The sequence below is a fragment of the Mesorhizobium sp. M1E.F.Ca.ET.045.02.1.1 genome (assembly GCF_003952485.1).
Taxonomy (GTDB): domain Bacteria; phylum Pseudomonadota; class Alphaproteobacteria; order Rhizobiales; family Rhizobiaceae; genus Mesorhizobium.
This window is the reverse complement of the sequence record NZ_CP034447.1, coordinates 5796218-5853888: the sequence shown is the minus strand read 5'-3', so window position 1 is coordinate 5853888 and position 57671 is coordinate 5796218. Positions and strand designations below refer to the sequence as shown.

Sequence of the window (57671 nt, the reverse complement as noted above, 5' to 3'; positions counted from 1 at the left end):
CTTCGTGACGGCCGAGCATCATTACCTGCCGCCCGACAATTTCCAGGAAAGCCCGGCGCCGGTGGTGGCGCCGCGCACTTCGCCGACCAATATCGGCGTCTACCTGCTCTCGGTGGTGTCGGCGCGCGATTTCGGCTGGATCAGCCTTGCCGACGCCATCACCCGCATCGACGCCACGATGACCACCATCGAGAACATGCCGCGCGACCGCGGGCATCTCTACAACTGGTACGACACGACGACGCTGAAGCCGCTCTATCCGCTCTATATCTCGGCGGTGGACAGCGGCAATCTCGCCGGCCATCTGGTCGCGGTGGCCGCGACCTGCGCCGAATGGGCCGAGGCGCCTTCGGTCCACCTGCAGGGCGATTTCGAGGGTATCCTCGACACCGTCACCATCCTCGACGAGAGCCTTGAGGACTTGCCCGACGACCGCCGGCAGTTGCGGCCGCTGCGCCAGCGTCTCGCCGACCGGCTCGACGGCATGCGCCGCGCGGTGATGACCATCAAGGCGCAGCCCGAGATGGCCTCGATCCGCACCATCAACCTCGCGGTGCTGGCCGGCGAGATCCGCAAGCTCGCCACGGCGATCCACACCGAGGCGGCATCACCGAAGAGCGATGTCATCGCCGACTGGGCGGCCAGGCTGGAGGCGACCTGCGAGGCGCATGTGCACGATTCGCACAATGACGAAAGTGCGGTCTCGGCGCTCCGCACCAAGCTGCTGGCGCTGCGCGGACGCTGCCGCCGCTACGCCTTCGAGATGGATTTCTCCTTCCTGATGCGGCAGGAGCGCAAGCTTCTGTCGATCGGCTACCGTGTCGAGGAGCACCAGCTCGACGAGAGCTGCTACGACCTGCTCGCTTCCGAGGCGCGACTGACCAGCCTGTTCGCCATCGCCAAGGGCGACCTGCCGACGGAGCACTGGTTCAGGCTCGGCCGCCCGATCGTCGAGATCGGCTTCAAGGGCTCGCTGATGTCCTGGTCGGGCTCGATGTTCGAGTATCTGATGCCGCCGCTGGTGATGAAGGAGCCGCAGGGCTCGATCCTCAACCAGACCAGCAAGCTCATCATCAAGCGCCAGATCCAGTATGCGCGTTCCAAGAACGTGCCCTGGGGCATCTCGGAAGCGGCCTACAACGCCCGCGACCGCGAGCTCACCTACCAGTACACCAATTTCGGCGTGCCCGGCCTCGGCCTGAAGCGTGGCCTCGGCCAGAACACCGTGATCGCGCCTTACGCCACGATCCTGGCGGCGCAGTTCAATCCGCGCGAGGCCGTGCAGAACCTGATGCGGCTGCGCTCGATCGGCGCGCTCGGCCGCCACGGCTATTATGATGCGGTCGATTTCACGCCGCAACGCGTGCCGGAAGGCAGCGACCACGCTGTCGTCCAGAACTACATGGCCCACCATTCCGGCATGTCGATCGCCGCCGTGGCGGATGCCATCTTCGAGGGCCGGTTGCGCGAACGTTTCCACAGCGACCCGGTGATCGAGTCGGCCGAACTGCTGCTGCAGGAGAAGGCGCCGCGCGACATTCCGACCGCCACAGTCCGCACCGAGGCCGACGAGCGCGCCAAGGACGAGACCGAGACCGAGAGCCCCGACAGCCGCATCATCCTCGATCCGATCAAGGCGCTGCGCGCGACCAATGTCATGTCCAACGGCCGCTACTCGGTCATGGTCACCGCAACCGGCTCCGGCTACAGCCGCTTCGGCGAGCTTGCCGTCACCCGCTGGCAGCCGGACCCGAGCGAGGACCGTCTCGGCTCCTACATCTTCCTGCGCGATACCGCGAACGGCGATTGGTGGTCGGCGACAGCCGAACCAAAGCGCGCGGAGGGTGAACGCGTGCAGACGCTGTTTGCCGACGACAAGGCGAGCTTCACCAAGTCGGTCGGCTCGCTGCGTTCGGAAGTCGAATGCATCGTGATTTCGGAAGGCAATGGCGAAGGCCGCCGCATCACGCTCTACAATGACGGCGCCACCGACCGGCACATCGAGGTAACCTCCTTCGCCGAGCTGGTGCTGGGCAACGAAGCCTCTGACAACGCCCATCCGGCGTTTTCGAAGATGTTCGTCGAGACCGAGATTGCGCAGAACAACGGCGCGATCTTCGCCACCAGGCGCAAGCGCGAGAAGAACGAGCCCGACATCACGATGGTGCATTTCGTCACCGATCCGGCGGGTCCCTCGCGCGACGCGGAGGCGGAAACCGACCGCCGTGCCTTCATTGGCCGGGGTCGTACCATCGCCGATGCCGCCGCTTTCGATCCGGGCGCCAGGCTTGGCGGCCACCAGGGCTTCACGCTCGACCCGGTGGCGGCGCTCCGCCGCCAGGTGCGCGTGCCGGCCAACAAGAAGATCTCGCTGACCTTCTGGACCGTTGTCGGCGCCAACCGCGGCGAGCTCAACGAGGCGATCGGTCGCCTCGACCATCAGGAAAGCTTCGCCCGCCAGGCGATGCTCGCCTGGACGCGCAGCCAGGTGCAGACACGCCATCTCGGCCTCAGCCTGACCGACGCCGCGAATGTGCAGAAGCTGGCGCGTTACCTGATCTATCCGGACCCGTTCCTGCGTCTGCCCGCGGAATCGATCGCCTCGGGCCTCGGTCGTCAGTCGAGCCTCTGGCCGACCAGCATCTCCGGCGATTTCCCGATCTTCCTCGTGCGCATCGGCGACGTCGCCGATCTTGAGATCGTCGCCCAGGCGCTGCGCTTCCAGGAATATATGCGCGCCCGCGGCATGATGATCGACTTCATCGTCGTCAACGAGCAGGCATCCTCCTATGTGCAGGACCTGCAGCGCGCGGTGGAAACGCTGTGCGAGAACAGCCGCCTGCGCGGGCGCGAGCTTGGGCCCCGCCAGCACATCTTCGCCGTGCGCCGCGACCTGATGGACGAGCCGACCTACAAGACCCTGCTGTCGGTCGCGCGCGTGGCGCTCCATACCCGCAACGGCACCATCTTCGACCAGCTCGAACGGGCCGAGACGGCCGCATTGCAAGCCCGCGACGCCTTGCAACAGGCCGAGGGCGGGACGCCGCGCGAGCCGACCCTTCCGCCCTTGCCGGTGCCGGCAAGCCGCGGAGCCGATATCGCCGCCGACGGCGGCGGCCTCGGCCTCTGGAACGGCTTTGGCGGCTTCGACGGTGATGGCCGTCACTATGTGACGCGGCTGACCGGGCGGCGCACGACGCCGCAGCCCTGGATCAACGTCATCTCCAACGCTTCCTTCGGCTTCCATGTTTCGGCCGAAGGCGCCGGCTTCACCTGGAGCCGCAACAGCCGCGACTACCAGCTGACGCCGTGGTCGAACGACCCGGTGTCGAACCGGCCGAGCGAGGGCTTCTACATCTACGACCAATTGACCGGCAAGGCGTTCTCGCCCATGGCCGCGGTGGTGCGCGACCCCTCGATGACCTACGAGACCTGGCACGGCCAGGGGTTCTCGACCTTCCGCTCGAAGCGAGGACCGCTGTCGATGGACCTGACGCAGGTGGTCGACCCGGTGGATCCGGTGAAGATCACCCGGCTGCGCATCCAGAATGCCGGCCAGGCGCCGGCAAGGCTGCGCGTCTATGCCTATGCCGAATGGGTGCTCGGCGGCCACCGCTCGCGCACGGCAGCGACCATCGTGCCGACGCGGGATCCGGCGACCGGCGCGCTTCTGGCGCAGAACCCCTATGGGCTCGACTTCGGCGAGCGGGTGGCTTTCCTCGCCGCCACGGCCCCGGTGCATTCGGTAACCGCCGATCGCAGCGAGTTCATCGGCAGGCATGGCACCACGGAATATCCGCAGGCCGTGCTTGGCGGACTTGCCCTGTCCGGCCGCGTCGAGGCGGGCGACGATCCGTGCGCGGTGATCGCCAGCGACATCGACATTCCGGCCGGCGGCGACGTGACGCTGTTCTGGCTCCTCGGCGACGCGGGCACGGCCGCCGGGGCGAGCGCTTTGGTGCAGACCCATCGCGGCAAGGATTTCGACCAGCGGCTGGCCGACAACGAGCGCGTCTGGCGCGGCTTCCTCGACACCATCCAGGTCGATACGCCGGACAAGGCGTTGAACGCCATGGTCAACCACTGGCTGCCTTACCAGAGCCTGGCCTGCCGCATCCGCGCGCGGTCGGCTTTCTACCAGGCGAGCGGCGCCTTCGGCTTCCGCGATCAGCTGCAGGACACGCTGGCTTTGCTGGCGCACGATCCGAGCCTGGCGCGCGACCAGATCCTCAATGCCGCGCGCCGGCAGTTCCCCGAGGGCGACGTCCAGCACTGGTGGCTGCCGCGCACCGATGCCGGCGTGCGCACCATGATCTCGGACGACGTGGTGTGGCTGGCGCACGCGACGGCCCGCTATATCGAGGTCACCGGCGATGCCGCGATCCTCAAGGAGCACATCCCCTTCATCGACGGGCAGGAGATCGGCGAGGGCGAGCACGATGCTTTCTTCACGCCCGAGATCACCAAGACCACCGCCCCGCTGTACGACCACTGCGCAAGGGCGCTCGACCTCGCCATCAAGCGCAGCAGCCCGGCCGGCCTGCCGCTGATCCTCGGCGGCGACTGGAACGACGGCATGAATCGCGTCGGCGAGGGCGGCAAGGGCGAGAGCGTGTGGCTGGGCTGGTTCCTTCTGAAGACGCTGGGCGACTTCGCCCCCGTCGCCAAGGGACAAGGCGATGCCAAGCGGGCGCAGGCCTGGACCAGGCATGCCGACGCGCTTAAGCGGGCGCTGGAGAGCACGGCCTGGGATGGCCAGTGGTACCGGCGCGGCAGCTTCGACGATGGCACGCCGCTCGGCTCTCACAACTCGGACGAGTGCAGGATCGACTCCATCGCTCAGTCCTGGAGCGTGCTTTCGGGCGAGGGCGACCCGGCGCGGTCGACGACGGCCATGGAACAGGCGACGAAGATGCTGGTCGACGACGAGCTCAAGATCGTCAAGCTGTTCACGCCGCCTTTCTCGAACAGCGACAAGGACCCCGGCTACATCAAGAGCTACCCGCCGGGCGTGCGCGAGAATGGCGGCCAGTACACCCATGCCGCCACCTGGTTCGTCATCGCGCTCGCCGAAATGGGCCGCGTTGACGAAGCCTATCGCTGCTTCTCGATGCTGAACCCGGTCAACCATGCCTCGGACGAGGCGGCTGCCGAGCACTACCGCGTCGAGCCCTACGTGGTGGCGGCCGACATCTACGCCGGCGAAGGAAAGGGAGGCCGCGGCGGCTGGACCTGGTATACGGGCTCAGCCGGCTGGCTTTACCGGGCGGCTGTCGAGGGAATCCTGGGCATCGAGCGGCGCGGCAAGCAGATCACGTTTAGGCCGAAGCTGCCCAGCCACTGGGACGGCTACGCCGCCACGCTCAGGATGTTCGACGGCGAGATCAAGGTCCGCGTTATCCGCGACAAAAAGACCAAGTCGATCTCGCTCGAAGTCAATGGTTCGAAGACAAAATCGGGGTCTTTCGAACCGAAGGCTGGCGACAAAACCGAGGTCGTGGTCAAGATACCCGCGTAAAATCAAAGGCTTGGCTTATAAGCCGCGCGTCCCCTCGGACGCGCGGCCAAGCTCGGCGTTTTACTTGGCGATAATCCCGGCCAGCGTCCCCAAGCTCCTTTAGATCCGGCTAAGCAAGCGCCTTGTGATTAAAAATGTGGCAGCAAGCGGTAAGTGCCATTATTTTGCCGCAAGGGTGACATTTCACCTTTTATCTCAAACTGTTAGGTGATCACGTCAGATTTCGCACCGTCGTCATCTTTTGTTCGCTAAATGGGAACGGAAGCGATAGACGGGCATTGTTTTGCGACGCGTTAACCGGTACGTGTCAAAAAATGGTGCAGTGCACAAATCCGGAATTGAGCACGGCTAGAGAGTTTGGCGGAGTAGCTGAAGTGACACTTCTGCAGATTTACTTGAGAGCGCTGGGTTATCTGGCAGCCGACAAGAAGCGTGTCGCGCTGATCTGCGGCGCCAACATTGCGCTCGCAGCGATCGCGATCCTCGAGCCGATCCTGTTGGGTCGGGTGATTGGTGCCATTTCCGAAAAGAGCGCGGTGTTTTCGACACTCGCCGTCTGGGCCGCTCTTGGTGCCTTCAACGTCGTCGCTTTCGTGCTGGTGGCGCGCGGCGCCGATCGCTTCGCGCATGCCCGCCGTTCCGAAGTGCTGTGCCAGTCCTTCGAGCGCGTGATCACCATGCCGCTCGCCTGGCATCACCAGCGCGGTACGTCCAATTCGCTGCATACGCTGCTGCGCGCTGTCGAGACCCTGTTCAGCCTGTGGCTCGAATTCATGCGCGTGCATCTGTCGACGGCCATCGCGCTGGTGCTGCTTGTGCCGACCGCGCTCGCCATGGACATCCGCATGTCCATTGTGCTGCTTGGCCTCGGCGTGCTTTACGTTGGCATCGGCCGTATCGTCATGCGCCGTACCAAGTCAGGGCAGACCGCCGTCGAACGCCACTACCACACCGTCTTTGCCCATGTGTCCGACAGCGTCAGCAATGTCGCCGTGCTGCAGAGCTACAACCGCATCGGCCATGAGACCGCGACGTTGAAGCGTTACGTCAAGGACCTGCTCGACGCGCAGAACCCCGTGCTCGACTGGTGGGCGATCGCCAATGCGCTGAACCGCCTGTCGTCGACCATCTCGATGATGATCGTGCTCTCGATCGGCGCCTATCTTGTCACCCGTGGCGAGCTCCGCGTCGGCGATGTCGTCGCCTTCACCGGCTTTGCCGGAATGCTGATCGCCCGTCTCGACCAGATGTCGGCCTTCACCACTCAGATTTCCGAGGCGCGCGCCAAGCTCGAGGATTTCTACCGCCTCGAGGACTCGTCCGCCGAAACCGTCGAGCCCGATGGGCTGCGCGAGCTGACCAACGTCACCGGCCATGTGCGCTTCGAGGATGTCAGCTTCGAGTTCGCCAATTCCGGCCACGGCATCGAGGACGTGTCGTTCGAGGTGCCGGCCGGCAAGACGGTCGCCATCGTCGGCCCGACCGGCGCCGGCAAGACGACGCTCATCAACCTTCTGCAGCGCGTCTTCACGCCATCCAGCGGCCGCATCCTGATCGACGGCATCGACACCCGCACGGTGACCCGCAAGTCGCTGCGCCACTCGATCGCCACCGTGTTCCAGGACGCCGGCCTGCTCAATCGCTCGATCGAGGACAACATCCGCGTCGGCCGCGCCGATGCGAGCAATGACGAGATCCACGCCGCCGCCAATGCCGCCGCCGCGCAGGACTTCATCCTGTCGAAGAGCTGCGGTTACGACACCGTCGTCGGCGAGCGCGGCGGCCAGCTCTCTGGCGGCGAGCGCCAGCGCATCGCCATTGCCCGCGCCGTCCTGAAGGATGCGCCGATCCTGGTGCTCGACGAGGCGACCAGCGCGCTCGACGTCGAGACCGAGGACCGCGTCAAGGAAGCGATCGACGAGCTGCGCCGCGATCGCACCACCTTCATCATTGCCCACCGCCTCACCACCGTCCGCGACGCCGACTTGGTCGTCTTCATGGACAAGGGCAAGGTGGTCGAATATGGCGGCTTCACCGAGCTGTCGCTGCGCAACGGCCGCTTCGCAGCCCTGCTGCGCGCCGGCGGCCTGCTCAACGACGAGGAGGTCCGCCGCCTCAGCCGTCCGGTCAACGAAGCGGCGTAAGCTCAAGGCGATCCCTTCTCCCCTTGTGGGAGAAGGTGTCGCGGGAACGCCAACGCCTCACTCCGCTGGAACACCCCTCATCCGTCTCGGCGCTGCGCGCCGATCCACCTTCTCCCACAAGGGGAGAAGGGAAGGCTGCGACAACCGTCCAATTGCCCCGGACGCATCGCCGGTCTATTTAGGTCGGCATGAGCGACACCACTTCACGCCTCGCCGGGCGGGCCGATCTCGCCAACCCGACGCGCTTCGTCGGGCTGGCCGGCAAGGTCATTCCTTGGCTGGCGGCGGCCGCTGCCATCCTGCTCAGTGTCGGCCTTTATATGAGTTTCACCGCGCCGGAGGATTTCCAGCAAGGCATCACGGTGCGCATCATGTATATCCACGTGCCATTCGCCTGGATCGCCATGATGTGTTACTCGATCATGGCAATCTCGGCACTCGGCACGCTGGTCTGGCGCCATCCGCTGGCCGATGTGGCGCTGAAATCGGCGGCACCCATCGGCGCCGTCTTCACCGCGCTGGCGCTGATCACCGGCTCCATCTGGGGCAAGCCGATGTGGGGCACCTGGTGGGTTTGGGACGCGCGGCTGACCTCGGTCTTCGTGCTCTTCCTGATGTATCTCGGCATCATCGCGCTGACGCGCGCGCTGGATGACGCCGGCCGTGCCGCGTGGGCCGCCGCGATCATCACGCTGGTCGGCTTCATCAACATCCCGATCATCAAATTCTCGGTCGACTGGTGGAACACGCTGCACCAGCCGGCGTCCGTGTTTCGGCTCGGCGGGCCGACCATCGACCCCTCGATGCTGTGGCCGCTCGCCGTCATGGCGCTCGGCTTCACCGTGCTGTTCTTCGCGCTGCACCTGATGGCGATGCGGACGGAAATCTTCCGCAGAAGAGTGATTGCCATGCGCAGGGTTGCGGCCAGGCATGCCGAGAAGGCTCCCCCTTCTCCCCTTGTGGGGTGAGAAGCGGTCCGCGTAGCGGACGAAAAGCCAATTGCTTGGCTTTTCGAGCTTCGAACGCCCTGAGCCAGCGAAGGGCCGGGTGATGGCCGCGAAGCGGCCGGATGAGCATCTGTGTTTGTTGTCAAGGAGCGATTGGGCTCCAGGTTCGGTCTTGTGTGATGAGCGCATTGGCCATGACGACGAGCTTTCGCATAACGGCGACGAGAACGATCTTTGCGGGCTTGCCTGCGTTGCGCAGCCGGGAGGCGAACACGGCAAGATCGTTGTTGTAACGACTTGCTGACAGAGCAGCCATGTAGAGGGCGTTTCTGACGCCCTTGCGTCCGCCTTTGATTGCGCGGCGTCCCACGTGCGGGCCGCTATCGTGGGCGACTGGAGCGAGCCCCGTCAGCATGGCCGCCTGCTTGGCGTTGAGCGTACCCATCTCGAGGAGGCCGGCAAGGAGGGTGGCGGCGGTGGCCGGCCCGATGCCCGGGACCGACATCAAGATGGTATAGCGTCGGGCAAGTACGGGATCAGCCGAGATCAAGCGTCCAATCTCGGCTTCGAGACGTACGATATGGCTCTGAAGCGCTTTGAGCCTGCGGTTGAGTTCAGCGCGCAGGAAGGGGCTTTTGAACGTCGCCAAGCGGTTGATGAGCGCGGTACGCTCGGCGCTGGCGGCACTGCGTGCGCCAACCATCTCCTGCAGTAACTCTATCGCAAGTGAAGCAGGCGCCGTTTCCGACGGATCGAGTGCAACTCCCATCAAGGCCAGCAGCCGGGCGTCGATCTTGTCGGTCTTGGCAAGCTGGCCGCAGGCTTCTGCGAACAGCCGAGCTCGCAGCGGGTTAACGACGGCCACGTGCAATCCGGCCTCGTGCAGCGAGCGCTGCGCCGCACGATGATATTTGGACGTCGCCTCCATGATCACGCGCCTCACCGCAAGACTTTGGAGCTGGCGCTTCAGCCGCCGCAGGCCACAACCATCATTGGTCACGCGAAAACCCTGACCGACCGGATGGACGTACACATCCAGCCACTCTTTACACACGTCGATGCCGGCATAGACTGCCAGCATCGCATTCGGTTCGGACAATACCTTGCCTTGCATGCGGGACTTGCTCCCCATCATCTGTTCAGGACCCGTGCGAGAACGAATGGACCTTGCTCAACCGCGGTTCACGCCAAGGGGTGTACGGTCCCATCCGTCCACTCCCCGGCGGACGGCCATCTGTCGGGGAGTGCAGCTATCTTGCACAAATAGCCGCTGTCCCAACATGCAAGGGGTGTTCCAGAGAACGCCAGCCTCTCACTCCGTCCAACACCCCTCATCCGTCTCGGCGCTGCGCGCCGATCCACCTTCTCCCACAAGGGGAGAAGGAGAGGCGTTCCTCACCCCATCCGTCCACGCGCAGCCACCGGCAGCGTTTCCAGCACCTTGTCGCCGTCGATCAGGTGCACCTTGTCGAACAAATTCGTCACCACGCAGCAATGGTCGGGAACCACCCGCACGCGCTCGCCGATGCGAAGGCTTGCGCCGTCGGCAAGCGTGACGTTGCCATGCTCTTCGCTCAAGCCCGTGACGAGGGCGCCGGGCACGCCGAGCAGTTCGCCGAAATCGGGCAGCCCGAGCGTATCGGAGGAAAGCGCCTTGCTGCCGCTATCAAGGATGGCGCGCGTTGGCGTCGGGTGGCTGACCACCGTGGCGAGCACCGTCAGCGCGCAATCGTCGAGGGTGCCGACGCCTTTGGCGACCTGGTAGCGGTCGAGATAGATGTAGGTGCCGGGCCGGTACTCGGTGACGACGCTGTCCTCGCCTGAGCGCCACATGTCCGGCGTGCCGCCGCTGGAGATGCGCTGGCATTCCAGTCCTGTCGCGGCAAGCGTCTCGCGCGCGTTCCTCAGCCAGGCCTCGGCTTCGGCGGCGCGGCCCGCGGCCGGATAGGTCATCAGCCCGCCGAAAGAGAGCCCCTTCGCTTGGTCGATCCCCTTCGCCAGCGCCAGCGCCTCGGCCGGGGTCTGCACGCCGCAGCGGCCCATGCCGGTGTCGCACTCGACCAGCACCTGGAGCGGGTGGCCGGCATCGCTAAAGGTGGCGGCAAGCCCTTCCAGTGTCTCATGGCTGTCCGCCGTGACCGAGAGGGTGACGCGGCCATGCAGGGCCTTCAGCCGCTCCAGCTTGGCGCGGCCAAGGATGTTGTAGGGGATAAAAATGTCCGTCAGCCCGGCATCGGCCATCACTTCGGCCTCGCCGATCTTCTGGCAGGTAATGCCGATGGCGCCGGCCGCGACCTGCTTCTTCGCCCAGTAAGGCAGCTTGTGCGTCTTGATGTGCGGGCGCAGCTTCAGCCCGTGGTGGTCGGCATGCGCCTGCGCGCGTCTGATGTTGGCTTCGGCGCGGGCCGCGTCGATCAGAATCGCCGGCGTGTCGAGGTCGTCTATACTTGCCATGAAAATCACCGTTCAAACAGCATGTCTCCCGAAAGTGGGAACCGGTTTCGGGACAAGGACATGCGTAAAATCAAAAAAGACCGGATGGGTTTATGGCCCCGATCCAAGCTGATGTCACCGGGCCAGAGCCGTGAGTTTGCGTCGACAGCGGACCGGCATTGGGCTATTCGGATGGGCAGAATTCAGCAGGCGGCGGCAGGAAGGAAACACGACCATGAAGCGCTCCAAAATCAACGACATCATCCGCGAAGCCGACGCCTTCATCCGCTCGTTCGGCTACATCATGCCGCCCTTCGCCTATTGGTCGCCGGAAGAGATGAAGGCGCACAAGGCTGACTCTTCGGCCATCTTCAGCTCGCGTCTCGGCTGGGACATCACCGACTACGGCCAGGAGAAGTTCGACGAGCTCGGCCTGTTCCTGTTCACCGTCCGCAACGGCCGCTACGAGGACATGAAGCTCGGCATGGGCATGCTCTATGCCGAGAAGATCATGATCTCGCGCAAGGACCAGCTCTCGCCGATGCACCGCCACAACATCAAGGCCGAGGACATCATCAACCGCGGCGGCGGCAAGCTCGTGCTGGAACTGTTCATGCACGACCGCGACGGCGGCATCGATCCGAAGGCCGAAGTCTCGGTGCCAGTCGACGGCACCATCCACAGACTGCCGGCGGGCGGACTGCTGAAGCTCGATCCGGGCCAGAGCGTCACGCTGCTGCCCGGCGTCTGGCACGCCTTCTGGGCCGAGGGTAAGGACGTGCTGATCGGCGAGGTCTCGACCGTCAATGACGACCTCACCGACAACGTCTTCCGCGATCCGATCGGCCGCTTCTCCAATGTCGACGAGGATGTGGCGCCGGTGCACCTTTTGGTGTCGGACTATGAGAAGTGGGTGGGGTAGGCGAGGGCGCCGCGTAGCATCGGCCTTATTTCGAACGTAGGCGCCGCCCCTCATCCGCCTGCCGGCACCTTCTCCCCGTATAGTGACGGGGAGAAGGGGATGGCCGCGACCGCGCCGCCCTTCCTGCAACGCTTAAGATTGGCGAAATCGCCCGCGACGGCGTCTTTCTCCCCCGTCGCTATACGGGGAGAAATGCCCGGCAGGGCAATGAGGGGCAGCGCCGACTTTTCTCAGCTATTGTCACGGCTCACCGCGCGTATTTATCCGCCTTGCGATTGCCGAGCAGCAGCTTGCGTTCGAGATGCGCGCGGAGCTCGCCGTAATAGGCGGTGAGGAAGGCCTTTGAATCGACCGGCTCGACCTTTGCGCCGATCTTGCGGCCGATCGTTTCCGCCACCGCTTTCATCGCGAAATAGTCGTCGCGGCGCAGCACTTCCTCCAGCTTGTGCAGTTCGGCGATGCCATAGGCATCGAGCTGCGCGGCGCTGAACTGGAAGCGGGCCGCGATCGGGTCCTTGCGTAGCGAAAGATCCTCGACCAGCGCCACTTTCGGCGCCTCGACCACCCAGGTACCGGCAAGCAGGTCGCCGATCCTTAAGCGATCGCGGTTGAACAGCGGAAACAGCGAGAACAGCAGCGCCCACACCAGGCCGAAGATGGTCGACAGCGTATCGGCAACGCCGGCGCCGCCGCGCGCGGCAAGGATAGACAGCGGCAGGAACACCTCGATCTCGCGCATCAGGTTGCGCGCGATGACCTGGTCGAGGGTAAGGCCCGCGCCGCTGCGCGAGGCGACGCGGACTCCCACCATCCGTTTGCCGGGCGTCGCCGCCCGTCGTCCTGACTCGAAGGCGATGAAATAGACGTTGCGCAGCAGGAAGATGAAGATGATCCAGACGATGAAGAGCGGCTCCGCGTCCTGCATGCCAAGCCCGCCCAGGCCGAAGATCGCGACAAGACTGACCACGACCGCGGCGGTGATGATGATCACCACGTCGAGCAGGAATCCCGAAGCCCGCGTGCCGGCATCCGCCAGCCTCACGCGCAGGTCCACGCCCTCCGGGGTGACCAGCGGGCGCACCAGCGCGGCGGGGTTCCTAGCCGTTGCCATGCCGCACCATCCGGAACAGATAGAAATAGCAGATCCAGAGCGTCAGCATGCCGCCGCCGATCGAATAACGGGCGACGTCGCCGGTGATCGTCTGCCGGCCGATGCCTTCGAGCAGGCCGGCAAACAGCAGCATCACCGCCACACCGACCATGGCGGTTGCCGCCACGCGCCCGGCTTGCGCGGCCGCCGCCATGCGCGTCAACTCGCCGGGAAAGGCGATGCTGGTGCCGATGCGCATGCCGGCAGCACCCGCGATCGCGATCGCGAACAGCTCCGTCGTGCCGTGGATCGACAGCCAGCCGCCGAGCTCGAAGCCGAGCCCCTTGGCCGCATAGACTTGGAACAGCGCGCCGAGCATGCAGCCGTTCATCAGAATGATCAGCACGCTCGGCACCGCGAAGGCGAAGCCGAGCGCGAAAGCAAGGATCGAGACTTGCGTGTTGTGGGTGAAGAGATAGGCGGCGAAGCCCGAGAGGAAATGGCCGCCGCCATCGCCATAAAGCACGCTGCGCAACATCTCCGCAGACGAATCCGGATTGCGCCCGCCGGCCAGGCTCGGCGCGATGATGGCGTCGTACCAGCGCTTGTCGGAGGCGACGAGCCAATAGCCGGCGATCGCGCCAATCACCGTCAGGGCGACCGACGTCCACACCTCGCGCCACAGGTCGCGGATCGCCGCCGGCCAGTCGTGCAGGAAGAAGTCGCCGATGCGTGTTCTCAGTGAGCGTCGCGCGCCATAGAGGTAGAAATAGCCGCGCAGGCAGAGCGCTTCGAGATAGGCGATCAGCGCGCTGTCGAGCGAGGTCGCGCGGGCCACCGAGAGCGAGGACAGCGCCGAGCGGTAGAGCAGCGGCAGCGACAGAAGCTCGTCTTCCGACAGCGCGCGCGGCGCGCGTTTCTCGACGCGTGCAAGCAGCGCCTCGAACGCCTTCCAGTCGGCCTCGCGCTCCTGGCGGAAGCTTGCCAGCGACTGGCGCACCGCGTCGGTGCCGGCACGCAGCGTCATAAGAGGTTCTCCTCCTTGAGCTGGATATAGCGCTCGACCAGCGCCGGACCGAGCCGCCGGTGGTCGGCCTCGATGACATGCGCGCCAAGCAGCCGCAGCTTGCCGATGACCACCTGCCGCTGCCTGAGCAGGTCGCCGGCAGTCACCGCGCGGGCGACGTCCTCAGGCGCCGCCGGGGCCATGTCGGCCAACGTCTCCAGCTCGACGTCCTTCATCAGCATGAACAGCACCAGATGCCGCTCGGTCAGCCGGCCGACGGTGCGCAGCATCAATTCGGCGCTGATCGGGTCGACGAAATCGGTGAAGACGATAACCAGCGAGCGCCGGTCGAGCTTCGCGGCAAGGGTGGTCAGTGCCAGCGTGAAATTGGTCTCCTCTGTCGAATAGTCGATCTCGGCCGCGCGCTTCTGGATCATCGAAAAGCTCGGCGAGCCGCGCACCGCGCCGCTCGAGACGCGCGGTCTGGCGTCGAAGGAAAACAGGCTGACGAGGTCGCCGCCCTTGAGCGCAATGAAGGCTGACAGCAACGCCGCCGTCACTGCACGGTCGACCTTCGGCACGCCGTCGACCGGCTCGCACATCAGCCGGCCGCTATCGATGGCTAAAACGATGTTGTTGTTTTCCTCGATCCGGAACTCGCGCGCCAGCAGCTTGCCGTGGCGAGCGCTGCGCTTCCAGTCGATCATGCGCCGGCCCATGCCGGGCTGATAGTCCTTCAGCGCCTCGAACTCGCGGCCCTGGCCGGCGCGCTTCTGCGCGTGGCCGTCGGCGAGGGCGGAGCGCTGCAGCAGCGTGATCGCCTCGTCGCGCGCGCGGCTGACGTCCGGCAACACCGCTATCTTGCGGTCCATCGGCAGCACGACCTGGTTCCAGATCAGCCCGAACGGTCCCTGCCAGCGCAGCCACAGCCGGTCGAAGCTGGCGATGCCGCGTCTGACCGCATCGAATTCGAGATCGAGCGTGCCATTCGCCGGCAGCGCGCCGCCCGTACCGTTGACAGGCGAAAGCCGCTGGTCGTGCCCGACGCGCACCTGCAGCCGGCGCGGCCTTGCGCCGAGCCCGGCCGCTATGTGCAGCGTGAAACGGCCGCCGACGCCGACCTGCGGCGGCGCGGTCAGCGTCGCGCTGAGCGAGGCACGTCCGCGCCCGGCCGCGGCGTCGACCGCCAGGAAGGCAAGCAGCGCGCAGATCCACAACAGACCGAGATACCAGACAGAGGGCAGCGCGAGCGCGATCAGGAAGGCGGGGGTCGCCCCCGCCGCCGCTGCCCACACCGCTCGGCCGCTCGGATAGATCAACGCGGCGCTTCCGTCTGGTCGACGAGGTCGGAAACGATCTGCTCGACCAGCCGTCCGTCGATCTGCGCCGCCGGCGAGAGGATGACGCGGTGGCGCAGCGCCGGCACGGCCAGCGCCTTGACGTCGTCGGGGATAACATAGTTGCGGCCGTCGAGCGCCGCCCTGGCGCGCGCGGCGCGAGCCAGCATGGCTCCCGCGCGCGGGCTGGCGCCGACTTCGAGGTCCGGGCTTTCGCGCGTGCCGCGCACCAGCGCCGCGATGTAGCCGACGACGTCGTCGACCAGTGTGACGTCGCCCACCGTGGCAAGCGCCGCTTCGAGCGTCTTGCGGTCGGTCCGCGCCTTGATGCCGTATTGCCCGATGTCGTGCGAGGCGGAGCCACCACCATGATGGATGATGATGGCGCGCTCTTCCTGCGCATCCGGATAGCTCACCCGGTGCTTGAACAGGAAGCGGTCGAGCTGGGCTTCGGGCAGCGGATAGACGCCCTGATGCTCGATCGGGTTCTGCGTCGCCACCACCATGAAATTCTTGCCGAGCGAATGCGTCGTGCCGTCGAAGGTGACGGCATGCTCCTGCATGGCTTCGAGCAGGGCCGCTTGCGTCTTCGGCGGCGTGCGGTTGATTTCGTCGGCGAGCAGCAGGTCGCAGAAGATCGGGCCGCGCGTCAGCGTGAATTGCCCGCTCTGAAAATTGTAGATATTGGAGCCGACGATGTCGCCGGGCATCAGGTCGGGCGTGAACTGGATGCGTCCATAGGAGACGCCGAGCGCCTGCGCGAAGCAGCGCGCCGTCATGGTCTTGGCGGTGCCCGGCGGCCCTTCGAGCAATATGTGCCCGCCGGCGAACAGCGCCGTCAGCATCAGATCGACCGTGTCGTGCTGACCGGTGATCGCCTTCGCCACTTCTTCCCTGATCGCGCTCGCCAGGGTCTTAACTTCATCGACGTTCACCGAGCCTCCTTGCCGTCCAGTCATGTAGCTTCTCCGCTGCTTCATGCATTCCGGCCAAACTGTTGGAATCGTTCGCGGCCTTGAAACGCGCGGTGAAGCCGTGCGCTTCGCTTTTGTCGCGGGAATCCAGCCAGCGGTCGACCGCTTCGCCCTGCAGCCCGTGCGGGGCGCCAAGCAGCGCGGCGGCGCGGTGCCGCATTAGCGACGCGTAACGGTCGCCGAGCCCCTGCAGCCGCCCGGCGCGCTTCAACAGCATCGCGGTGGTGTCGACCAGCGCCCGCTTGCCGAAGGCAATGGCGCGCCCTTCGGCGCGCGGCGGCCCGAACCGGCCAAGGCCGTGCAGGAAGGCGAGCGCTGCCGCCACCAGCACCGATAGCGTCAACGCCAGGAAAGGCGGCTCGATGAGCAGCTTGGCAAGATCGTAGTTCTGGCCGATGCCGTGCAGCGTCAGGTCGAACATGACAGCGCCCTTGGCGGGTTCCAGCATGGCGATCATGTCGAGCGCGGCCGCGGCCTTTTGCGGATCCTTCAGCGCCGCGTTGTTGATGAGGTCGGGATCGGTCAGGATGTAGAACGGCTCGTTGTCGAGTTCGGCGAGAACGGCCTTGCCGTCGCCGGCAGCGATCAGCGGATGATCGTCGGCCACCCATTGCAGGTCCTCGGGCACGGCGATCTTGCGCCCTTCGACATCGATCTGATCGACCGTCACCTTGCCTTCGCCGAGCTTGGCCTTGGCGAGGCGTCCGAGCCAATCGTTGACGACCGTGTTCGGCAACCGATCGACCTTCGTCTCCCAGCCTTGATGGTCCAGCAACGGCATGGTCTGCCATTTGGGCAGCACGAACAGCGTGTCCTTGCCCGAGCGCAGCTTGATGATGCGCTGAAGCGCCGCCGGGTCGCTCTCCGGCGCGATGGTGACGATGAGCAGGAAGGTGGACGCCAGAGGGGATTCCAGATCCTTCTCGCCGCGCGCCATGGGCGGTGCTTGTCCGTTGGTGAGCTTCAGCCATTCGACAAGCCCGGCATAGCCGGTGCCGCCTTTGGAGAGCGGCGTGGCGCCGCCTTCGGGCTGGCGGAAATCTGGAGCGTAGGTCGAGAGCAGGAAGAAACCGGCAGCCGCCAGCAGGCTGGCGAAGATACCCCAGAACAGCGTCCTGCGGCTGAACGGCGCCTCGGCTGCCTCGGTCGCCTCAGTACTCATGCCCAGGCATCCCGGAAGGCGAAGCGCTCGTAGGCGCCGCGCGCCTGCCGCCACCCCTCGGCGCCGACCGGACGGCGGGCAAACAGCGCCGCCTCGACGATGCGCGCGATCTCGCTGAAGGCGGTGCGGGGGCGGCTCGGGATCGAACTCGCCGCGGCGATGTCGCGCGCGGTCAGCGACGGGCGCAGGAAGTCGGGCAGGCGGGTGGCGATGTCGGCGACGCTGCGGCGCAAAAGAAGATGCACCGCCTCGTCATAGTCGCCGCGCGCCGCGAGCGCATCGGCCTCGGAGAGCAGGATTTGCGCAGCCCCGGCATCCGGGCGCCATTCCTCTTTCACCTCATCCTCCTTGCGGGCGCGCCGCCACGGCAGCCGCCAGGCGACGCCCTTCGCTTCAAGGACCAGCAGGAGAGCAATGATCGCGATGCCGGTGATCACCGCGCCCCAGAACAGATAGATCATGTAGGGGCCGAGCTTCGCCAGGGCTTCCAGCAAAGGCTTCAGCCATTCCGGCGGTTCCGGCCGCACCAGCGTCGGCAGGTCGAACTGGATCGAATCATCCGCCAGCAACTGCTTATGCATCCTGGCCAGCCATTCGGCGTCGGCCGTGCCCGGTTCTGTCACCCGCGCGTTCCCCCTGCAACCTGCGGTTCGGCTCCGACACTGGCAATATGCCTAGACAATTGCAAGTGCACTGGACGCGGCCGATCAATCTTGGCAAATTTACTTTGAAGTTGCCGAATTGATGCGGCGGCGACTCGGGGGAAACTATCATGACCACTGCGACATTGGGACGACCCGGCAGATTCGAGATCGGCAGGGTGTTCAACACCACTTTTGGTGTGATCACGCGCAACATCGGACTTTGCGTGGGGTTGGCGTTCATTTTTTCGGGCGTGCCGGCATTCCTGTTCCAGCTTTGGAACGAAACGCACGTGGCCAATCTGGCTGCCGGCGATCCTTCCAATCTCGCACTGAACAATCCGGAGCTGGCGATCCGTGACTCGCTCCTCACCGTCGTTTTTGCGCTTGTCTATTTCCTGCTGTCGCTGATGCTGCAGTCGGCCCTGGTCAGGGCAACGATCGAGGATCTGAACGGCAAGAAACCGGATTTTGGGGACAGCGTGCAGATCGCCCTTCAATGCCTTCTGCCGACGATCGGCATTGGCATTCTGGTCGCGCTCGGCGCGGGCCTTGCCTCCCTGTTGCTGCTGGTTCCAGGCATCATCTTGTGGCTCGGCTGGTCGGTCTCGGTGCCAGTCCTGGTGCAGGAGCGTCTCGGCGTGTTCGGCTCCATGTCGCGCAGCCGCGTGCTGACCAAAGGCAACCGCTGGTCGCTTTTCGGCCTGTTCGTGATCCTCGCAATCCTGTCGATGGTGATCCAGGCGGTCCTTGGCACCGTCGTCTATATCTTTGGCGGCGTCATTGGCTCCGTGCTCGGCGCCGCGGTTTCGGCCGTGATGGCAACGATCATGTCGACGGCCACCGCTGTCAGCTATGTCGAGCTGCGCCAGGCCAAGGAAGGCACCAGCGTGGATGAGCTGGCGGAAATCTTCTCCTAGCGGACGGAAGTTGTGCCGTTGGGAGCGCAGGGGCCAAGTGAAAAATTCCGGCTGGGGAGGGTAATCGGCAATGCCGCCGCCTTCCTGCGGCGGAATGCGATCTTCTCGATCGCAGCAGGCACGCTCTTCTTCGCCTTGCCGCTGGCGCTGATCAATCTATCGACCAGATACTGGCCCACGCTGGCGTTTCATTTGGGTGCGATTGGCAGCGGCCCCTGGCCAATGTCGGTCAACTTGGGTTTCAGCATGGCGTCGGGGTTGATCGGTGCGGTGCCGAACCTTGTCGGCCAGGCGGTTTTGTCGAAGGCCGCGGCTGGCGAAATCAATGGCAATCGTCCATCGGTTGCAAGCTGCGTTCAGACCGCGCTCCAGCACATTTTTCCGGTGCTGGGCATAGGTTACACGATTTACCTCGTTGTTTTTGTCGCACGATCCGGGTCGGCTGCGGTTGAACTATCCTATTCGCCTCAAGCGGGAGGCCTGGTGTTTCTGCTGTTGATCGTGCCGTGTATTGTGTGGGGAGTGGCAATTTCGGTTGCGGTTCCTGTTTCCGTGGCGGAGGGGCTAGGCACGGTCGCTTCGATGTCGCGCAGCCGCGACCTGACGAAAGGGTACCGCTGGTGGATTTTCGGCTTGATCTCGGTTGTCGTCATTGGGCTGCTACTAGGCCTGCGGCTGGCCACTGAGTTAGGACTTACCTTTGTATCGCTGCAAAGCCTTTCGCCGCTGGCGATAGTCCTGCTCACATTCCAGGGGGCGATGGTGTCGGCGATCATCTGGACGGTGCTTTCGATCATTCTCGCAACGACCTATGCCGAACTGCGGCAGGTCAAGGAAGGCCCTGGCGCCGACGAACTGGCGGAGATTTTCTCGTAGCCGATAAGGGCTGCACCCGGTCAAGTCGTCGCAGCAGTCAGTCACAACAGGCTTGTCCGGCACAGGCATGACGAGGTGATCGACATGTCTGTCTTGGCGACCGCCGCGGCGAGTTTCCCTTGCAAGTCAGGCAGTTCCGAGCCGGCTGGAAGCCGGTCAGGCGCAATCTGTGCTGAAATGCGGCTGCTTGGCAAATTAGCAAACGGCCGGCGCGGCTTTGAACGTCGCGCCGGCTAGCTCAGTCCTGGGAGGATCAGCTTTCCAGCCAGACCTTCTCGAAATGCTGCTCGAGCGCCTGGTGCTGCTCGCAGCCATGCACGCCCTTGCGGTAGGTGCGGTAGACCGAGCGCCAGTAGGGTTGGATGATGATGCCGGAGTCGCGCAGGTTCTGCTCGATCTTGGCCATGATCTCCTTGCGCTGGGCGGCGTCGGGCGTCGCCAGCGCCTTGTCGAGAAGCTCGTCGAACTCCTTGTTCGAATAGGCGCTTTCGTTCCAGGCGGCGCCCGATTTGTAGGCGAGCGCCAGCACCTGGACGCCGAGCGGACGGCCGAGCCATTCGGTGCAGGAATAGGGGAACTTGCTCCAGTCGTTCCAGAAGGTCGCGGCCGGCAGCACGGTGCGCTTGATCTTCAGGCCCGCCTCGCGGATCTGCGCCGCGATCGCATCGGCGGTGCTCTTCTGCCACTCGACGTCGACGGAGATCAGCTCATATTCGTGGTCGGCCTTGCCGGCTTCGGCGAGCAGCTTCTTGGCCGCCTCGACATCGCGCTTGGCCGGGCCGATATCGGCGAATTCAGGATGCATCGGGCCGACATGGTGGTTGTCGGCGGGCTTGCCCCTGCCGTCGAGGCCGAGCTTCAGCACCGCCGCGTTGTCGACCGCGAGCTGGGCGGCGCGGCGCACCTTGACGTCGTCATAGGGCGCGTTGCCGACGTTGAAGCGCGCGACGATGGTCGAGCCGGTGGCGATCTCGGAATTCTGCAGGCCCATCTGGTCAGTCTGCGACACCGCGTCCGAGGCGGTCTCGTGGTCGGTGTCGATTTCGCCGGATTCGAAGGCCGACAGCATGGCGTTGGGATCGGAGCCGTAGTCGACCCATTTGATGCCGTCGAGATAGAACTCGCCCTTCCACCAGGGCTTGTCCTTGCGCTTCACCTCGGCGCCGGTCTCGGCGTCCCAGCTGACCAGTTCGCAGGGGCCGGTGGTGATGGCCAAAGCCTTCTTCGGGTCGGCGTCGCCCTCATAGGAGCGGTGCATGATCAGCGCCGGATAGTCGGCCATGCCGGCGATCAGCGAGATGTCGGGCTTGGGCAGGTTGAGCTTGACCGTGTGGTCGTCGACCCTCTGGATGCCGCCGTCGACCGGCTTCTTGGTGTCCGCGTTGACCAGCGCGCCCATGCGCGCGGCGACCGAATTGCCGGCGACCGAGGCATCGCACCAGCGGTTGAGATTGTGGATGACGTCGTCGGCGTTGAACGCGTCGCCGTTCGACCAGGTGATGCCCTTGCGCACGTGAAGCGTGATCGTCTTGGCGTCGTCGCTGGTCTCCCAGCTTTCGAGCAGCCACGGCTCGAAGGTGAAGTCGGTTTTCCAGCGCACCAGATATTCGTTGCAGTGGCGCGCGACATTCGACATTTCGACGCCGTCGAAGGTGCGCGGATCCTTGAAGCCCTTGACGTTCATGGCGACGCGGAGCACGCCGCCCTTTTTAGGCTCCTCGGCGCGGGCAGGCGAGGGGGTAAGCCCGCCGAGCGCCAGGGCACCGGCGGCGCTGACGCCCAAGCCGGCCATAAGCGCCAGATATTCGCGCCGGCTGATCGCGCCTTTCCTGAAATCGTCGGCGGTCGGCTTGGCCCGCGGGTGCAGTTTTCTGTCGGTCAGCATGAATTTCATCGTCGTTCCCTCTGTTGTTGGTGCAAGTCGCCCGCGCAGCGGTTTTGGGGCAACGACATGCACGAAAACCCAGCGGACGCCCCGAGTTCGCTGGGCGCGGGCCCGGATGCGACCGCCGGAGAGCCGTTGCCTGCCCAGCGATGATAGGTCTGCTTTCCGCAGCGAACTGTTTGGTTTTCCGCAGTTCTTGTGCGCTGTTCCGCAGGTATCTCCCCCCTTGAGGGGGAGATGTCGCCGAAGGCGACAGAGGGGGTCGCCGCGCGTGAAGCGCCGACCCCTTTCGCTATGAGAGAGAACGTTGGCAATTTATGCGGGACGACCCCCTCTGGCCTGCCGGCCATCTCCCCCTCAAGGAGGGAGATCGCAGCCTCATCGTCCGGCGCCAAGCGCCCCAATATTCGCAATAATCCTCGCAAACGCCTCAGCCGCGCGCGGCACCGTCCGCCTCGCTCGCAGAAAACTGTGCACCAGCCGCGGCTCCTCGCGCCACATGGCATCACCGCCGGCGGCCAGAATCCTGTCGCGATAGGCCTCGCCGTCCGACGACAGCGGATCGCACTCGGCGGTGACGATGACAGTCGGCGGCAGGCCGGAGAAATCGCGGTCCCTGAGCGGCGAGAAGGTCGAGTCGTCGAGCGACTGCCCGGGCGCCGAGCGGATGCGGCGGTAGAAATCGATGTCGGCGACCGAGAGCAACGGCGCCTCGGCGTGCTGGACATAAGAGCGGCGGGTCTCGTCGCCGCCAAGACCGGGATAGATCAGCATCTGGCCGATGGCATGCCTCGGATGGTGGCGCGTCACGTGCGCCACCGCCGCGGCGAGATTGCCGCCGGCGCTTTCGCCGCACAGCACGATCGGCAGCGCGCTCGTCGCCGCGACCCATTCGAACACGGCCAGCGCATCGTCGAAGGAAGCGGGATGCAGGTTCTCCGGCGCAAGGCGATAGTCGGCCGAGACCACCTCGAAGCCGGTGCCGGCGCAGATTTCGGCGCAGATATCGTCATGGCTGTCGAGGTCGCCGAGCACGAAACCGCCGCCGTGATAGTAGACGACGATCGCCGCTGCCGGCTTGTCCGCCATGCGGTAGCGCCGGACCGGGATGGCATGCGCGTTCGTGGCGACAAGGCCGTCGCTGGTGGTCACGCCTTCGGGATGTCTCTGGTGGAACGCCACGCACATCCGGTTGTAGACCGCACGCTGCTCGGCGATCGGCGACGCCGCGATCTCGGGCGGGTACCAGCCATTGACCGTGTCGATATAGTCCCAGAGTTCCGGGTCGAGCAGGGCGGCATATTTGCCGCGCCCGGCCGGATCGGATGGATCGCCGGCCACCGCCGTCAGAGCTCGGCGTAGAGCCGCGCCGCGTTCTCGAAGGTGAAGCGCAGCGGCACGGAGCCCTCGACCTGCCACACCTTCACCGTATCGCCCGCCATCAGCCGGCAGGCGTCGAGCGTGTTGGTGACGGCGCCGCCATAGAGCCGGTTGGCGAGGTTGAGGATGCCGGTCTGGTGCATGGCGGCACTCGCGCTGCCGCAGGCGTCCTTGACCAGCAGCACGCGAAAACCGCGGGCCACGGCATCCTTCACTGTGGCGTCGATGCAGGCCTCGGTCCAGACGCCGGCAATGACCAGCCATTCGATGCCGGACGCCTTGAGCTTGTCGCCAAAATCGTTCTTGCCGAAGGCGCTCGCTTCCTGCTTGACCAGCATGGCTTCGCCGTCTTGCGGCGCGACCTCGCGGCAGATCGCCGTCAGCGGATCGTCCTTGTCGGAGAAGGCCGACTTGCCGGTGTCGTCAACCGGATGGAACGGCCGCGCCTTGGCGAGGTCGACGATATAGGCCCAGTGGTGGAGCGGCACGAAGTTGCGCCGCGCCGCCTCCTGCAGCCGCTGGACGTTGGCAAGGATGTCGGCAAAGCCTTCGACCAGATAGCGCTTGTCCTTGCGATGCTCCTCCTGGAGATCGATGAACACCGCGGCCACCGTACCGCGCCGGATGGAAATGGGCGTTTTCATGCGGATTCTCAGACTTCGTCATTCCAGGGCGAAGCAGCCGCGAAGCGGCGTCGCGAAGACCCTGGAATCCATGCCGTTACCTTGATCGTCGATCGCTGCCTAACAGAATTCCGCACCGTGGCGAAGCGGAGACGGAACGGCATGGATTCCAGGTCTGCGCCGCGTCGCTCTGCTCCTTGCTTCGCCCTAGAATGACGCCAATCTCGAAGCTTTGCGATACCAGCATCAAATCTGCGGCTCCAGGAATTCATCCTCATACGGGAAGCGCGAGAGCAGCTCCGTGCCCGTCTCGGTGATCAGGATCTCGTCCTCCAGCTTGACGCCCTCGCGGCCGCCTTTCTCGCCGATATAGCTTTCCACGCTGACCACCATGCCGGGCACGATGACGCCGTCGCGGCCATAGGTCTCGTAGTCCATCGCGTGCGCGATGAAAGGCGTTTCGCCATGCATGCCGACGCCGTGCATCACCGAGGTGTAGCGCTGGTCGACGAAGCGATCCGGGATCTTCCAGGCCTTCTCGGCAATCTCGCGGAAAGCCATGCCGGGCTTCACGATCCCGATGTTGTGCTGCACCTGGTCATGCGCCATGCGGTAGAGCGACTTCTGGTAGGGCGTCGGCTTGCCCGGACCGCAGCGGAAGGTGCGCGAGAAATCGGAGTAGTAACCGTAGCAGCCGATCGTGTCGGTATCGAGCGCGACCAGCTCGCCCGGCCTGATCTTGCGGCCGCTGGCTTCGTTGAACCACGGGTTGGTGCGCTGTCCCGAGGTGAGCAGCCGCGTCTCGATGAACTCGCCGCCCTGGCGGATCACCTCGTGATACATGATGGCAAAGAGCTCGTTCTCGGAGACGCCGGGCTTGATCGCATCCCGCACCGCCGCCACCGCCGCTTCGGCGCCCGCCATCGAGGTCTGCAGGCATTTCACTTCCTCAGGCGTCTTCACCGCGCGCACGGCGAGGATCTCGCCCTGGCAGTCCTTGACTTCACAGCCGCGCTTTTCCAGGGCGAGGGCCTGCAGATGGCTGCAGCGGTCAAGCCCGAGCTTCATCGAGCCGCCGCCATGCTTCTTCAGAAGCTCGGTGATCTCGTCGGCGAACGGTCCGGCGGTCTCGTCGTCGCGTCCGGAAACCGAGGACCAGACCAGTTTGGAAGGACGCGCCTCGTCGATCGTGTCGAGCACCATCGAGACATGGTAGCTCTGCGGATACTCGAACAGCACGATCGGCCCTTCGGTCGGGATGAAGAAATAGCGGGTCGAATTGCGCAGGAAATAGCCGAACATGTTGCGCGAGCCGGTGGCATAGCGCTGGTTGTAGGGATCGAAGAGAACCACTGCGCCGTAACCCGCTTCGCGCATCCAGGCGCGCAGCTTGGTAAGCCGACCCTTACGCAGCGCGTCCGCGTTGATGAAGGACGGCTCGGTGTCCGACAGCCACATGCCGCCCGCGGGATCGGCCGCGGCCGGGTGGCGCATGCGGTCCTTGAAGTCCACATCCTCGGTGCTGTCCGGATCGAAAACGACGATGCTCATGGGTGCCTCCTGTTCTCGCGAACATAGCGGGGAAGGGCGCTGGGCTTGTGCGTTATTCCGCAAAGGTCGTGCCGGATGCCGCAGGCGTGGTTTTCGTCTAACTGCAACGCTGGCGGGACAGCACCCCCCTCTGGCCAGCCGGCCATCTCCCCCGCAAGGGGGGAGATCAGCAGCTCCGCCCGGCGGCATTCTTCCGCAATATTTGGCGATTGGCGAATGCGGCGGCGACATCCAATCTCCCCCCTTGCGGGGGAGATGGCCGGCAGGCCAGAGGGGGGCGTGACGGAACTCGGCCTACTGAAAGACGGCGCTTAGTGCCGCCGCATCGCCTTAGGCGCGTGCCCATGCTCCTCGCGAAACGCCCGGGCAAAGCTCGACATCGAAGCAAACCCGCAGGCCAACGCGACGTCGCGCACCATCAGCGTCGAGTGTGCCAGGAGGTCGGCCGCCCGCTTCAATCGCAGTCGCCGGTAGTAGCCATTGGGTGAGATATCCAACTCAGCGCGGAAATTGCGCTCGAGCTTGTCGGGCGAGACGCCGAGCCGCTCCGCCAGTTCCGCAATGCCGAGCCGCTCCTCCACCGCATCTTCCATGATGGCGATGGCTGACAGCACAAGCTCGTTCTGCACCCCGGTGCGCAGGCGCAGTGGCATCAGCTTGCGGTCGACGCTCGACCGCAAAGGTGAATGCACGAACCATTCGGCGACTCCCGCCGCGAGTTCGGCGCCATAATCGCGCGTGATGATCTCCAGCATCATGTCGAGGCTGCCGACGCCGCCGGCCGAGGTGAAGCGCTTGCGGTCGATGACGAAGAGGTCGCGCCTGAGCTCGATGTCCGGGAAAGCCTCGGTGAAGGCGGCCTGACTGGTCCAGTGCAAGGTGCAGGCATGGCCGTCGAGCAGGCCGGCGCGAGCCAGAAAGAAGGCGGCATCGGCCACGGCCCCGATATGCGCGCCGCCGCGCAGGCTTTTCCTGATCCAGCTCATCGCCTCGTCGGCCACGACATGGTCGGCATCGCCGCCGGAGCAGACGACGATGCGGTCGACCTTCGGCGCGTCGGCCGCCGAGAAGCCGGGCTGGATGACGACGCCGTTGGAAGCCTCGACCGTGCCACGGTCGGCGCCGACGATCATCCAGCGGTAGCAGTCGCGTTTGGCAAGGATATTGGCGGCGCGCAGCGGCTCGATGACGGAAGAAAACGCCATCATCGGAAAGCCGGGAAAGACCAGCACTGCGAAGGTGAGGGGGGCTTCGTGTGCCTCAGGCAGGATGCGGTCCCTTTTACGGCTGGCGAGGATGGCGCTCACAATTGTGTATTTCCCGCACGCTGTATTGGTGGCAGAGAAGGCCAAACTGTAGCGGGCCGTTCGGGCCGCGTACAACGGAGAAACGACCAGGATGTTTGCGGCAACCGCCATCGACACGAGCAACAAGCCGGCCTTCTACAACGAGTTGGCCACGCAACTGAAAGCGCTGCTGGAAGGCGAGGGCGATTCCATCGCCAACGCCGCCAACACCTCGGCGCTGATCTACCAGATAGTGCCCGATCTCAACTGGGCTGGCTTCTATTTCCTGCAGTCCGACGAAGAGCTGGTGCTCGGCCCCTTCCAGGGCAAGCCGGCCTGTGTGCGCATCGCGGTCGGCAAAGGCGTCTGCGGCACGGCGGTCGATCTCGGCATGTCGATGCTGATCAAGGACGTGCACGATTTTCCCGGCCACATCGCCTGCGATGCCGACTCGCGCTCGGAACTGGTCGTGCTTTTGCGCGATGCGGACGGCGTGTTCGGCGTGCTCGACCTCGACAGCCCGCTGCCCGGCCGCTTCGACAAGGAAGACCAGGCCGGTATCGAGAAACTCGCCGCGATCTATGTGGCGGCGAGTTCTTTCGAGGACTAGACGAGTTTCACCAGCACCAGGCCGAAGCAGGCGATAAACAGAAAAGCCGAGAAGGCCAGCATCAGCGGGCGCAGGCCGCGCGAGCGCAGCTGCGAAATATCGGCCTGCAGGCCCATGGCGGCAAGCCCCATGGTCAGCATGACCTGCGCCGCGAGCGCGATCGCCGAGTGGATCTGCCCCGGAATCGCGACCAGGCTGTTCAGCGCCACGACCGCGACGAAAGCGACGACGAACCACGGCATCGGCGGTTTCGCGGTTGAGGCATCGGCGCTGCCGCGGCGCGCCATAAGGCCGAGCGCGACTACCATCGGCGCCAGCATGGCGACGCGCGTCAACTTGGCGACGGTCGCTGTTTCGCCGGCAAAAGTGCCGTTCTGGAAGCCGGCGCCGATCACCTGTGCCACCTCGTGGATCGAAGCGCCGGCCCACAGGCCGAAAGCATGCTGGTCGAGGCCGAATAGAGGCGCCAGCAGCGGGAAGCCGAGCATGGCGATGGTGCCGAACAGGGTTATTGCGGCAACCGCATAGGTGACGTCCTCGTCGCGCGCGTCGGTGACGATGTTGGTGGCGACGATCGCGGAGGCGCCGCAGATCGAGGTGCCGGCCGCGATCAACTGCGCCAGCTTGGCGTCGACGCCGATCAGCCGGCTGAGCGTGACGGTGAAGAGGAAGGTGGCGCCAAGCGTGGCGGCGACGATGCCGACGCCGCCGAGGCCGATGCCCGCCACCTGGCCGAGCGTGAGCTGGAAGCCGAGCAGCACGATGGCGAAGCGCAGCAGCCGGCGCTGCGCGAACGCAATGCCGGCCTTGGCGTGGGCCGGCGTGCCGAGCACATTGGAATAGACCATGCCGGCGACGACCGCGAGGATCATCGGGCTGAATAGGGTGAGGCCGGAGAGATTGCGCGCCGAATAGGCGACGCTGGTGATCATCGCCACGAGCACGATTCCCGGCACGATGCCGGCCCAGATCGCAGGCAGGGCGGGGCTCTGGCTTCCAGAACTGGCCGAACTCGGGCCATTTGGAAGATCGTTCGCGGCGGTGGGCAGGAAAGACAATGCAATTCTCCAAGCATGTTCGCCGGGGAAATGCCATTCCAGAACCAATCTTTCCAACGAATTATTCGAGTTATAATGATCGATTTTTGCGAACGATCTGGGTTTGCGCGGCAGGACTACCGAGATCGGGTGATTGCAACGTCGACGGCTCGACGGCCGGCTTGACAGCGTCGCGGCTGCTGGTCCAGCTTCACGCCATGATCGCCTTTCCCGCAAACCCGCAGCGACGCCGCCGTTCGAAGGAGCGGCATGCTGATTGCGTGAAGACAAAGGCCGGCTGACAAGCAACCCGGTTCGTCCATCCCAGCCCCCGCCCATCGAAACGATCGGCGGGTTTTTTGCATTTGGAGCGTTTGAATGAGCGTCGTTTCTTCCATCGAGTTTCGGCCGGCTGGCCCGGCGGATGCCGCGGCCATCAAGACAATCGTGCGGGCTGCCTACGCCAAATGGGTGCCGGTGATCGGCCGCGAGCCCCTGCCGATGCGCGCCGACTACGACAAGGCACTGGACGAGCATCAGTTCGAGCTCGCCGTCGAGCACGGCCGCATCGTCGGGCTGATCGAGACCATGGCGCATGACGACCACATCTGGATCGAGAATGTCGCCGTGGCGCCGGACGCGCAGGGCAGGGGTATTGGGCGGAAGCTGCTCGACCGCGCCGAGCGCAGGGCCGTTGAAGCCGGCTGCCGTGAACTTCGGCTGCTGACCAACGGCGCCTTCGCAGCCAATGTGCTGCTCTATCGCAGGCACGGCTACGCGATCGACCGCGAAGAGCCGTTCATGAACGGGACGACCGTCTATATGAGTAAGCGATTGGCGCCTTGAAGCGCGCCGCCTGAAACGGATCCAGGCGACGTCTTCAAGGGTGTCGTTTTCCTGAAACCGCTGCACGGTTTTGGGCGGTATGCATCAGGAATTCAGCGCTGGCTCAATCACCTTCGCTTGCGCTGGACAGGGCGGTTGCCGCATCGTTATCTCTGACGATATACGACGATCACCCCACCATAATCGAAACCAGGCGGCCACAGGGAGCGAAAGCATGTCACACGATCTGCAGTTCTATATCGACGGCGCCTGGGTCGACCCTGTGGTGCCGAACAGTTTCGACGTCATCGATCCTTCGACCGAGGACGCCTTCGCGCAGATTTCGCTGGGCACCAAGGCCGATGTCGACAGGGCGGTCGCCGCCGCCAAGCGCGCCTTCGCCAGCTTCGGCTTCACAGAAGTTGGGGAGCGGCTCGATATCCTCAACCGCGTCATCGAAATCTATAAGAAGCGCAGCAAGGATCTTGCGCTCGCAGTCTCGCGTGAGATGGGCGCGCCGCGCCAGATGGCCCTGGACAGCCAGGTCGGCGTCGGCCAGGCGCATCTGGAAAAGATAGCCGAGGTGCTGAAGACTTTTCAGTTTCGCCACATCAAAGGCTCCTCGCTGATTGTCAAGGAACCGATCGGCGTCGTCGGCCTGATCACGCCGTGGAACTGGCCGCTCAACCAGATCACCTGCAAGGTCGGCCCGGCTTTAGCCGCCGGCTGCACCATGGTGCTGAAACCGTCGGAGATCGCGCCGCTCGACGCCATCATCTTCGCCGAGATCATCGACGAGGCCGGGGTGCCGAAGGGCGTCTTCAACCTCGTCACTGGCGACGGCCCGACCGTCGGCCAGGCTCTGGCCAGCCATCCGGATGTCGACATGATGTCCTTCACCGGCTCGACCCGCGCTGGCATCCTGGTCGCCAAGGCCGCCGCCGATACGGTCAAGCGCGTGCATCAGGAACTCGGCGGCAAGTCGGCCAACATCCTGTTTCCCGATGTCGATCTGCAAAGAGCCGTCACCAAGGGCGTCGCCGGCTGCTTCGGCAACAGCGGCCAGTCCTGCAACGCGCCGACGCGGATGTTCGTGCCGCGCGAGCGTCACGACGAAGCGGCCGGCTACGCCAAGACGGCGGCGGAGAAATTCACTGTCGGTCCGGCCGATGCGCCGGGAACAAAGCTCGGCCCGGTGGTCAGCCAGCTCCAGTTCGACAAGATCCAAGGGTTGATCCAGAGCGGCATCGACGAAGGCGCAACCCTGGTCACCGGTGGCCCCGGCCGTCCGGCCGAGCTCAACCGCGGCTATTATGTCCGCCCGACAGTTTTCGCCAACGTCACGCACGACATGCGCATCGCGAAGGAAGAGATCTTCGGACCGGTGCTGTCGATCATGCCTTACGACACGGTCGAGCAGGCGATCGAGCAGGCCAACGACACCGTCTTCGGTCTTGCCTCCTACATCCAGGCCAAGGACATCGAGAAGGCGCGCCAGGCCGCTGCCCGCATGCGCTCCGGCAATGTCTACATCAACTACCCGACCTGGGACGCCGGCCTGCCCTTCGGCGGCTACAAGCAGTCCGGCAACGGCCGCGAATATGCCGAATACGGGCTCGAGGATTTCCTGGAGATCAAGGGTATCGCGGGGTATCAGGCTGCGGAGTAGGATTCGCATTATTCGCAATAGCGGTAGGCGTCTCTACTGGCGAATGCGAGGGCGCGGACTTGGCCGCGGCCTTGCTGTTTGAAACCATTGTGAGTGCCTCACAATATCAAGCCATCGGCAGTGAGGAAGACACTGCCTGAACACCAGTTCTTGGTGGCTGGTGCGTTCCAATTCTCTGTGCCAAATCTTATGGAGCGGAGGGATTGGATTGAACCACCGACACACTACTCGGAACGCAGTTGTTCCACCACAGAGCTACCTTCGCTCGCGGCGAGGATGGTCAATTCAAATGGGACGACAGGCGCTGGCCAGCGTCATCGTCCTGATTGCGCTTGGCACTCAAGCCTTGGCTGGGGATAGCGAAGATTGCGGCGGCGCATCTGCGGGCTCACTGCGGATCGCCGCCTGTACGCGGATCATCGAGGACGGTACACAAAGCCCAGGCAGTCGCACTACCGCTTATCGCAATCGGGCTAACACCTGGATGGACAGTGGCGATAATGACCGGGCCATGGCGGACTATGACAACGCCATTGCCCTCGATCCGAACGACGCCGACGCCTATAACGACCGCGGACTGATATGGCTCGACAAAGGCGAGAACAACAGCGCCATCAATGACTTCGATCGCGCCATCGAGCTTGATCCGGGAAAAGCGTCAGCCTACTACAACAGAGGCCTCGCTTGGGCTCACAAGAGCGACAACGCCCGCGCCATTGTCGACTACAGCCGCGCCATCGAGCTCAATCCGACATATATGCAGGCCTATAACAACCGCGGTTTCGTCCTCAACCGGAGGGGCCAGTTCGACCGCGCCATCGCGGATTTCGATAAGGCGATCAGCCTCGATCCCAAACATCCGTTCGCTTACAACAATAGGGCCATTTCCTGGGGCGCGAAGGGTGATGCAGAACGCGCTATGGCCGACTACAGCCAAGCGATCACGCTCAATCCAACCTATGTCAACCCATATGGAAGCAGGGGAATCTACTACTTCTACGATGGCGACGTGGCCAAGGCGCAAGCCGATTTCGCTGCGGCGGCGGAACTCGCGCCACACAATGCCTATTTCGCGATCTGGGCGGATCTGGCTGAGCGGCATGGCGGCGGCATCGGCCATTTACGGCAGGCGACCAACAAGCTGGACATGACAAGCTGGCCGGCACCACTGGTTCGTATGTTCTTGGGCGAGCAGACGCCCGAAGCAGTATTGGCCTCGGCAGATGACTCCCCGCCGGGCACGAAACGCGGAAATTTGTGCGACGCAAATCTCTATATCGCGGAGTTCCACTGGCTCAAGGGGCGCACCGACAAAGCCTTGCCATACTACCAGCGTGCCGCGAATGACTGCCCGCACGATTTCATCGAATACGTCGCGGCAGGCAAGCGCCTTCACGCTTTGGGCGTTTCGCCATAAGCTTCTGCTGCACCGCGCCGCGCCTCACCTCCCGAAAGTGGTCAGCCAGCGACCAGTCGGCTCGTCCCCGCCTTTACTCGTGCCTTGCTTCGATGATCCCGACCATTGCCCGCGTAAACTCGACCATGCTGTTGGCCGTGATGGCCGCGTTGTCGGGCGACTGGCCGATATGCTCGGCCGCTCCGCAGCAGGAGCGGCGGATGCTGTCGTAATGCGTGACTCTCTCATCGTCCGGCAGGTCTGCCAACTTCAAGGCCCGGCGGTGAAGCATGCGCAATAGCTGCGCCAGCGCTGTTTCGACACTCATGCGTTTTGCTCCGCATCGGTCGAACGTTTCGGCACATAAGTGCCGGATCGTCGATCAGGGGGCGGTTCTCGTCCCCGGTACGGAAAGGCTGCGCCATAGCCGTTAATATATCGTTGATTGCTAATATGTCTGGCGAATCCTCCAGCCAGGCTCGCCGGTGCCGTTGGGAGGTGGAAGCAAACCAAAGCAGAGCGCGTGCAACCAGCTCGACGGCGACTTATTGAGCGCCATGAATAGTGTCGCCGACATTTCAAAATCTAACGATTGGCAAAATGCACCAGTAAGAATGCTTGGTAAGAGTTGATTCAACCCTTGCTGGTAGCGTAAACAGGTGGCGGCTCCGACTAGGGGTAGGGTGCCTGGGCGCCGGAGCCGCCTGCGCGGCCAATGGGCAGTGGACCCGCGCTGTCCCAGAATAGGACAGCGCGGTCTACGATTCGTTAATCTGTCGATCGAAACCCCGTGGCGGCAAAGCCGGCGGATGCGGCATTCGCCGCCATCGGGATCGGCTGCAACCTTTCGCAGCACATCCACAGCGTCGGCGGGCGAAGATGCCCGGCAGCTCACCCTGTCGCGCTATCGGCAATCCACTCGGCCAGGCTCTTCGCAAAACTGCGCGGCACGACAAGGTCGCAGGCGGTCTCGGCTGTGCGGAGCAGAAGCACCGGCACGTGATGCAAGGCCGTGTGCCACGCGCGACCGGGAGCCGAAGCCGGCGACGACCAGTCGACGGCGACGCATCTGGAGAGAATTTCCGGAAGACGCGGCCCCTGCATCCTGAGACACACCCGGCCTTCGCCGAGCAAAAACGAACAGCCAAGTTCGGGATCGATGGTCAGGAACGGCGATTTTGCGCCGGCCTCCGAAATCAACCAGAAGCGGCGCGGGGCAACCCGGACGATCAGGACATCCGCATGGCGTACAGTCTCGCCGACCGTCGCGGGCAGGGGCGCGCCCAATGCCTGCGAGGCGCTTGCCTCAAATCGTGCCAGCGTCCCATCCCAGCCTTCGATCTGAACGATCGGGCAATCGGCCGCCGACAGGTTGAAGTCCTTCAACAGGTTGAAATCCTGCAACGACAGAGGTTCAACCATGCAGTCGCTCTCCCTTGGGATCGAGGAACACGGGCGACCCGATGCGGGCGCGAACGGTCTCGGCCCGCATCGGATAGGCGGCGACGATCTCGCTTCCCTCCGTCGCGGCATCGCCGGCGAGCAGCGCCAGCCCGACATAGCGGCCGAGCTCCGGACTGAAGGTGACGGAGGTGACCCGGCCGCGCCCATGGCCGGCGACGGCATCGCCTGGCAGGAACAATATCGCCCCGCCACGCAGCCGCTTGCCCTCTTCGATGCATTCCAGTCCAACCAGCCGCTGACGGTCGGGCGCTTGAAATGCCGGGCGATGCCGCAGGACTTCGCCGACGAAGCCGCTACGCTTGCCGGCCATGCGGCCAAGGCCGAGATCGTCGAGCGTGGTGCGCCCGTCGATCTCCGGCCCGGCGACATGGCCTTTCTCGACGCGCAGCGCACCCAGCGCCTCGACCCCGTAGGGTTTCAGGCCAAACGGCGCGCCCACTTCGAGCAGGCGGCCCCAGAGCCGCTCGCCGTGGCTGGCGCCGACATAGATCTCGTAGGCGCGCTCGCCGGAATAGCTGAGGCGGATGATGCGCAGCGCCCGTCCGTCGAATTCGGCCTCGATGAAGCCCATATGAGGCAGCGCCTCGTTCGAGACATCGAGTTCCGGGAACGCGGCGGCCAGGATATCGCGGCTTTTGGGGCCGGCAATCGACATCGCCGCCCATTCGTCGCTGACCGAGGTGACGGCGACGCGCAGTTCCGGCCATGCGGTGTCGAGCAGGAATTCGAGCCGCGACAGCACATCGGCCGCCTTGGCGGTCGAGGTGGTCATGAAGAAGCGGGTTTCCGAGAGCCGCGTGGTCGTGCCGTCGTCGAAGACGATGCCGTCGTCGCGCAGCATCACGCCGTAGCGGGCGCGGCCGATCGGCAACCTGGCGAAGCCGTTGGCATAGACACGGTCGAGGAAGCTGGCGGCGTCCGGTCCTTGCACGTCGATCTTGCCCAGGGTGGAAATATCCATCAGCCCGGCGGCTTCACGCACCATGCGCATCTCGGCGACATAGGCTTCGTTCACGTCGCGGCCGGCGCCACGATAGAAATAGGGCCGCATCCACAGACCCACCTCGAGCATTTCGGCACCATCGGCCAGGTGCCGGTCATGCATCGGCGTGCGGCGGATCGGCTTGAAATGGTGGCCGACCGCGCGGCCGGCGAGCGCGCCGATCGCGACGGGCGCATAGGGCGGGCGAAAGGTCGTGGTCCCGGTCTGCGCGATCGTCGCCTGACGCAGCGCCGCCATGGCCGACAGGGCCACGAAATTGCTGGTCTTGCCCTGGTCGGTGCCCATGCCGAGCGTGGTGTAGCGCTTCAGGTGCTCGACCGATTCATAGCCCTCGCGATGGGCGAGCTCGATGTCTTTCGTGGTCACGTCCATCTGGAAGTCGACGAAGGCCTTGCCGCGTCCGACGGACGGGATCGCGCGGAACGGACCGGATGCCGCCTCGCCGAGATCGAGCTTGAGCGGCGCCGGCACGGCTTTTGATCTTCCGCAGGACGATGCGGCTTCCGCGCCGGCGCGGTGACCGTCCTCGATGGCGCCGGTGATCGAGAAGCGACCCATCATGGCGCCGGCGCCGAACTGGCCTGCCGGCAAGGTGCCCGGAACGAAGCCGTCGATATCGCCGCGATAGACGGGTTTGACACCGAGATGCGAGGTAAGATGAACGCTTGGCGACCAGCCGCCGGACAGGCAGACGAGGTCGCAGGCAGTTTCCAGATTGCCGTCAGGCCCGGCAAGCCGCGCGGCCTTCACCGCATGGCCGCCGCGCAGGTCGGTGATCAGGGTGCCGGCTCGGATCGCTATGTTGAGACGCCTGGCTTCCGCGGCCAGGCCGGCGGGTGGGGCGCCGCGCTGATCCGCGACCGTCACCTCGGCGCCGGCGGCGGCGAGGTCGAAGGCGGCGCGGTAGGCGCCGTCATGCGTGGTGGCGACGACGATCTTCTTGCCCGGCAGAACGGCGAAACGGTTGAGATAGGTCCGGGCGGCGGACGCCAGCATGACGCCCGGCCGGTCGTTGTTGGAAAAGACCAGCGGCCGCTCGATCGCTCCGGTGGCAAAGACGATCGAACGGGCGCGAAGCATGGTGAAGACCTGGCGCGCGGCGTCTTCCGCGGCCCGACCGTCGCGTCGCTCGATCAGCCCCAGCGTGTTGGCGTCAAAGGTGCCGAACGCCATCGTCCTGCGCATCAGGGTGACGTTGTCGAGGCCAGCCAATTCGGCCTCGATCGCGCTCAGCCAGGCGGCTGCGTCTGCGTCCGGGCGCTCGGACAGCAACTGGCCGCCGAGCAAGAAGTCCTGCTCGATGAGAGCGACGCTCGCGCCGGCGGTCGCCGCCGCGCGCGCCGCCGACAGGCCGGCGGGGCCGCCGCCGACGACGGCGACGTCGGCAAATGCGTGCCGCGCCTCGTAGCGGCCGGGATCGGGCTCAGTGCCGGCGCGACCCAGGCCCGCCGCCTTGCGGATGAAATGCTCATAGAACATCCAGGCGCGCCGCGTCGGCCCCATGAACGTCTTGTAGTAGAAGCCGGCGGAAAGGAAGGGCGAAAACAGCCCGTTGAGGCTCTGCAAGTCGAAGGCGAGCGAGGGCCAGCGGTTCTGGCTTTCGGCGGTCATGCCCTCCGCCAGTTCGAGCATCGTCGCCGGCAGGTTCGGCTCGCGCTGCCCGCCGGTTCCGAGCGTGACCAGCGCGTTCGGCTCTTCCGGCCCAGCCGAAAAGATGCCGCGCGGCCGGTGATATTTGAAGCTGCGGCCGGTCAGCATGATGCCGTTGGCGAGAAGCGCGGAAGCGAGCGTGTCGCCCTGATATCCGGCCAGGCTTCGACCATCGAAAACGAAGCCCAGCGGCTGCGCGCGGTCGATGCGCCCGCCGGCCGCGAGGCGATTTCCGATCCTGTTCATGCGGGCATTTTCCTGGCGAAGCCGACCGATTGGATGACGTGGTTTCTGGTGTCGCGCTCGACGACCAGCCATTGTCGGCAGCCGGACACGTGCTGCCAGAACTCGCGGTGCGGTCCGGCCGGATTGTCCCGCACATAGACATAGCGGTACCAGGCCTCCGGATCGGGGTCGTCATGGGCTGGACGCGCCACGGAAGCGTCGCCGCCATAGCGGAACTCGTCATGGTCGCGCGGGCCGCAGCACGGGCATTCGATGCGAAGCATTTGTCTTCTTCTCTATTGCAGCCAGGCCGAGGGACCGACGCCGGCCTCGTCGAGCGTGCGGCCGGTGCGGAAACGGTCGAGGCCATAGGCGGCGATCAAGGGATGCGGCTTGCCGGTCGCAAGGGTGTGCGCGAAGCACCAGCCCGAGGCGGGCGTCGCCTTGAAGCCGCCATAGCACCAGCCGCCATTGAGATAGAGCCCGTCGATCGGCGTCGGGCAGATGATCGGACTCGCGTCGGGCGTCATATCCATGACGCCGCCCCAATGTCGCAGCAGCCGGACGCGCGAGATGCAGGGCATCAGCGCGATTGCCGCTTCCGCCACCTCGCGCACGACGCCGAGGTTGCCGCGCTGGGCATAGGAATTGTAGCCGTCGAGATTGCCCCCGAAGACCAGCCCGCCCTTGTCGGACTGGCTGACATAGAAATGATCGGCGCCATAGGCCACGACATGGTCGACCAGCGGCTTCAGCGGCTCGGTGACGAAGGCCTGCAGCACGTGGCTTTCGATCGGCAGTTCGAGCCCAGCCTTCTGGCCGAGCACCGACGTATGGCCGGCGACCGCGAGGCCGACCTTGCCGGCGCCGATCCGGCCCTTGCTCGTCTCCACGCCGACGATCCTGTCGCCGTCGCGGACAAAGCCGGTCACCTCGCAGTTCTGAATGATATCGACGCCGTGACCGTCGGCGGCGCGCGCATAACCCCAGGCGACGGCATCGTGGCGGGCGGTGCCGGCGCGGCCCTGGAGGATCGCGCCATGGATCGGAAATCGCGCCGTGTCGGAGAAATCGAGATAGGGCACGAGCCGCCGCACCTCGTCGCGGTCGAGGATGTCGGCGTCGATGCCGTTCAGCCGCATGATGTTGGCGCGATGGCTGAACGTGTCGAGCTGATCCGCCGAATGAGCGGTGACAATCTGGCCGCGCTGCGAGAACATCACGTTGAAGTTCAGCGCCTGCGACAGGCCTTCCCACAGCTTGACCGAGAATTCATAGAACTGGGTGTTGCCGTCGAGCAGGTAGTTGGAGCGGATGACGGTGGTGTTGCGGCCGACATTGCCGCCGCCGACATAGCCTTTCTCCAGCACCGCGACATTGCGGACGCCGTGGTTCTCGGCCAGGTAGAATGCCGTGGCGAGGCCATGCCCGCCGCCGCCGACGATGATCACGTCATAGGCGCCTTTCGGCTCGGCGGCGCGCCAGGCGCGCTGCCAGTTCTTCTGGCCGGACAGGCCGTTGCGGAAAATCGAAAACGCCGAGTAGCGCATGGTCATCGTCTAGCGAACGATCGGACCGGTCGGGGTGCGCGTCAGCACTTCGGCGCCGGTCTCGGTGAGAAGCACGGTGTTGGAGATGAAATCGTCGCCGCGGCCGGTGCCCATCAGCCAGGACAGGATGTGGAAGCTCATGCCGGTCTCGATCTCGAGATCGGAATCGTGCCGCAGGCCCGTCACCGAATTGCCGCCAGTCCAGGACGGCGGCTGGCCGATGCCGACGAGATAGCCGCAATGATGGCGGCGATAGTGCGAAAGGCCGGCCTCGTCGGCGACACCCTGCCAGGCGGCGTAGACGTCGCGCGCCCTGACGCCGGGTTTCAGCGCCTTGACGACGGCATTGAACGCCTTGGCCGTCACCTCGGCCATCGCGGCGTCCTCGTCCCTGATGCTACCGATACGGATCAGCCGGCCGAGCGGTGCGTGATAGCGCGAAACGCAGCCGGACAGTTCGACGAAGACCGGCTCGCCGCTTCGATAGATGCCGTCGCCCCAGGTCGTGTGTTCCTCGCCGAGCCGGGCGGCGGGGCGGATGAAGGGGCCGAAGCCGGGCGCATGGCCGCCGGCGCGCGCCATCGCCGCCACGCATTGCGCGGCGACCTCCTGCTCGGCGGCGCCGTCGTGGATCGCCGCGATCGCGGCACCGGCGGCGGCATCCGTGACCTTGGCGGCGCGGCGCATCAGCGCCTGTTCCTCGGCGCTCTTAACTAGCCTCATTCTGTCGACCAGCCCGGAGACATCGCTCCATTTGGCCTCGGCCTGCGCTTCCAGTTTCAGGGCGAGGCCGTGGCTGAGGCCCGAGGTCCAGTATTCGAGACCGATGCGCTTGCCCGTCAGGCCGAGTTCGGAAAGGACGCTCGCGGCAAGATCCGCCGCCGTCTCGCTGTCGGAATGGCCGCGGAATTCCGCCGCCTTCACCTGGTTTTCGATCGTCACCTTCTCCATCGAGCGGGTGATGAGAACCGGCTGCCGGTCGAGCGGCACGATCAGAAGATGCGGCGCGAAATAGCCCCAATGGTCGAGACCGGTGAGATAGAAGACATTTTCCGGCGAAGCGAAGACGGCGGCGTCGAGCCCGCGCTCGGCCAACGCATTGCGCACCTTCGACAGGCGGCCGGCGATCTCGGCTTCCGAAAAGGGATTGCGGTCCATTGTGTATCCTCGAAATTGGTCAGTCGATGACGATGAGGTCGCGGGTGACGTCGCAGAGCCGCTCGCCGCCGTTCTCGGCAACGACGAAGGACTCCGAAATGGCGACGCCGAAATCCTCGAGCCAGACGCCGGCCATGAGGTGGAAGCACATGCCGGGCTCGAGCTCGGTCTTGTCGCCGGGTCTCAGGCTCACGGTGCGTTCGCCCCAGTCCGGCGGATAGGCGAGGCCGACCGGGTAGCCCACCCGGCTTTCCTTCTTCAGCCCGTTTCTGCGCAGCACTGCCTGCCAGGCGGCTTCGACCTGTTCCGCGGTGTTGCCGGGCCGCGCCATTGCGAGGCCGGCGTCGACGCCTTCGACGATCACCTTGGCCATATCGGAAAGGGCTGCCGGCGGCTTGCCGAAATGCACCGTCCGGGTCAGCGCCGCATGGTAGCGCCGCCGCACGCCGGCGATCTCGATGATGGCGAGCCCGCTGTCGGGAAGCGGCGCGTCCGACCAGGTCAGATGCGGCGTGCTTGTGCCTTCGCCGACCGGCATCAATGGGCAGATGGCGGTATAGTCGCCGCCGGCGCCGGCCACGCCCATGATCTGCGCGTGATAGATCTCGGCGATGACGTGGTTCTGCGGCACGCCGGGCCGCATCTTTTCGATGGCGCGGTTCATGGCATTGCTGCAGATCGCGCCCGCCTCGCGGATCAGCGCCAGCTCGGCTTCGGATTTCACCAGGCGCGCCCAGTTGACGAGGTCGCCATTGTTGGAAAAGCGCGCCTCGGGCAGGCCGCCGGCGAGATGGGCATGGCAGCGCGCGGTGTAATAATGCGCATCCATCTCGACGCCGATCCGCGCCCTGTTCCAGCCGCGCGCCCTGATCAGCCCGGCGAGCTCGTCATAGGGATGCTCGACGGGATGCTGCACCAGTCGCTCCGAGAACGGGACGATGTTCGTTTCGGGCAGGCCGGTGGTCATGCGGGCGCTCTTGGCGTCCTGCGCCCTGCCGAACCAGATCGGACGCTCTTCCTCCAGATGAACGAGCACGCATTGCGGCACGTAGAAAGACCAGCCGTCATAGCCGGTCAGCCAGCACATGTTGGCGGGATCCTGACAGATGATGAGATCGAAGCCGGCCGTTTCCATGCGGTGCTTCACGTCGGCCAGACGCCGCGCGTATTCCGCCTTGGTGAACCCGTCCGACCCGCTCAAAACCGTCCCTCCCATCGCCGCGGCCGAACGCGGCTCTCGGCCTGTAGTTTCAGGAAAATGCCCTTAATTGTGCACAACTTGTCAATGGTTATGCCGCGCATTGTGGCGATAGCGGCTATTTTCCAAGATTCGTACAGCGCATCTTGCGATATGTCCAGATGAGTTGTATACGTCTTATGAGCTTGAAGCGATGGAGGAGAAACGTCGCTCGAGCCAAGCAATCATTGAAAGGGGAACGCATGTTCACGTCACAGATATCCCGCCGCGCGGTCGTGAAGGCCGCCGCTTGCCTTGCGCTTGCCGCGACAGCATTCACGTCACTGCCGGCCAAGGCGGAGACGACCCTCGAACGCGCCAAGAAGGACGGCTACATCCGTGTCGGCTTTGCCAACGAGGCGCCGTTCGGTTTCGCGACGCCCGACGGCAAGCTGACCGGCGAAGCGCCTGAGGTCGCCAAGGCGGTGCTCGCCAAGATGGGCATCAAGCAGGTGGACGGCGTGCTGACCGAGTTCGGCTCGCTCATTCCGGGCCTTAAGGCCGGCCGCTTCGACATCATCGCCGCCGGCATGTTCATCAATCCGAAGCGCTGCGCCGAGATCAATTTCTCGGAGCCGTCCTACGGCATCGGTGAGGCCATGCTGGTTGCGAAGGGCAATCCGAAAGGCCTGACGGACTATTCCAGCATCAAGGCCAATCCCGATCTCAAGCTCGCCGTGATGGCCGGCGCCGTCGAGGGCGGATACGCCAAGGATGCGGGTGTCGCCGAGGCGCAGCTCGTCACCTTGCCCGATCAGTCCAGCCTGGTTGCCGCCGTTCAGTCGGGCCGCGCCGATGCGGCCACGCTGACGGCGCTGTCGATCGCCGAGATGGCCAAGAAGGCCGACGGCGTCGAATCGACCAAGCCGTTCGGCGAGGTTGCCGGCAAGTCGGTCAAGGGTCATGGCGGCTTCGGCTTCCGCAAGGAAGACACCGATTTGCAGGAAGCGTTCAACGCCGAGCTGAAGAAGTTCATCGGGTCGCCCGAGCATATCGCCCTTGTCGAGCCGCTCGGCTTCGGCAAGGACTATCTGCCCAACAAGACCACCGCGCAGCTCTGCAAGGGCGAATAAGTTCCCAACTGCTGGCGGCGCGAGAGCGCCGCCCTCTTTTTCCTGGAGGGCAGATGGGAATCCGCACGTTAGTTGCCATGCTGGTTGTCGCGCTCGCCGTTATCGGCGTGCTGGCGACGCAGGCATCCTATAGACTGTTCCTGCCGGGGCTGCTGCAGGGCGCGCTGCTGACCATCGAAATAGCCGTGATTGGCAGCCTGCTGGCGATTGTCATGGGCGTGCTCGCGGCGCTTGCGCGCATGTACGGCCCAGCGCCGCTCAGATGGCTGGCGACGGTCTATGTCGAGATCTTCCGCGGCACCTCGGCGCTGGTGCAGCTATTCTGGCTGTTCTTCGTGCTGCCGCAGTTCGGCGTCACGCTCAACGCCTTTCTGGTTGCTGTTCTGGCGCTTGGGCTGAACGTCGGCGCCTATGGGTCGGAAGTCGTGCGCGGCGCCATCCAATCGGTCGCGCGCGGCCAATGGGAAGCGGGAACGGCGCTCAACATGAGCCGGTCGCAGATGCTGCGCCGGATCATCCTGCCGCAGGCCTTCATCGCCATGATCCCGCCCTGGGGCAATCTGTTCATCGAGCTTCTGAAAGCGACCGCCCTGGTCTCGCTGATCACGCTCACCGACCTTGCCTTCAAGGCGCAGCAGATGAACCAGACCACGTTCAAGACCATTCCCATCTTCACGCTGGTGCTGCTGATGTATCTTGCCATGTCGCTGGTCATCTCCATCGGCATGCGGCTGCTCGAAAGGCGGGCTTCGCTCGGCCTGGCGCGGGGGAGGGCGGCATGATCTGGGATTGGAGTTTTACCTTGCAGATCCTGCCGGTGCTGGCGCACGCGGCAATCATCTCCATTGAGGCAACGCTGCTAGGCTTTGTCATCGCCGCCTCGCTCGGCCTTGTCCTGGCGGTGGTCCGCATCGCCGTGCCATGGACCGGCTGGACGATCTCGGTGCTGGTCGAGCTGATCCGCTCGACGCCGCTGCTCATCCAGATCTTCTTTATCTATTTCGTGTTTCCGAAATTCGGCCTCGTGATCGATGCGTTCACCGCCGGCGTTGTCGCCATCGGCGTCCACTACGCCGCCTATTGTTCGGAGGTTTACCGCGCCGGTTTCGACAACATCCATCGTGGCCAGTGGGAAGCCGCGATCGCGCTCAATCTCTCGGCCTGGACGACGTTCCGCGACATCATCATCCCGCAGGCGATCCCGCCGATCGTGCCGGCGCTCGGCAACTATCTGGTTGCGCTGTTCAAGGAAACGCCGCTGCTTTCGGCGATCGCGGTGCTGGAACTCATGCAGACCGCCAAGATCATCGGCTCCGAAACCTTCCGCTACACCGAGCCGATGACGCTGGTCGGCCTGTTCTTTCTGGCGATGAGCCTGGTATCGGCCGCGCTTATCCGTGCCCTCGAACGCCTGCTCAACAGAAGGACCGTACGATGACCGAGCAACCGATGGTCCGCTTCGACAATGTTTCCAAGCGCTACGGCGCGCTGACCGTTCTCGACGGATTGAGCCTCGACATCGCCCGCGGCGAGAAGGTCTCCATCATAGGCCCGTCCGGCTCCGGCAAGACCACCGTGCTGCGCATGCTGATGACGCTGGAAACCATCAATGACGGCGTCATCTGGGTGGAAGGCGAGCCTCTCACGCATATGGAGAAGAACGGCAAGCTCGTGCCGGCCGATCTTGCCCATATCCGCCGCGTTCGCGCCAAGATCGGCATGGTCTTCCAGTCGTTCAACCTTTTCCCGCATATGACGGCATTGCAGAACTGCATCGAGGCGCCGATAACGGTTCTCGGCATGAAGCGGGCCGAAGCCGAGGCAAGGGCGGCCGAGCTCCTCAACATGGTCGGCCTGTCGGAGAAGAAGGACCATTATCCCTCGCAGCTCTCCGGCGGCCAGCAGCAGCGCGTCGCGATTGCCCGCGCTTGCGCCATGCGGCCGAAGATCATGCTGTTCGACGAGGTGACCTCGGCGCTCGACCCGGAACTTGTCGGCGAAGTGCTGCAGGTGATAAGGCAGCTCGGCCGTGAGCATGACCTGACCATGCTGATGGTCACCCACCAGATGGGCTTCGCCAAGGAATTTTCAGACCGGGTCTGTTTCTTCTATCAGGGCAAGATCTGCGAACAAGGATCGCCGAGCGAGTTGTTCGGCGCGCCAAAGAATGAGCGGACGCGGCAGTTCCTGCACGCCGTCCTGGAGGCTGGATGACGCTTGACACGGATGCCCCGGCCGCTGCGGTGATCAGTGCTGCTCCACGCCCGCTGTCGGCGCGGGAACGGTTCGAACGCATCTACCTGATCTTGCGCGACCGCATCTGCCTGCTCGACTACCCGCCGGGAAGCCGGCTTTCCGAGGAAGAGCTCGCCCAGGAATTCGAGATCAGCCGCACGCCGGTCCGGCGCGTCCTGGCGCGCCTTGAATCCGAAGGCCTGGTTCAATCCGTCCACGGCGTCGGCACCATCGTCACCGACGTCGATATCGAGGAATTGCAGCAGGTCTATCATCTGCGCCTGGAACTGGCGCTTCTGGTCGGCAAGCTTTCGCCGATTCCGCGCACGGCGGCGGACCTGGATCGGATCCGGGCGCTGATTGCCCGCTGCGATTCCGACATGCTCAATCCGGATCAGCGCGCCTTCCTGCAGCTCAACATGGATTTCTTCACCGAACTGTCCGGCATGACCGGGAACCAGCCGCTGCGCGAGATCAGCGAAAGGCTGTATTTCCAGGTGGCGCGCGTCGTCCTCAAGATGATGCCGCAACTCGGCCTCGTGGAGGAGTTCACCGCGTTCCGGCGTGAAATGGAGGAGGTCCTGGCCGCGGCCGAGATCGGCGACTGGGAATCGATCGGCCACATAAGGCGCGCCCACATCTCCATGAGCTTCCTGCGCATGATGCGCCACGCCGGCGCGGCAAGCGGCCTGGAAGGCTGAGGCGCACAGCCGCAACTTCTTCACTGTCACCTCGGCAGGGCCGCTTGCTCGTAAAGACGAGATGACGACAGCCAGGCTCGAAGGTTTCGCGGGACGGCAACTTCGGCACCTGGAAGTATCTCCTCGCCTGGACTTTGCGCCGGAGCCGCGAATTTTTATATTCAAGTTATCTAAAATCCTCTATAAATGGATCATGCGGGAGAGGGGGGTCTCTGGCATGATCGACTCGGATGTATTCGACTTCGTCGAGCGCTGCAGGAAGCACACGGCGACGGGACCGCTGTTGAGCGATCTGCTCGATACGGTAAAAAATCTTGGATTCGAACATCTTATCTTGAGCGGCGTGCCCTTGGGCGGGCAGAAGCTGGCACCGATGGTGGAATTGAACGGCTGGCCCGAAGGCTGGTTCGAACGCTATGTGGAGGCCGAGCACGCCGCCGTGGATGGCGTCTGCATCTATTCGGCGAAGACGTTGAAGCCGTTCCTGTGGTCTGAAGTTCCCGCCAAGTGGTCCGATACGCAAGCCTCGCGGCGCGTTGCGGGCGAGGCGACGGAATTCGGCATCTGCAGCGGCTTCGCCGTACCGATGCTGAGCGTCCATCACTGGCAGTCCGTGCTGTCATTCGCCTCCTCTCAGAAGCGCTGCAACCTGTCGCCGCGCCAGCAGGTGCAACTGGTCACCATGGCCGTGTACGCCGGCATGGCGATCCAGGCGCTTGCGAACGACGATGAAGACGGTGAAGGTCCGCTGACCGATCGGGAAAAGGAAGTGCTGCTATGGGCCGCGGCTGGCAAGACCTCGTCGGAAACCTCGCAGATCCTCGGCCTGACGGAGCGCACCGTCAAATGGCACGCGACGCGGGCCCGCGAGGCTTTTGGCGTGGCCACCACTACGCAAGCCGTCGTCGAGGCGGTGCGCCGGCGCCTGATCCACCCGTAACTGCGTCAACTGTCCGATCGGACAGGTGACGCACATTAGAACGGCTGCAACTATTCCCCCAAGAACGGTCGGGGGATCGCGCGATGATTACGGCTCATGTCGTCAATGCGCATAACAAGCATCTCTACGAAAACGAATTCGACGAATTTCTGCGCCGCCGGCACGACTTCTTCGTGCATCAGAAACGCTGGCGCCCTCCGAGCCCGGACGGCCGCGAGCTAGACCAGTTCGATACGGACGCGGCGACCTATCTGCTCGGTATCGAAGATGGTCGCGTCGTGACCTCGGCTCGATTGATCCCAACCAGCGAGCCGCACATGGTCTCGGAGGTCTTTCCTCACATGTGCGAGAAATCGGGCGTCCCGAGACGTCCCGACTGGGCCGAATGGACGCGCACCTTCGTCGTTCCCGACAAGCGCTCGACCGGGTTGCGAGGCACGCTGACGCAGCTCTGCTGCGCGGTGATGGAATACGCCCTCGATGAGGGCCTGAGCGCGGTCGGCGGCGTCCAGGAAACCTACTTCATGCCCCACCACGGCGCGCTGAAATGGCATGCCGAGCCGCTGGGCATGGCCAGGGAAGAAAACGGCGAATGGTACATCGTCGCGTATATCGAGGTGAATGAAGCGGCGCTTGCGAGTGTTCAGAAGATACTGGGGATTGAGCATTCGTTGCTGGTGAGAAGGGGGACGCAAGTCCCGTTCGTTGAACAACCGACCTGCCATAACTCGGTTGTTTTGGTTGAGGTATAGTCACTAACGGGAGGTAGTCATGTCAGAAGTTCTAGCTGCTGCCACAATAAAAGAAGGAAAATTGGATACGTACACACCAAACGTAAAATGGGAAAACAATATACTTTCTTTTGAAATTCCGGAAAAATACAAAGGAAAATTTGTTCCAATGGTTTCTCATTGCCATAACGTGCCTTATGTAACGAGCACCCATTGGATCAAGCAGATCGGCCAAGAATACATTGTTGTGATGCAGTCGGCGCAAGATACGAGCGGGCGGGTGTTCCCGCCTACTGATTTTACGGCAGTGATAGTGTCAACTATATAGTTTGGTTGATGCCATTTTAAATGATACTTATGCAAAGCAATAGAGAAGACAAGGGGAAGCAGTCGTCGTTGACGATTGCTGGGAGGGGGTATGACAAGGAAATTCCACAAATCCATCAGTAAGAAGCGAGTTGAAGCGATCATAGAGCGGTTAGCGGGCAATGCGACGCCGCCCACTTTCTCTAAAGATCTCGTGGCTACCATGGCTGTGAAGGCTCCCGCTGGCAAGGGCGAGCCTATCGGCTGTTGCGCCATTGTCGTAAACAGTTCGACCCACCTCAGGCCGACTACCAAAGCGGTCTGCGATCAAATCGAACAGGATTTGAATGGCGCAGGCTCGACACAATGGTTCGCGGATCCTTGTAGGGCCTGGTGATGTTGACGCGCATTGCGATTGCCTCGACAATCTGTGGTTTGGCGTTGGTGGGCTGCGCAAACCCGCGCTTTAGCGTCCCATATACGAAAGCCGGATATCCAGACGCAATCGACATCAACAAGCGTATTCGCTGCGAGTTGGCGACGCTAGTTAGCAAAAAGGATGGTTTCCCGTTCCGACCTGTCTTGCTCCAAGGAAATTATCGGGTCGCCGGCATTCTATCGTTAGGAAGCAAGCTGAGTGCTGGTGTGAAGCCATCACTGGGCTTTCCCGGGGCAGGAAGAGTCACGGGTGGAGTTGTAGATATCGACGTGACCCCCAACGTTACACGCACGATAGAGAGAACGGGGGTGACTTATCTGAACTATTCTCTTTTCGACATTTACAATCACACAGGGGATGCCGGGGCCGATTTTACTTGTCCGAACGCGACCAGCGATCTGGCAGGGAAGTTGGGAATTGCGGAATTGGTGGCAACCTCCCTGCCACTCCCGATTCAGCAAGACGCCGGTGCTCCTGGAGGTCAGTTTGGCGGCACGATTACCTTCACCACGAATGTGGGTGTTACAGGCGGCCCAACCTGGATACTGAAGCACTTCAAGGGTCCTGGCAGCGGCTTTGCAAACGCCTCAAACGAATATACCAACAAACTGACCCTAGCCTTCTTCCAGCAACCGCTTGGCAAGACAAAAGCCGAAACTGAAAGGTTGGTTCGGGCCGAGGCGTTGCAGGTCCTTCAGTCAATCATTGATCAGGACACGTCTCGCCAGCTATCGACGATCATCAACAGCCAGTAATTTAGCCAGATGACGTGTCTTCGAGCCACTCGCTCTCTAAGTCGGCGGGGTGGGCCTCGTGCCAGTTCTGCTGGTTCGGCGCGATGAAGTTATGCAGGCGCTCGGTGAGGCGGGTATTTGGCCGGCAGCTATCCGTGAGACCTGTGATGGTCCAGAGCGATCTACCTAGGCCAGACATCTATATCCCGGACGAGCGGTTTCACACGCTCATCGAGCGGTTGAAGGAAATCAAACGAGGCGGACGATGAGGCCCGCGACAAAGCCATCCAGTTCGCGTTGATGGACATTGGCGGTATCGCATCGGAAAGCTTGCGCGGCTACTATGAATAGCTGCCGTCAAACCCTCGCCGACCGACAGGAAGCCCGCTCGCTACTGGGCGGGCTTCGTTTGCCGAGATCGTCACATAAAGTAGATGTCGCTCTCGCGGTCCATCGGCGCTGCAAAATAATTAGCTTCGGCGGGAGCACCGGAATCTCGCGTTACATCTCGGAAGAATTTTTGGTCGAACCGGCCCCGGCAAAGCGCCATATATCTCATGGCTCTAATTAGTGCTGATCGATCCCAATCGCCGCCACCGTGGCGAGCGCTATAAATGTCTTCCAACTGGTAGAAGGTCGGCGCGATTCCTTGTCCGCCGTCCCAAGCGTCATCGAGGCGCTTGCTAAGCTCCTCCATCATTTCCTTCGTCACGGCAAAATTATCTTCGAACGCCTGATGCCATTGCGCGCCTTCATGAAAGATCGGGTAAACATCGTTGTCCCAGGCATAGACGTAGGCATCATCAATGCGCCGGCCCATTTCTGGATGCAGCGCCATCGACAAAATGTTGAACTTCATTAGCGTGTATTCTTTGGAAGTCACTTCCCCACCTATCAGTAGTGTTGCAGTCGCCGATAGGTGGGTGAAACGGCGGACGTATTCAATGGTGATCGGTGGCTTTGCACCACTTTTTCAAACAACGTCATAGGCGGCCCTTTCTTTTGTGCTTTGCCGCGCCAATGATGCGAATCTGGGAGTGGAGGGGATAGTAGATGGCAATTGTTCGACGCGGCTTCGACGCGATCCGAAGCAGGCTCACCGGCATCGGCTTCCTCAGTATTAGCGCAAGCTGGAACCCGCCAGTCGCACAACGGACAGTGATCTTGCGGCTGTTCAATTTCTTGGAGAACCGGCGCGTCCTCTACGTCCCAATGCATTTCGAAGTTCCGGACCAAGTTGACCAATCCGTGATTCAGATTCGCAATGAGCTTACGCAAATCTTGAACGACCTTCCCGAGGACTCGCCAGCCGCACGGCGCGTCCGGCATCTACGCACCGCCTGCCGGCGCTTTCTGGAGGATGAGCCGCCTGATTACCGAAACATCGCTTATCGCCTTCGCAACGACTTCGACCACGGATCACCGTCACGGTGGCACGCTCACGGCGAGCGCGCGTTGACGCCCGGCTATTTCGTGACGCTAGGGGAGTTGCGGGCAACCTTCGGATTGCAGCTTTCGGCGCTCGCGGCCGAATTCGAGATAGACGTGGAGGAAGACCTTGCGTCGATTTTTCCAGTTGCCCTGGACCCGCGAGGCGAAGAGTGAACAAAGGGCTTCTGAAGGCTGAAATTCTCCGCCAGATAAAAAACTCGCGGAAGAGGATGGTTCGCCTCCCGGCCGCGCACGATTTCAGAACGCCACCGGTATCAAACACCACGAGTGGCGCGGGCTGATTTGGAGGACATGGAGCGACGCCTTAGAGGAAGCCGGCTTCGCTCCAAAGAACTTCACCGGCCGGATTGACGCAGATGTGGTCCTAACCGCCGTCATTGGCCTAGCCCGCCGGTTGAAACGATTTCCGAATTCGTCCGACCTGCTTTTTGAAGGCTCTAACAATCCAGAGTTTCCAAATGCCAAGACCATCATGCAGCGCTGGAAAATGACGGAACTGGCGGATGCGGTTCGAACACTGTCAGAGAGGCTCGGCGACAGCGAGACGACTGCATACAGCGACGACTATCTCGCAATCGCTCGCTCAAAGGCGCCCGTCGAAGAGGATGAGACGGCAGCGAACGAAAGCGTCGGCTATGTCTACATGATCCGCTACGGCAAGGATTTCAAAATTGGCCGGACTTCATCTTTGACCCGGCGTTCTCGCCAGATTCAAATCGAGTTGCCGGAATCTACAGACCTTGTGCATTCTATCTTGACTGATGACCCGGCTGGAATCGAAGCCTATTGGCATCGTCGCTTCGCCAGCTATCGAGGAAGCGGCGAGTGGTTCCGATTGCCGAAGCATGAGGTTGCCGCGTTTAAGAAGTGGACCAAGATTCTCTAATGCCTAGCGACAGATTGTGCGCCTCACGAGTAATCCCTTGCCACGTATTGCGCCGCGAACTCCGCTTCCAGCCGCTTGTCGTCTTCCCGTGACATCGGCGAGGGGTTTGCCCTATCCCATGCCCGCAAGCGAGCATTTGCGGCTTTCATCGCCTTGAAGAGATCGCTGTTCGATAAGTCATCGGCCCCTGTTTCCTGTCTGAACGCCCTAAATGCTTCCGACCGTCGCGTTGACCACCCCGCATATGCCGGATGATTTGCGAGCCGATATTCCTGCAACGCTTGCTCGCGGTGTTCGGCGGCGCGCCTTTCCCATGGAGCGGGCTTGCCCTTCTTGCCGGGATTGTTGCTCATGATGTGTCCCCGCGATGTATCACTTAGCATTCTCTAATAAGAGCTAAGTATCTGATTTTATCGCAAAAAGTAAGGATGGCTGGGGAACCTGGATTCGAACCAGGACTAACGGAGTCAGAGTCCGTGGGTCTACCGTTAACCTATTCCCCAGCAGGCGCGGTTGGTTTCGCGCGAAGCGGGCGGCTCATGCGCCGCGAGCGCTGCCTTGTAGCCGCCGCCGGAAAATAGTCAACCCCGCACGGCGTTTCAATCGCAGCCTTTTTCTCGTTCGCTCACCGGAGCGCTTGAGAAGGCTCAGCCTTCGCCGCGGCTGTATTGCGAATGCTCGAAGAACAGCACCACGCCGAGCCCTATCAAGAGCGGGATGATCAGGTAGAACAGGCGGAACACCAGGAGGGCGGCCAGCACGCCGACCGGGTCCATGTGCGACAGACCGGCCAGGAAGACGATCTCGAAGACGCCAAGCGCACCCGGCGCATGCGACAGCAACCCCACCGAGAACGACACCATGAACACGCCGAGCACGACGAAATAGCCGGGATTGCCGGCCGCCGGCAGGGCAAAGTAGATGATCGCCGCGGCCGCCAGCAGCTCGACCGGGCCGATCAGCAATTGCCGCGCCACGATCGGCAGCGCCGGGTAATGCACCTGGAAGCTGCCGATCTTGAGCGGCCTCAGATGCAGCCAGCTGCAGAACACATAAACGCCGACCAGGATCAGCATGACGAGGCCGGCGGCCGCTGCCAGTTCGTGGTGCGGGGTCGTGGTGAAACGATCGACGATCTGCGGTTCCAGCACCAGCACGAGGCCGCCGACAAGCAGGCTGGAGAGCACGAAGGTGATCCAGCAGATCGCCACCAGAACGCCGACATCCTGGCCGGTCAGGCCTCTCGTGCCATAGGCGCGGTAGCGGATCACCGCGCCCGACAGCACCGAGCCGCCGATATTGTGCGACAGCGCATAGGTGGTGAAGGAGCAAAGCGTGACGAACAGCCACGAGACTCGTCTGCCGATATGAAGCAGCGCGATGTGGTCGTAGCCGGCGAGCGAGGCATAGGCGACGACCGAGCTCAGCGCCGCAAACATCCAGGCGCGCGGGGCGATGGCGACGATGCCGGCCCAGACGTCGTCGATCGAGATGCCGCGCAGCTCGTGGATGAGCAGCCAAAGTGAGAACACCACGGCCGCTATGCCGATGATCGGCCAGAAATAGCGCCCCCAGTTCATGGCGTCGTCGTCATGCGATCAAGCTCATTGATATGATGTTGCCCAGTACCCTTTTCCAACCCTCATTTGAGACATGCCTGATTGAAGCCGGCTATTCAACCGGCAAGAGATTGCCCCGGCGTGACGCCGCCAAAAATCAGGCCGCGCGCTCTTGGTGATTGCGGATCGCGCTGCTAGTCTGTCCTCAACTTGAAACAAATCGAGGTGCCTGCTGCGTCCTTCGGGTTCGCGCGGCGCCGAAAGGAATTGCAGTGGAAGACCACGATACCGGCGCGGGCGCGTCGGCAGTGGGCATGTCCGGGGCATCGCCGGCGGAGTCGGCCGCCCCGTCCGCTGGGCGGTTCAGCCGTCATGCTGGCGCGCATGCCAGACATGTCGACCAAAGACATGCCGACAATCAAGGCGAGAACCAGAAGGGCAAGACGCGCAAGCGCCGCAAGCGCAGGCGCGGTCGCAAGGTGTTCGCGCGCGACGAGAATGGCGCCATACCGGTGTCGGCACCCGCCGCCAATCCCGTCAGCCATCCAACGCAGCCCGCGGCGGCAACGTCGCAGCCGCCGGTTTCGAACGTGCAGCGGCGGCCGCAGCAGGAGCTGCCGGTGTTCGCCGCGCTCGATCTCGGCACCAACAATTGCCGGCTGCTTGTCGCGGTGCCCGGCCGGCACGGCCAGTTCCGCGTCATCGATGCCTTCTCGCGGATCGTCAGGTTGGGCGAGGGGCTCTCCGCCAGTGGGCGGCTCGGCCGGGCCGCCATGGACCGCGCCGTCGAGGCGTTGAAAATCTGCGGCGAGAAGCTGCGCAACCGCAAGATCAGGAAGGCGAGGCTGATCGCCACCGAAGCCTGCCGCTCCGCCGAAAACGGCGTCGAGTTCCTCGAACGCGTCGAGCGCGAGGCCGGCCTCAAGCTTGAGATCATCGATCGCCAGACCGAGGCCCGCCTAGCGGTCTCCGGCTGCGGCTCGCTGGTCGAGCGCGACACGCGCGGCGTGGTGCTGTTCGATATCGGCGGCGGCTCGTCGGAGATCGCGTTGATCGACCTGACCCGAGGCCAGCGTTCGCCGCGGCTGGCCAACCACATCGTTTCCTGGACGTCGCTTCCCGTCGGTGTCGTGTCGCTTGCCGAACGCTTCGGCGGCCGCACGGTGACGCGTGAGACCTTCGGCGCCATGGTCGACGACGTCGCTGTGCGCCTCAAGGCCTTCGACGGGCGCGACCGGCTGGCGCATGTGCTCGCCAGCCCGCAGTTCCATCTGCTTGGCACCTCCGGCACGGTGACGACGCTGGCCGGCGTCCATCTCGACCTTGAGCGCTACGACCGCCGCCGGGTCGATGGGCTCTGGATGGATCGCACGAGCGTCGACCGCATGATCGAGAAGCTGATCGGCTGGGATTTCCATCAGCGCGTCGCCAATCCCTGCATCGGCGCCGACCGCGCCGACCTCGTGCTCGCCGGCTGCGCCATCCTGGAAGCGATCCGCGGCGTGTGGCCGTCCGAGCGGCTGCGCGTCGCCGACCGCGGCCTGCGCGAAGGCATATTGAGCGAGCTGATGGCCGACGACGGTGTCTGGCGTCATGACGGGCGCCGCGCATGACCCCAAAAAGTGGCTGCGTTGCTCTGATGAGCAGTCGACCCCCACTCCGTCGAGCTTCGCTCGACACCTCTCCCCCGATCGACGGGGGAGAGGAAAGGCGCGAGGTCGCCAACCTTAGCTTTCCTCTCCCTCCGGAGGGGGGAGAGGTGGCGCCGCGAAGCGGCGACGGAGTGGGGGAAGCCCTCCGTGAAACGCGAAGCCGCCGCAAAATCGGCACGACGAAGCGAGCGAGAAAAAGCGGACCGGAAATCCTGATACTGAATTTCAGGACCGGGCCAGCGAAATGTGGCGGTCGGTTTTCGCACAGGATCATGCTCGGGCAAGAAATCAGGCCATGACGAAGAAGCCGGAAAAGCCGGGTTCGGCCGGCATGCGCGTGCTGAAAACCAGGATCAAGAAGAAGAGCGGGCTGAAGGAATCTTCACGCCGCTGGCTCGAGCGCCACATGAACGATCCCTATGTGCAGCGCTCCAAGGCCGACGGCTACCGCTCCCGCGCCGCCTACAAGCTGACCGAGATCGACGACAAGCACCATCTGCTCAAGCCCGGCATGAAGGTGATCGACCTCGGTGCCGCCCCCGGCGGCTGGTGCCAGGTGGCGGCGGCGCGCACGAAGTCGACGGCGGAAAATCCGCATGTCGTCGGCATCGATTATCTCGAGATGGACGCTGTGCCGGGCGCCGTCATCCTGCGGATGGATTTCCTCGATCCGGACGCGCCGCAAAAGCTTGCCGAGGCGCTTGGCGGTCAGCCCGATGTCGTGCTGTCGGACATGGCGGCCCCCACCACCGGTCATCGTCGCACCGACCATCTGCGCACCATGCATCTGTGCGAGGTGGCGGCCGATTTCGCGCTGCAGGTGCTCAAGCCCGGCGGGCATTTCCTCGCCAAGACTTTTCAGGGCGGCGCCGAGAACGAACTCTTGTCGCGGCTCAAGCAGAATTTCCGCTCGGTCCATCATGTGAAGCCGCCGGCCTCGCGCGACGAGTCCGTGGAGCTTTACCTGCTGGCGAAGGAGTTCAAGGGCTAGCTCTCCTCCTTCTCCCCTTGTGGGAGAAGGTGTCGCCGAAGGCGACGGATGAGGGGTGTTCCAGGGAATGCCAACGTCTCGCTCCGCTGGAACACCCCTCATCCGTCTCGGCGCTGCGCGCCGATCCACCTTCTCCCGCAAGGGGAGAAGGGGAGGCCGCGCCTACTTCCCCGCCGTACCCACCGCCTCCAGCGTCTTCGGTGTCGTCAGTTTGCCATGTCCCGACACCGCGCTGCCGGCATCGGGCGCCAGCCGCATGAAGGTGAGCGAGGCGATCGCCGAGACGGCAGCGACGATGAAGAAGGCGATGTGGAAGTCGCCGAGTGTCAGCGGCCCGCCATGGATCGACGTCGACACTTCGAGGATGCCGCCGGCCAGCGCCACGCCGAGCGCAATCGACAACTGCTGGAAGACGGCAACGATCGGCGTCGCCTTGCTGGTGTCGGCGGCGGAGATCTCGGCATAGGACAGCGCGTTGACGCCGGTGAAGAACATCGAACGGATGAAGCCTCCGACCAACAATATTGCCAGCATCAGCGCATAGGGTGTTTCGGGAGTGAACAGGCCATAGATGGCGATCGAGGCGGCCGCGACCAGCGAGCCGAGGATCAGCACCCGGCGGAACCCTGCAAGGCGGAAGAGCAGCGCCGTGACGAATTTCATGCCGATGGCGCCGATCGCCGAAACGAAGGTGATCATGCCGGACTGGAACGGCGTCAGCCCGAAGCCGATCTGGAACATCAGCGGCAACAGAAACGGCACCGCGCCGATGCCGATGCGGAACAGCGAGCCGCCGAGCACCGAGGAACGGAAGACCTGATTGCGGAACAGCTTCAGCGCCAGCAGCGGGTTCCTGGCGCGCCGTGCGTGCAGCAGGTAAAGCACGCCCGAAACCAGGCCGACGGCAACCGTGATGAAGCCGGCGATCGGCGGCAAAGCGGGCAGGCTGACCACGGAGAGGCCGAAAACGATGCCGGATGCCGTCAGCCCGCTGAGCACGAAGCCGGGAAAATCGAGCGGCGGCGTCTCGGTGGCCTCGGTTTCCGGCAAATAGCGGGTGGCGAGCCAGATGCCGGCGAGCCCGATTGGTACGTTGATCAGGAAGATCCAGTGCCAGGTGAAATAGGTGGTGATGAAGCCGCCGATCGGCGGTCCGACCAGCGGGCCGACCAGCGCGGGTACCGTCAACCACGACATCGCCGCGACGAGTTCGTTCTTCGGCGTCGCGCGCACCAGCACCAGGCGCCCGACCGGCGTCATCATGGCGCCGCCCATGCCCTGCAGGAAGCGCGACACCACGAAGGCCGGCAGCGAATTGGCAAAGGCGCAGGCGACCGAACCGGCGATGAAGACGGCGATCGCGGCGCGGAACACGTTCTTGGCTCCGAACCGGTCCGCCATCCAGCCGCTGATCGGAATGAAGATCGCCAGCGACACCAGATAGGCCGTCAGCGCCAGCTTGAGCGCGATCGGGCTGGTATGGATGTCAATGGCGATCGCCGGCAGCGAGGTCGCGATCACGGTCGAATCCATGTTCTCCATGAAAAGTGCGACCGCCAGGATGAGCGGGATGATGCGGTTCAAGGGAGCGCCCTGATTTGTCTGCGCGATTCTCGATGCCAGGCTGGGGGCAAGCCGGCACGCCCCGGGCGGTATCACGCATTGGCCCGGATGTCGCATTAAATTGCTGTCACTTTTGTGCGATCGCAACCACTGGTAGCCGTTGTGATCCCGCAATGGCTTGCTAAATGCGGACTCAATCACTATTGTAGTGAAAATAACTACATGGCAGGCGCAACCATGGATGAAACCGTTTCGGCAGCCGATGCCAACCGCAGATTCTCTCACATTCTACGTGAGGTGCGCGAGGGCCACAGCTACGTCGTGACCAGCCATGGGCGGCCGGTGGCGCGGATCGTGCCTGCGGAAAAGCACGAGGGCGTGGCCTCCCGCTCGCGCGCGGCATTGCTGTCGCGCCTCCAACGGCAGCCGATCGTCGATGCCGGAAGCTGGACCCGCGATGAGCTTTATGAGGACGATCTGTGAAGGTCGCGATCGACACCAACGTCCTTGCCTATGCAGAGGGCGTTAACAACGCGCAGAAACGCGACGTCGTTCTCGAACTGCTAGGCAATGTCCCACAAGAGGCTGCCGTTGTTCCGGTCCAGGTGCTGGGGGAGCTGTTTAATGTCCTTGTCCGTAAGGCCGGAAGGTCGCCCCAGGAGGCTCAGGAGGCGCTGCTTAGCTGGCGCGACGCGTTCCCGGTTGCTGGAACGACGCCGGAAGTGATGATGATGGCCGTCGATCTTGCTGCGGACCATCGTTTCGGTATCTGGGATGCTGCAATTCTTTCCACTGCTTCGCAAACGGGTTGCCGGCTGCTCCTGTCAGAAGACCTGCAGAACGGCTTCACCTGGGGTGGTGTAACCGTGGTCAATCCTTTTGCGTCGCCACGTCACGCTTTGCTAGATGCTCTCCTGGGTGCGGAATAGAAGCTGAAGCGTCTCGCAACGACCGGCTTTTCAACCGCAACAGGACGTGTTACCAGCCAGCGCCAATCCTGAAAGGGAAGATGAGAGTCGGCGCTGGCCATTTCGGTCCAGCGCCTTTTCCGCATTCAAAAAGGGCTGGCCATGGCAAAAATCATCGAGACGTCCACCGGCGCGTTGGCGCTGACCTTTGACGACGTGCTGTTGCAGCCTGGCCATTCCGAGGTCATGCCCGGCCAGACCGACATCCGCACCCGCATCGCCGGCGACATCGATCTCAACGTGCCGATCCTGTCGGCCGCCATGGACACCGTCACCGAGGCGAGGCTTGCGATCGCCATGGCACAGGCAGGCGGCATCGGCGTCATCCATCGCAATTTCACGCCGGCCGAGCAGGCCGAGCAGGTCAGGCAGGTGAAGAAATTCGAATCCGGCATGGTGGTCAATCCGGTCACCATCGGCCCGGACGCGACGCTCGCCGACGCGCTGGCGCTGATGCGCGCCAACGGCATTTCCGGCATTCCCGTGGTCGAGAACGGCGGCACCGGCGGTCACACGGTGGGCCGGCTGGTCGGCATCCTCACCAACCGAGACGTGCGCTTCGCCTCCGATCCGTCGCAGAAGGTCTACGAATTGATGACCCGTGAGAACCTGATCACGGTGAAGGAGAATGTCGACCAGGACGAGGCCAAGCGCCTCCTGCACAAGCACCGCATCGAGAAGCTGGTGGTGGTCGACCGGAAGGGCAATTGCGTCGGCCTGATCACCGTCAAGGACATCGAGAAGTCGCAGCTCAACCCACACGCCACCAAGGACGCGCAGGGAAGGCTGCGCGCCGCCGCCGCCACCAGCGTCGGCGACGACGGCTTCGAGCGCGCCGAGCGCCTGATCGACGCCGGCGTCGACCTTTTGGTCATCGACACCGCGCACGGCCATTCACAGCGCGTGCTGGATGCAGTGACGC

At 63.8% G+C, this 57671-nt stretch carries 53 protein-coding genes and 1 tRNA gene (2 of these 54 running past the window's edge); 28 read left to right on the top strand and 26 right to left on the bottom strand.

Annotated features, from left to right (window positions below; translation table 11 throughout):
* From EJ070_RS28370 to EJ070_RS28360, 3 genes are all read left to right on the top strand, one after another.
* On the top strand, positions 1-5518 hold the 3' portion of the coding sequence (locus EJ070_RS28370) for a glucoamylase family protein (protein ID WP_126094315.1). 3056 nt of this gene lie to the left of the window's left edge; the window shows 5518 of its 8574 coding nt (coding positions 3057-8574); its start codon lies off the left edge, out of view; the stop codon is at positions 5516-5518.
* 374 nt (positions 5519-5892) lie between these two features.
* Positions 5893-7662, top strand: a complete 1770-nt coding sequence (locus EJ070_RS28365) for a glucan ABC transporter ATP-binding protein/ permease (protein WP_126094314.1) — start codon at positions 5893-5895, stop codon at positions 7660-7662.
* A gap of 188 nt (positions 7663-7850) precedes the next feature.
* Complete coding sequence (locus EJ070_RS28360) at positions 7851-8630, top strand: heme ABC transporter permease (protein ID WP_126094313.1); 780 nt, start codon at positions 7851-7853, stop codon at positions 8628-8630.
* 121 nt (positions 8631-8751) lie between these two features.
* Here the strand turns inward: EJ070_RS28360 and EJ070_RS28355 are convergent, their stop codons facing one another.
* Positions 8752-9723 carry an IS110 family transposase gene (locus EJ070_RS28355; protein WP_126094312.1) on the bottom strand — a complete coding sequence of 324 codons (972 nt, stop codon included), beginning with the start codon at positions 9721-9723 and terminating at the stop codon, positions 8752-8754.
* A gap of 281 nt (positions 9724-10004) precedes the next feature.
* Positions 10005-11063, bottom strand: a complete 1059-nt coding sequence (locus EJ070_RS28350; RefSeq protein WP_126094311.1) for a D-TA family PLP-dependent enzyme — start codon at positions 11061-11063, stop codon at positions 10005-10007.
* A 214-nt stretch (positions 11064-11277) separates the two neighbouring features.
* Here EJ070_RS28350 and EJ070_RS28345 point away from each other — a divergent pair, with 214 nt between their 5' ends.
* Positions 11278-11964, top strand: a complete 687-nt coding sequence (locus tag EJ070_RS28345) for a D-lyxose/D-mannose family sugar isomerase (RefSeq protein ID WP_126094310.1) — start codon at positions 11278-11280, stop codon at positions 11962-11964.
* A 247-nt stretch (positions 11965-12211) separates the two neighbouring features.
* Here the strand turns inward: EJ070_RS28345 and EJ070_RS28335 are convergent, their stop codons facing one another.
* From EJ070_RS28335 to EJ070_RS28310, 6 genes are read right to left on the bottom strand one after another with little or no spacing between them, the layout of a single operon-like run.
* Complete coding sequence (locus EJ070_RS28335) at positions 12212-13075, bottom strand: RDD family protein (protein WP_126094309.1); 864 nt, start codon at positions 13073-13075, stop codon at positions 12212-12214.
* A complete protein-coding gene (locus tag EJ070_RS28330) occupies positions 13062-14081 on the bottom strand; it encodes a stage II sporulation protein M (RefSeq protein WP_126094308.1) in 1020 nt (339 codons plus the stop codon). The genes EJ070_RS28335 and EJ070_RS28330 overlap by 14 nt, the downstream gene beginning before the upstream one ends.
* Positions 14078-15379: a DUF58 domain-containing protein gene (locus tag EJ070_RS28325; RefSeq protein ID WP_126094307.1), complete on the bottom strand. Its 1302-nt coding sequence runs from the start codon at positions 15377-15379 to the stop codon at positions 14078-14080. Before EJ070_RS28325 ends, EJ070_RS28330 begins: the two co-directional genes overlap by 4 nt.
* A complete protein-coding gene (locus EJ070_RS28320; protein ID WP_126094306.1) occupies positions 15376-16332 on the bottom strand; it encodes a MoxR family ATPase in 957 nt (318 codons plus the stop codon). The genes EJ070_RS28325 and EJ070_RS28320 overlap by 4 nt, the downstream gene beginning before the upstream one ends.
* Positions 16319-17533 carry a DUF4350 domain-containing protein gene (locus tag EJ070_RS28315; protein ID WP_126094305.1) on the bottom strand — a complete coding sequence of 405 codons (1215 nt, stop codon included), beginning with the start codon at positions 17531-17533 and terminating at the stop codon, positions 16319-16321. Before EJ070_RS28315 ends, EJ070_RS28320 begins: the two co-directional genes overlap by 14 nt.
* On the bottom strand, positions 17530-18156 hold the full coding sequence (locus EJ070_RS28310; RefSeq protein WP_245464698.1) for a DUF4129 domain-containing protein: 627 nt from the start codon (positions 18154-18156) through the stop codon (positions 17530-17532). Before EJ070_RS28310 ends, EJ070_RS28315 begins: the two co-directional genes overlap by 4 nt.
* Before the next feature lie 149 nt (positions 18157-18305).
* Between EJ070_RS28310 and EJ070_RS28305 the strand changes: the two genes are divergently transcribed.
* Both EJ070_RS28305 and EJ070_RS28300 read left to right on the top strand, forming a co-directional pair.
* Positions 18306-19094 carry a hypothetical protein gene (locus tag EJ070_RS28305; protein ID WP_126094304.1) on the top strand — a complete coding sequence of 263 codons (789 nt, stop codon included), beginning with the start codon at positions 18306-18308 and terminating at the stop codon, positions 19092-19094.
* A gap of 18 nt (positions 19095-19112) precedes the next feature.
* Complete coding sequence (locus tag EJ070_RS28300; protein WP_126094303.1) at positions 19113-19970, top strand: hypothetical protein; 858 nt, start codon at positions 19113-19115, stop codon at positions 19968-19970.
* Positions 19971-20223: 253 nt separating this feature from the next.
* Here the strand turns inward: EJ070_RS28300 and EJ070_RS28295 are convergent, their stop codons facing one another.
* From EJ070_RS28295 to EJ070_RS28270, 5 genes are all read right to left on the bottom strand, one after another.
* Positions 20224-21864: an ABC transporter substrate-binding protein gene (locus EJ070_RS28295; RefSeq protein ID WP_126094302.1), complete on the bottom strand. Its 1641-nt coding sequence runs from the start codon at positions 21862-21864 to the stop codon at positions 20224-20226.
* A 369-nt stretch (positions 21865-22233) separates the two neighbouring features.
* Positions 22234-23196, bottom strand: a complete 963-nt coding sequence (locus tag EJ070_RS28290; RefSeq protein ID WP_245464697.1) for an alpha/beta hydrolase — start codon at positions 23194-23196, stop codon at positions 22234-22236.
* A 5-nt stretch (positions 23197-23201) separates the two neighbouring features.
* On the bottom strand, positions 23202-23879 hold the full coding sequence (locus EJ070_RS28285; RefSeq protein WP_126094301.1) for an isochorismatase family protein: 678 nt from the start codon (positions 23877-23879) through the stop codon (positions 23202-23204).
* Positions 23880-24104: 225 nt separating this feature from the next.
* A complete protein-coding gene (locus EJ070_RS28280; protein WP_126094300.1) occupies positions 24105-25409 on the bottom strand; it encodes a Xaa-Pro peptidase family protein in 1305 nt (434 codons plus the stop codon).
* A 311-nt stretch (positions 25410-25720) separates the two neighbouring features.
* Complete coding sequence (locus tag EJ070_RS28270; RefSeq protein ID WP_245464968.1) at positions 25721-26617, bottom strand: GlxA family transcriptional regulator; 897 nt, start codon at positions 26615-26617, stop codon at positions 25721-25723.
* Between the two features lie 190 nt (positions 26618-26807).
* On the opposite strand from EJ070_RS28270, the gene EJ070_RS28265 reads away from it, so the two are divergent.
* Entirely contained in the window at positions 26808-27305 is a 498-nt protein-coding gene (locus tag EJ070_RS28265; RefSeq protein ID WP_126094299.1) for a GAF domain-containing protein, read from the top strand.
* Here the strand turns inward: EJ070_RS28265 and EJ070_RS28260 are convergent.
* Positions 27302-28363, bottom strand: a complete 1062-nt coding sequence (locus EJ070_RS28260; RefSeq protein WP_245464696.1) for a YeiH family protein — start codon at positions 28361-28363, stop codon at positions 27302-27304. The genes EJ070_RS28265 and EJ070_RS28260 overlap by 4 nt on opposite strands.
* On the opposite strand from EJ070_RS28260, the gene EJ070_RS28255 reads away from it, so the two are divergent.
* From EJ070_RS28255 to EJ070_RS28235, 4 genes are all read left to right on the top strand, one after another.
* On the top strand, positions 28363-28644 hold the full coding sequence (locus tag EJ070_RS28255; protein ID WP_126094298.1) for a hypothetical protein: 282 nt from the start codon (positions 28363-28365) through the stop codon (positions 28642-28644). The two genes, EJ070_RS28260 and EJ070_RS28255, sit on opposite strands and share 1 nt — an antisense overlap.
* A 76-nt stretch (positions 28645-28720) precedes the next feature.
* Positions 28721-29188, top strand: a complete 468-nt coding sequence (locus EJ070_RS28250) for a GNAT family N-acetyltransferase (protein WP_126094297.1) — start codon at positions 28721-28723, stop codon at positions 29186-29188.
* Between the two features lie 214 nt (positions 29189-29402).
* Positions 29403-30836: an aldehyde dehydrogenase family protein gene (locus tag EJ070_RS28245; RefSeq protein WP_126094296.1), complete on the top strand. Its 1434-nt coding sequence runs from the start codon at positions 29403-29405 to the stop codon at positions 30834-30836.
* Between the two features lie 289 nt (positions 30837-31125).
* The gene (locus tag EJ070_RS28235; RefSeq protein ID WP_126094295.1) at positions 31126-32253 is read left to right on the top strand and encodes a tetratricopeptide repeat protein; all 1128 of its coding nucleotides are present in this window, start codon (positions 31126-31128) and stop codon (positions 32251-32253) included.
* A gap of 73 nt (positions 32254-32326) precedes the next feature.
* Here the strand turns inward: EJ070_RS28235 and EJ070_RS28230 are convergent, their stop codons facing one another.
* The 7 genes from EJ070_RS28230 to EJ070_RS28200 all read right to left on the bottom strand — a co-directional run bounded on the left by EJ070_RS28230 (position 32327) and on the right by EJ070_RS28200 (position 40483).
* Complete coding sequence (locus EJ070_RS28230) at positions 32327-32560, bottom strand: hypothetical protein (RefSeq protein ID WP_126094294.1); 234 nt, start codon at positions 32558-32560, stop codon at positions 32327-32329.
* A 563-nt stretch (positions 32561-33123) separates the two neighbouring features.
* Entirely contained in the window at positions 33124-33618 is a 495-nt protein-coding gene (locus EJ070_RS28225) for a sarcosine oxidase subunit gamma (protein ID WP_245464695.1), read from the bottom strand.
* Positions 33619-33646: 28 nt separating this feature from the next.
* Positions 33647-36595 (bottom strand): sarcosine oxidase subunit alpha family protein, encoded by a 2949-nt coding sequence (locus tag EJ070_RS28220; RefSeq protein WP_126094292.1) that lies wholly within the window; start codon positions 36593-36595, stop codon positions 33647-33649.
* Positions 36592-36858: a sarcosine oxidase subunit delta gene (locus tag EJ070_RS28215; RefSeq protein WP_126094291.1), complete on the bottom strand. Its 267-nt coding sequence runs from the start codon at positions 36856-36858 to the stop codon at positions 36592-36594. The genes EJ070_RS28220 and EJ070_RS28215 overlap by 4 nt, the downstream gene beginning before the upstream one ends.
* Positions 36859-36870: 12 nt before the next feature.
* Complete coding sequence (locus EJ070_RS28210; RefSeq protein ID WP_126094290.1) at positions 36871-38124, bottom strand: sarcosine oxidase subunit beta family protein; 1254 nt, start codon at positions 38122-38124, stop codon at positions 36871-36873.
* Between the two features lie 9 nt (positions 38125-38133).
* On the bottom strand, positions 38134-39282 hold the full coding sequence (locus tag EJ070_RS28205) for a Xaa-Pro peptidase family protein (RefSeq protein ID WP_126094289.1): 1149 nt from the start codon (positions 39280-39282) through the stop codon (positions 38134-38136).
* A gap of 19 nt (positions 39283-39301) precedes the next feature.
* Positions 39302-40483 carry a M24 family metallopeptidase gene (locus EJ070_RS28200; protein ID WP_245464694.1) on the bottom strand — a complete coding sequence of 394 codons (1182 nt, stop codon included), beginning with the start codon at positions 40481-40483 and terminating at the stop codon, positions 39302-39304.
* Positions 40484-40722: 239 nt separating this feature from the next.
* On the opposite strand from EJ070_RS28200, the gene ehuB reads away from it, so the two are divergent.
* The 10 genes from ehuB (at position 40723) to EJ070_RS28150 (ending at position 47699) form a co-directional block, all read left to right on the top strand.
* Complete coding sequence (ehuB, locus tag EJ070_RS28195; RefSeq protein ID WP_126094287.1) at positions 40723-41592, top strand: ectoine/hydroxyectoine ABC transporter substrate-binding protein EhuB; 870 nt, start codon at positions 40723-40725, stop codon at positions 41590-41592.
* Between the two features lie 53 nt (positions 41593-41645).
* Complete coding sequence (gene ehuC / locus EJ070_RS28190; protein ID WP_126094286.1) at positions 41646-42374, top strand: ectoine/hydroxyectoine ABC transporter permease subunit EhuC; 729 nt, start codon at positions 41646-41648, stop codon at positions 42372-42374.
* A complete protein-coding gene (gene ehuD / locus EJ070_RS28185) occupies positions 42371-43030 on the top strand; it encodes an ectoine/hydroxyectoine ABC transporter permease subunit EhuD (protein WP_126094285.1) in 660 nt (219 codons plus the stop codon). The genes ehuC and ehuD overlap by 4 nt, the downstream gene beginning before the upstream one ends.
* Positions 43027-43806 carry an ectoine/hydroxyectoine ABC transporter ATP-binding protein EhuA gene (ehuA, locus tag EJ070_RS28180; RefSeq protein ID WP_126094284.1) on the top strand — a complete coding sequence of 260 codons (780 nt, stop codon included), beginning with the start codon at positions 43027-43029 and terminating at the stop codon, positions 43804-43806. The genes ehuD and ehuA overlap by 4 nt, the downstream gene beginning before the upstream one ends.
* Positions 43803-44528 (top strand): GntR family transcriptional regulator, encoded by a 726-nt coding sequence (locus tag EJ070_RS28175; protein ID WP_126094283.1) that lies wholly within the window; start codon positions 43803-43805, stop codon positions 44526-44528. Before ehuA ends, EJ070_RS28175 begins: the two co-directional genes overlap by 4 nt.
* Before the next feature lie 217 nt (positions 44529-44745).
* Positions 44746-45468: a LuxR family transcriptional regulator gene (locus tag EJ070_RS28170; RefSeq protein WP_126094282.1), complete on the top strand. Its 723-nt coding sequence runs from the start codon at positions 44746-44748 to the stop codon at positions 45466-45468.
* Between the two features lie 83 nt (positions 45469-45551).
* On the top strand, positions 45552-46220 hold the full coding sequence (locus EJ070_RS28165) for an acyl-homoserine-lactone synthase (RefSeq protein ID WP_126094281.1): 669 nt from the start codon (positions 45552-45554) through the stop codon (positions 46218-46220).
* Between the two features lie 19 nt (positions 46221-46239).
* Positions 46240-46527 (top strand): hypothetical protein, encoded by a 288-nt coding sequence (locus tag EJ070_RS28160; RefSeq protein ID WP_126094280.1) that lies wholly within the window; start codon positions 46240-46242, stop codon positions 46525-46527.
* 90 nt (positions 46528-46617) lie between these two features.
* Positions 46618-46902, top strand: coding sequence for a hypothetical protein (locus EJ070_RS28155; protein WP_126094279.1), 285 nt, complete (start codon positions 46618-46620; stop codon positions 46900-46902).
* Positions 46902-47699 carry a hypothetical protein gene (locus tag EJ070_RS28150; RefSeq protein WP_126094278.1) on the top strand — a complete coding sequence of 266 codons (798 nt, stop codon included), beginning with the start codon at positions 46902-46904 and terminating at the stop codon, positions 47697-47699. Before EJ070_RS28155 ends, EJ070_RS28150 begins: the two co-directional genes overlap by 1 nt.
* 400 nt (positions 47700-48099) lie before the next feature.
* Here EJ070_RS28150 and EJ070_RS28145 read toward each other — a convergent pair whose 3' ends face one another.
* Positions 48100-48537, bottom strand: a complete 438-nt coding sequence (locus EJ070_RS28145) for a hypothetical protein (RefSeq protein WP_126094277.1) — start codon at positions 48535-48537, stop codon at positions 48100-48102.
* 194 nt (positions 48538-48731) lie between these two features.
* Here EJ070_RS28145 and EJ070_RS28140 point away from each other — a divergent pair, with 194 nt between their 5' ends.
* Positions 48732-49283: a DUF6650 family protein gene (locus tag EJ070_RS28140; protein WP_126094276.1), complete on the top strand. Its 552-nt coding sequence runs from the start codon at positions 48732-48734 to the stop codon at positions 49281-49283.
* A gap of 205 nt (positions 49284-49488) precedes the next feature.
* Positions 49489-50016, top strand: coding sequence for a GIY-YIG nuclease family protein (locus EJ070_RS28135; RefSeq protein WP_126094275.1), 528 nt, complete (start codon positions 49489-49491; stop codon positions 50014-50016).
* 23 nt (positions 50017-50039) lie between these two features.
* On the opposite strand, the gene EJ070_RS28130 is transcribed toward EJ070_RS28135, so the two are convergent.
* The 3 genes from EJ070_RS28130 to EJ070_RS28120 form a co-directional block, all read right to left on the bottom strand.
* Positions 50040-50369, bottom strand: coding sequence for a hypothetical protein (locus EJ070_RS28130; protein WP_126094274.1), 330 nt, complete (start codon positions 50367-50369; stop codon positions 50040-50042).
* Between the two features lie 76 nt (positions 50370-50445).
* Positions 50446-50519 (bottom strand) — tRNA-Gln (locus EJ070_RS28125).
* Positions 50520-50663: 144 nt separating this feature from the next.
* Entirely contained in the window at positions 50664-51596 is a 933-nt protein-coding gene (locus EJ070_RS28120) for a YbhN family protein (protein ID WP_126094273.1), read from the bottom strand.
* Positions 51597-51847: 251 nt separating this feature from the next.
* Here EJ070_RS28120 and EJ070_RS28115 point away from each other — a divergent pair, with 251 nt between their 5' ends.
* Positions 51848-53188, top strand: a complete 1341-nt coding sequence (locus EJ070_RS28115; RefSeq protein ID WP_126094272.1) for a Ppx/GppA phosphatase family protein — start codon at positions 51848-51850, stop codon at positions 53186-53188.
* 334 nt (positions 53189-53522) lie between these two features.
* Entirely contained in the window at positions 53523-54218 is a 696-nt protein-coding gene (locus EJ070_RS28105) for an RlmE family RNA methyltransferase (protein WP_126094271.1), read from the top strand.
* Positions 54219-54380: 162 nt separating this feature from the next.
* Here the strand turns inward: EJ070_RS28105 and EJ070_RS28095 are convergent, their stop codons facing one another.
* Complete coding sequence (locus EJ070_RS28095) at positions 54381-55802, bottom strand: MFS transporter (protein WP_126094269.1); 1422 nt, start codon at positions 55800-55802, stop codon at positions 54381-54383.
* 216 nt (positions 55803-56018) lie between these two features.
* On the opposite strand from EJ070_RS28095, the gene EJ070_RS28090 reads away from it, so the two are divergent.
* The 3 genes from EJ070_RS28090 to guaB form a co-directional block, all read left to right on the top strand.
* On the top strand, positions 56019-56264 hold the full coding sequence (locus EJ070_RS28090; protein ID WP_126095931.1) for a type II toxin-antitoxin system prevent-host-death family antitoxin: 246 nt from the start codon (positions 56019-56021) through the stop codon (positions 56262-56264).
* Complete coding sequence (locus EJ070_RS28085; RefSeq protein ID WP_126094268.1) at positions 56261-56710, top strand: PIN domain-containing protein; 450 nt, start codon at positions 56261-56263, stop codon at positions 56708-56710. Before EJ070_RS28090 ends, EJ070_RS28085 begins: the two co-directional genes overlap by 4 nt.
* A 141-nt stretch (positions 56711-56851) precedes the next feature.
* Positions 56852-57671 carry the 5' portion of an IMP dehydrogenase gene (gene guaB, locus EJ070_RS28080; protein ID WP_126094267.1) on the top strand. Its footprint extends 683 nt past the window's final position, so only the first 820 of its 1503 coding nucleotides appear in the window; it begins with the start codon at positions 56852-56854; its stop codon lies off the right edge, out of view.

Excerpts from the sequence above, each read along its gene's own strand:
- EJ070_RS28360 (WP_126094313.1), top strand. The coding sequence starts at position 7,851 with ATGAGCGACACCACTTCACGCCTCGCCGGGCGGGCCGATCTCGCCAAC.
- EJ070_RS28355 (WP_126094312.1), bottom strand. The coding sequence starts at position 9,723 with ATGCAAGGCAAGGTATTGTCCGAACCGAATGCGATGCTGGCAGTCTAT.
- EJ070_RS28350 (WP_126094311.1), bottom strand. The coding sequence starts at position 11,063 with ATGGCAAGTATAGACGACCTCGACACGCCGGCGATTCTGATCGACGCG.
- EJ070_RS28345 (WP_126094310.1), top strand. The coding sequence starts at position 11,278 with ATGAAGCGCTCCAAAATCAACGACATCATCCGCGAAGCCGACGCCTTC.
- EJ070_RS28335 (WP_126094309.1), bottom strand. The coding sequence starts at position 13,075 with ATGGCAACGGCTAGGAACCCCGCCGCGCTGGTGCGCCCGCTGGTCACC.
- EJ070_RS28330 (WP_126094308.1), bottom strand. The coding sequence starts at position 14,081 with ATGACGCTGCGTGCCGGCACCGACGCGGTGCGCCAGTCGCTGGCAAGC.
- EJ070_RS28315 (WP_126094305.1), bottom strand. The coding sequence starts at position 17,533 with ATGAGTACTGAGGCGACCGAGGCAGCCGAGGCGCCGTTCAGCCGCAGG.
- EJ070_RS28305 (WP_126094304.1), top strand. The coding sequence starts at position 18,306 with ATGACCACTGCGACATTGGGACGACCCGGCAGATTCGAGATCGGCAGG.
- EJ070_RS28295 (WP_126094302.1), bottom strand. The coding sequence starts at position 21,864 with ATGAAATTCATGCTGACCGACAGAAAACTGCACCCGCGGGCCAAGCCG.
- EJ070_RS28285 (WP_126094301.1), bottom strand. The coding sequence starts at position 23,879 with ATGAAAACGCCCATTTCCATCCGGCGCGGTACGGTGGCCGCGGTGTTC.
- EJ070_RS28280 (WP_126094300.1), bottom strand. The coding sequence starts at position 25,409 with ATGAGCATCGTCGTTTTCGATCCGGACAGCACCGAGGATGTGGACTTC.
- EJ070_RS28270 (WP_245464968.1), bottom strand. The coding sequence starts at position 26,617 with ATGATGGCGTTTTCTTCCGTCATCGAGCCGCTGCGCGCCGCCAATATC.
- EJ070_RS28265 (WP_126094299.1), top strand. The coding sequence starts at position 26,808 with ATGTTTGCGGCAACCGCCATCGACACGAGCAACAAGCCGGCCTTCTAC.
- EJ070_RS28255 (WP_126094298.1), top strand. The coding sequence starts at position 28,363 with ATGCAATTCTCCAAGCATGTTCGCCGGGGAAATGCCATTCCAGAACCA.
- EJ070_RS28250 (WP_126094297.1), top strand. The coding sequence starts at position 28,721 with ATGAGCGTCGTTTCTTCCATCGAGTTTCGGCCGGCTGGCCCGGCGGAT.
- EJ070_RS28245 (WP_126094296.1), top strand. The coding sequence starts at position 29,403 with ATGTCACACGATCTGCAGTTCTATATCGACGGCGCCTGGGTCGACCCT.
- EJ070_RS28235 (WP_126094295.1), top strand. The coding sequence starts at position 31,126 with ATGGGACGACAGGCGCTGGCCAGCGTCATCGTCCTGATTGCGCTTGGC.
- EJ070_RS28230 (WP_126094294.1), bottom strand. The coding sequence starts at position 32,560 with ATGAGTGTCGAAACAGCGCTGGCGCAGCTATTGCGCATGCTTCACCGC.
- EJ070_RS28220 (WP_126094292.1), bottom strand. The coding sequence starts at position 36,595 with ATGAACAGGATCGGAAATCGCCTCGCGGCCGGCGGGCGCATCGACCGC.
- EJ070_RS28215 (WP_126094291.1), bottom strand. The coding sequence starts at position 36,858 with ATGCTTCGCATCGAATGCCCGTGCTGCGGCCCGCGCGACCATGACGAG.
- EJ070_RS28210 (WP_126094290.1), bottom strand. The coding sequence starts at position 38,124 with ATGCGCTACTCGGCGTTTTCGATTTTCCGCAACGGCCTGTCCGGCCAG.
- EJ070_RS28205 (WP_126094289.1), bottom strand. The coding sequence starts at position 39,282 with ATGGACCGCAATCCCTTTTCGGAAGCCGAGATCGCCGGCCGCCTGTCG.
- ehuB (WP_126094287.1), top strand. The coding sequence starts at position 40,723 with ATGTTCACGTCACAGATATCCCGCCGCGCGGTCGTGAAGGCCGCCGCT.
- ehuC (WP_126094286.1), top strand. The coding sequence starts at position 41,646 with ATGGGAATCCGCACGTTAGTTGCCATGCTGGTTGTCGCGCTCGCCGTT.
- ehuD (WP_126094285.1), top strand. The coding sequence starts at position 42,371 with ATGATCTGGGATTGGAGTTTTACCTTGCAGATCCTGCCGGTGCTGGCG.
- ehuA (WP_126094284.1), top strand. The coding sequence starts at position 43,027 with ATGACCGAGCAACCGATGGTCCGCTTCGACAATGTTTCCAAGCGCTAC.
- EJ070_RS28175 (WP_126094283.1), top strand. The coding sequence starts at position 43,803 with ATGACGCTTGACACGGATGCCCCGGCCGCTGCGGTGATCAGTGCTGCT.
- EJ070_RS28170 (WP_126094282.1), top strand. The coding sequence starts at position 44,746 with ATGATCGACTCGGATGTATTCGACTTCGTCGAGCGCTGCAGGAAGCAC.
- EJ070_RS28165 (WP_126094281.1), top strand. The coding sequence starts at position 45,552 with ATGATTACGGCTCATGTCGTCAATGCGCATAACAAGCATCTCTACGAA.
- EJ070_RS28160 (WP_126094280.1), top strand. The coding sequence starts at position 46,240 with ATGTCAGAAGTTCTAGCTGCTGCCACAATAAAAGAAGGAAAATTGGAT.
- EJ070_RS28155 (WP_126094279.1), top strand. The coding sequence starts at position 46,618 with ATGACAAGGAAATTCCACAAATCCATCAGTAAGAAGCGAGTTGAAGCG.
- EJ070_RS28150 (WP_126094278.1), top strand. The coding sequence starts at position 46,902 with ATGTTGACGCGCATTGCGATTGCCTCGACAATCTGTGGTTTGGCGTTG.
- EJ070_RS28145 (WP_126094277.1), bottom strand. The coding sequence starts at position 48,537 with ATGAAGTTCAACATTTTGTCGATGGCGCTGCATCCAGAAATGGGCCGG.
- EJ070_RS28140 (WP_126094276.1), top strand. The coding sequence starts at position 48,732 with ATGGCAATTGTTCGACGCGGCTTCGACGCGATCCGAAGCAGGCTCACC.
- EJ070_RS28130 (WP_126094274.1), bottom strand. The coding sequence starts at position 50,369 with ATGAGCAACAATCCCGGCAAGAAGGGCAAGCCCGCTCCATGGGAAAGG.
- EJ070_RS28120 (WP_126094273.1), bottom strand. The coding sequence starts at position 51,596 with ATGAACTGGGGGCGCTATTTCTGGCCGATCATCGGCATAGCGGCCGTG.
- EJ070_RS28105 (WP_126094271.1), top strand. The coding sequence starts at position 53,523 with ATGACGAAGAAGCCGGAAAAGCCGGGTTCGGCCGGCATGCGCGTGCTG.
- EJ070_RS28090 (WP_126095931.1), top strand. The coding sequence starts at position 56,019 with ATGGATGAAACCGTTTCGGCAGCCGATGCCAACCGCAGATTCTCTCAC.